This window comes from Cupriavidus oxalaticus (assembly GCF_004768545.1).
Taxonomy (GTDB): Bacteria; Pseudomonadota; Gammaproteobacteria; order Burkholderiales; family Burkholderiaceae; genus Cupriavidus; species Cupriavidus oxalaticus_A.
The window spans coordinates 282,738-339,273 of the sequence record NZ_CP038639.1 but is presented as its reverse complement, the minus strand read 5'-3'; the positions used below and the strand labels follow the sequence as shown (position 1 = coordinate 339,273).

The following is a 56,536-nucleotide window of genomic DNA, read 5'->3' as shown; positions in this document are numbered from 1 at the left end:
CGCGGGCGCAGTCGCGGTTACGCATTCGACAGACTGGTGATCAGGTAGATTGGCGATCATTCAGAGATAATCGGGTGACAGCGGACTGCCACTTTGCAAACGGAGCGCGCCCGATAGGTCATGCACAGTTGCACGAGATCATACGGGGCGCGTTTACCAAGACCGTGGCCGAGACGCATGGCGCGCCTACACCCGCCGGCCGTTCAGGTTCACCGCCGTCGATGCCATCGAACCAAGTCACCTATCCGAGACCGATGTCTGAAGGCCACGTATTCATTTGCGGCGACCCCCATGGCGAGTTCGGCCCGCTGATCGAAAGCGTCCATCGTCACCGCCCCGAGGCGGTGGTGCTCGCTGGCGACATTCAGGCCAGGCGTCCACTGGATGAAGAACTCGCCAGCATCCTTCCCCTGACGAAGGTGTGGTGGATTCCTGGCAATCACGACACCGACAGCGATGCCGACTACGACAACCTGTTCGGCTCGGGCCTGGCCGACCGGAACCTGGATGGGCGGGTGGTCACGATTGCAGGCCTTCGGATTGCCGGGTTGGGAGGGATTTTTCGCGGCCAGGTCTGGATGCCGCCCGAACCATCGCGCGTAGAGAGCGCCACTGACTATCTGGCCAAATGTGGGAAGGGGAATTACTGGCGGGGTGGTCTGCCGCGGCGCCATCGCAGCACGATCTTCCCGCAGACCTACAACGCGCTACTGAGTCAGCATGCGGATGTCCTGGTCAGCCACGAGGCCCCGGCTTGTCACCCACACGGGTTCGAGGCGATTGACACGCTCATCGAAGCGATGGGCGTGCAACGCGCTTTCCACGGCCATCACCATGAATCCTCGGCTTATCCGAACACAGGAGCGTGCCGCATCTTCGGTCTCGGTGCGTGCGTGGTAGCCACGATCGAGGGAGAGTTCTTGCCTGCGTCCTGACTTGTCCGGATCAAGACGAAGGAGGCTAGACCGGGGGTAGCAACTCACTGGCAATTCTATTATGCGCCAGCGGGCAGGGCAAACGACTCGCGATCTTTCGGATTGTGCAACCAGGTCAGACCGCCCGCAGGTCGACATGACACCGCCAGGTCCGGTGCTCGACCGCGCCGCGGCGGCTGCCGTCGGCAAGTTGGACGCGCCGCTTGCCAAATAGTGAGCGCGACCAAAAAAAACAGCCCTCGCTCCGATGGAGGAGAGCCGCAGAACGTCCAAGAAGAAATCGGGTAACACCTTGCGGCGCCGCCCACATCAGTATCCGCCAGGTTGCCGTTGACGGCAATCCAGCCTGCGCCGCGCAGTCCAGCTGTTCTCGAAAAAAGAACCCGCGCTCATCAGGGGACGGGCGCGGGTGGTAGCAGGACCTACCGGAGCAGGATACGGCGATATAAACATTGCGCAACACAGGATTAGGAGCCATTTTTCCCGGCAGTTCTTTTGCCAGCGAAAAAATTGTCATGCAGCGAGCAGACAATTGAACGAGGGATGGAGCCGCCTCGACCTTGCAGGGCCGCCGCGCTTCGAGGCTGTTTGAGTGATCGGCGCTGCGCCTTGAGTCGGATGCACTGGCTCGCCGGAGAATTCGCAAGCGCTGCGGACGTTGAACGCGAGGGTAGGGCGTTGAAAGCGGGACGCAAGAGGTGAACTATTCATGCACACCCGCGGAGTTGAACCGCGAACCGTTATGTGTCGTAATCGCTACATAATTACTTGTGCGTCCGCCCTGATGGATCGGTAGTAGTATCTTTTTGCTATTTCCGCCGTCTGATTGCCGATGCGCAGTCCCGGCCTCAGACCATAGGTGAGGTGAATCTGAATAGCCGAGATGATTAACTATTACAACACTCTCGGCGTTTCGCCTGGTGCGACAGAGGCGGAGATCCGAGTGGCCTACAGGCGGCTCGCAATGAAATTTCATCCCGACCGACAGCATGGCAAGTCTGAACGGGAAAAGAAGCAAGCCGAGGAGAAATTCAAGGAAATTGAGGAGGCTAACCGCATCCTTGGCGACGCCCAGAAGCGCGCGCAGTACGACCCTAACCAGAGCAATGGCTCGACTCGCAGCGGGCACCCCTGGTGGTCCGGGGCGGACGAAGACGACTCTAACTTCGAAGACTTCTTTCGCCAGCAATTTCACCAGAGCCGCCATCGGCGCCGCCAATCCAAGCCGGCGCCTGTAAGAGGCGAGGACATCCGCTGCAAGGCGACAATCGACGCTGACACGGCGCTCCGTGGTGGCAAGACAACTGTCGAGGTCAAAGTTGAAGACACGTGCCCGTCTTGCCGGGGCTCCGGTGAAGCGTACGCTCCCGAAGCGTGTGAGAAATGCGACGGCGACGGGTGGCATCCTTCAGCGGATGGTTGGCGGCGGCGTACTTGTAGCAAATGCAAGGGGTCGGGGGTCGATTGGCGCTGCAGAGCGTGCAAAGGGAAGGGTGCATTCAAACAGACCAAGCGCTTCAATATCCAAGTGCCGGCGAATACCCCGGCCGGTCGCGTGCTTCGTGCAGTCGGTGGCGGCATGCCAGGGGAGTTCGGTGGCGCGGCCGGGGACCTACTCTGCGAAATCCGGGTGGCGAAGTCCGGGTCTACGTACCTGAAGGGTCTCGACGTCCACTGCGAGGTCAAGATCGATTGCATCACGGCGTGGCTCGGAGGGAAGACCACCATCGAGATCGTGGGGCGAACCTTCGAGGTAGAGGTCCCGCCGAATACGGGCAACGGCAAGTCTTTGCGTTTTGCAGGCAAAGGCCTACGTGACGCCAAGACTGGCCAGGTGGGAGACGCCATCGCGAAAGTGCTCTTGACCTTGCCGAAGGGGCCGTTCGCGGAAGAGCAACTCGACCACCTACGCCGGTTTGCCGGACGCGAACCAGCAATCAAGCCGCGGCCGGCCGCGCCTGCAAAGCAGGCGGCAACACAAGAGCGTCCTGCGGAGCCCGATCGCTCACCTGAACGGACCCGCGAAGCGGCTCACGACTTTGCGCGTGCGAAGAAGGCCCCAGAGCCAGCGACCTCCGCATATGGACCTAGCAAGTTCCAATGCGGCGGCTTCGAAGTTCGCCATCTGGAAAGCCTGGAGTTGGAGCAGCAGGGCGTGGCACGTCAGCGCTTTGCAGAATGGGAGGCCGCCTGCCGCGCTGCGGCGTCGCGGGAAACCCGCCCAGGCAGCGTCGCGGCCAAGCGGTTGGCTTCCGTATCCGCGCCGGGGAATGCCCCACAGATGCTGGTTCAGTTGTTGGAGGCGTTTCGCGGCGCGGGCTTCGCGGAGACGATCTCGGTCATCGGGAACTATGCGATCCTTGCCTATGCGTCCGCCGCAGGCTGCAGCATCGAGGATGCCGTCAGACTCGGGCTCTACAACAAGCGCGTGCAGTTCGTCACGGCGAAGCCCATCGCAGAGTCAGTCATCCTGCGCGCCCTCCAGGCCGTGGATCCGACCTTCATACTCGCCCCCAGGATGGGTGCCTGCGTGCGCGGGCGAAACGAAGTCGGATTTGTGGTCGACATCGTCGGCGCAGTGAAAGCGAGCACGTCGGAAGCGACGCTGTCGACCACGATTGCGGATGACAGCGGGGCGGCCATGTCCTATGGGATAGCCAAGCTACTGCGTGGCGGTCGGGTCAGCACAATCGTCTTTACCAATACGGGCGTCATGGAGCGCCTGACCGCGATCTCCCCTGAGTCCTTCTACGCATTCAAGGGTTGGATTGCCAACCAGCCAGGGGTGCCAGAGGAAAAGCGGAAGTTCTGCCAGAACTTGATGATTCTGGCGGCCAAGCTCGGCGACGGACTCGTGCTTAGTCGCTGAGTTCGGCAGTCGTTTGCAGCTCGGCCTTTGAGTATCGTCAAGTAAAATAAGGCACTCCCACGCCAAAGTTCCCACTTACCCTGGTATGAGTTCCTCCTCCTCTCTCGAAACGCTTGCGAGCCTGGTTCGCGAACTCTGTAAGTTGCCAGCCGAAACCGAATGGTTGGAATTCAAACGCAACCGCGTAGATCAAGAGCAGATCGGCGAGTACATCTCAGCGTTGTCTAACTCCGCGGCGCTCTGCGATCGGGCGCACGGATATCTGGTATGGGGCATCGACGACGCAACCCATGAGGTCGTCGGCACGACGTTCGATCCATCCGCAGCGAAGATTGGCAATGAGGAACTGGAAAACTGGCTGCTACGGCTGCTCAGTCCGAAGATCAACTTCTCGTTCAGTACTGTCGAACTGGATGGTCTGCGCGTCGTTGTGCTCGAAGTTGGCCGAGCCTATAGGCATCCGGTCCAGTTCATGCACAACGAGTTCATCAGAATCGGATCTCTGAAGAAGAAGCTCAAAGAGTTCCCCGAAAAAGAGCGGGAGCTCTGGCGCATCTTCGATGAGACGCCCTTCGAAGCGATGGTCGCCCGTAAGGATGTACGGGAAGAAGAGGTGGTAACGCTTCTCGACTATCCGGCGTACTTCGACCTAGCCGGCATTCCGCTACCCGAGAATCGGGCTCAGATCCTAGAGCGCCTGGCCGCCGAAAGCTTGATCCGGCGCAACGGCAGTGGTGCATGGGACATCACCAACTTGGGCGCGATTCTCTTCGCGAAACGGCTCGACGATTTTGGGCCGCTGCGGCGCAAAGCGGTCCGTGTGATTGCCTACGAAGGCGGAAACCGGATCAGCACGTTGAAGGAACAAGTTGGAGCACGTGGCTATGCGGCAGGTTTCGAGGGGTTGATCGGGTACATCAATGCTCTGCTTCCCTCCAACGAAGTCATTGGCAAGGCGATCCGCAAAGATGTGCCGTTGGTTTGCACAATTTTGTTCCTGCTGGTCGCCCGCCAGCTGGCCGTTTCCGAGGCACCGGGAACAATTTTATGCAAAGAAACTTTGCAGAATATTGTTCCTCCAGGCGACGTTTTGCGTAATTTTGTTCCTTTTCCCAACGGATCGGTCAGTCGCTGCCTGGCCCGCTGCGGCTGGCGAAGCCGCGGACGCGCGCCGTCAGGGGCCCCGTGCGTGCCCCGCGCGCTCACGGTGCCAAGCCGGCGGCACGCCGGTGAGGCTGGAAGGGCGGCCGTCACGGGTCAGGCCTCCTTCCCGCGACGCTCTTTGGTCTGGCCCATGGGGCCAGGAACAAAATTCTGCAAAAACCGGGAACAAGTTTGTGCAAACCGACGGATGCAGATAGGGGAAGTCCGGCGTCACCCGCCCGCCCGGGCTGTTGGCCGGCTTCTGCGCGCCGAACAGCCGCTGCTCCAGCGTATCTTCGTTCAGGCTGTCCGCCTGCGGCCAATCCAGCCCCGCTGCCTTCGCCATTGCCGCGTACTGCGAAACGGCGCCAACACTCACACCAGTCGCCCTAGCGATCTGCCGGTGCGAAAGGCCACACGCCCACTTCAGGCGAAGCACTTCCTTGATTTTGCGCATGGTCATCCGGTTGGCCGGCATCAGCTTGCTTCCTTGAAAAAAGGAAGCAGCGTATCGCCGGCGTTCTAGTCCATGCGCAGTTCCACCCCTAACCCTTGCTCGGCCCCATTACGGTGCGTGATCACCCATTTCGGCTGCTTGATCACCCATTTCGGCAACGTGATCACTCGTTTCGAGAACGTGATCACCGATTTCGGCGGCGTCGCCGAAGTGATCACGTTCCGCCGAAACCAGCGATCAGCTTCCGCCCGAAACAGGTGATCACGTTCCCCCGAAATCGCTGATCACGCGCCCCGAAATACGCACGCTTGGCGGCCGAACTGACCAGTGCGGCCCGCTTCGACGCAGAGATCCTCCGAGTGGCGTCAGGTACGGAGATGAGTCCTGGAGGCGGTACTGAGCAAAGCCCAGGCGGCACCGAGATGAGTCCCGGTGCGCTGCGGCTCGCCGAAGGACTCGCCCGCTCAATACGCAATGCCCAGCGTCTGAGTCAGCTCCTGGCGCGCGCCGAGGACGGGACCGAGATGAGCCCGGGCGTCACCGCCACGGAGATGAGCCCTGGCGCCACGGCGACGGAAATGAGCCCCGGCGCTCGGCTGTCCGAGCAGCTGGCTGCGGAGATCAATGTCGCGGCGCGCTTCTCCAATGCCGTTCTGAAGGTAGCGTCAGAGGGTACGGAGATGAGTCCCGGCGGGACTGAACAGAGCCCGGGCGGCGGCACTGAGATGAGCCCAGGCGCCCTGAACTGGGCTGAGTCGCTCGCCGCCTCGTTGCGCCGTGCCCAGCTTTTCCTGGGCGACTTCCGGGTCGCTGAGGGAACGGAAATGAGCCCGGGCGGCGGCACGGAAGTAAGCCCCGGGGGCGGGACTGAGGTCAGTCCGGGTACAAGCTTCGGCGGCACCTGGGGGGTGCAACTGGCCCCCTTCGTGATGACCTCCCTTGGCGCGCTGGTCCAGTACGCCGTCGCCGTGAGGCGACAGGGAGCCCTGGCTGCCAGCGGTCTAGAGGCCGAATGAACTTCGCAGCCGCCGCTCTCGCAGGGCCTGCCGCTGCACTCGACGTCGTTGCCGGCGAATCGCGGCGGCGCCTGGCGCTGGAGTTGGTCCGCCGCGACAGGACGCGGGAGGCCGCAGCGCTTTGTCTGGCAATCCTGAACGAAGAGCCTGACGGCCGACAGTGGCTCGCAGAGGAAGTCGTTGCGGCCATGGAGCAGGCAGCCCTCGGCTTTGCCGGCGACTTGGCGGCGATTCTGACTGGTATCGAGCGGGGTAGCGCGTGGCACCCGGCATGGATAGATGGCCGTACACGCCCGATCGCTGACGCTCGCCTGTCGGTGGGCAAGCTGCGCCACGACCTCGACCAATGCGAGCATTTGCGCCGCCGCGGCGTCGATGTGCCACTGGATGAGATCATCGCGGAATACAAGGCTGCCCTGGCCAGGCTGTCCGGTTCGGGGGGCGCGCGGACTCCACTCACGGACCAAGACGAGCAGAGCGTAGGGCGGGCTTTCGGACGGCTAGTCCATGTCGCCGAAGCGCCGCGCGTTACCCCCCGTGCGCTCTCGCCAACGTGGGATCGATGGCGGGTCCAGCGTCACTACCTGGAGCGCCGCCCAAGCGTGGTAGTTATCGATGATTTCCTGACCCCTGAGGCGCTAAAAAGCCTGCTTCACTTCTGCCAGGACTCCACGATCTGGGCCGGCAACCGCTATGCCCACGGCCGGCTGAGTACGCTCTTCTTCACCGGATTCAATGCGCCCCTGGTGTTGCAGATTGCCGAGGAGATTCGCGACGCCTTCCCGTTGATCATCGGCGAGCGCCATCCTTTGCGGCAGCTCTGGGCATTCAAAAACACGGAGGTCCTGCCAGGTGGATCCACGATCCACGCCGATTTTGCGGCAATCAACGTCAACTTCTGGATCACGCCGGACGAGGCCAACCTCGAAACAGATTCGGGGGGCATGGTTGTGTACGACCTGGAGGCGCCAATCTCCTGGACCTTCCGCGAGTACAACGAGCGGCCGGACCTGATCCGTGAACTGATGACGCGACATCAGCCCCGGGCCATCCGCATCCCGTACCGTCAGAACCGCGCGATCATCTTCAACTCCGACCTTTTCCACGGCACCGAGGCGGTCTGCTTTCGGCCGGACTACCTGAGCCACCGGATCAATGTGACGATGCTATATGGCGATCGTCGGCTGGACGAGCATCACGCCGAGCCGGAGCTTGCGCCGGAAGCACCAGTTAGCGTTTGCGCCGCTTGGCGTTCGGCTGCCCTTGCGCGAAGGAGGCACTGACATGACAGACGTGCGGAATGGGATGCTGAGCTACTCATATCAAGGCCAGGACCTCTTCGTGGTTGACGCGTTGGGCGGTCAAGTTGGTGGCTACTTCCTGGATTCCGGTGCTTCCAATGGGCGCAAGGGCAGCAACACTTGGCTTCTTGAGAGCGAATACGGGTGGAGTGGTGTCTGTGTGGAGCCCAACGCGGAGGCCTTCCAGCAGCTGAGAGCAAATCGCGCCTGCATTTGTCTGGACTGCTGCCTCTACGACCGGGACGGGTCCGTCGATTTCCTAGAAGCGGCGGGTGTCTACGGTGGGATCATTCAAGAGTACGATCCACGGCACCTCTCGTTCACGCGGCGGGTGCTGGGTGAGCGTTGGCCAGCCGGGGCGCTGGCGCCGACCGTAAGCAAGGCGGCCCGCACAATTTGGTCGGTGCTGCAACGCGCGGGCGCGCCTAGGACTATCGACTACTGGAGCTTGGACACGGAAGGCTCTGAGCTTGCCCTTCTAAAGAGCTTCCCATTCGACAAATACCGGCTGCGGGTGCTGACCGTAGAACACAACAATGGCCCGATCCGCGAGCAGATCCGCCAATTCCTGGAGAGCCGCGGCTATGTGAGGGCGAGGGACTTGGGCATCGACGACGGCTATGTCCTCGCGGATGATGTGAGGGGGAAATCCATGGGCCAGGCCTGGCGCAGCGCGGTCTGGCGCGGCCGCAGCGGGCCGAAGCGCTAGGAGGGACGCATGGTTCCGGAACTCGCCCAGCGCAGGCTCGTCATCGTTCCGCAACTCATCGACGAACGGATGGCGCGGACGCTCTACTATGTTTTGTTGCTGCGGCACTGGCGGGGCGAGGCCAAACGCGACCGCCAGGCGCCGGGGGCCGACAGCCATTGGGGCGACTCCACCCTGGATGCCATGCTGCTTGGCTTGAAGCCTGGAATCGAACAGGCCAGTGGCTGTCAGCTTCTGCCCACCTATGCCTACGCCCGGCTCTACTTCCATGGGGACGAGCTAGCGCGTCATCGCGACAGGGCCTCTTGCCAGGTCGCTGCAACGATTCATCTAGGCTGCAGCGGTGGTCAGACGCCGCCGATTTGGTTCGAGCCCGACGTTGCCATCACCCAGCGGCCCGGCGATGCGGTGATCTATCTCGGCGACAGCATCGACCACTGGCGCGAGCCGTTTCGCGGCGGGGACTTCGGTCAGCTGTTCCTGAACTACGTTTTCGCCGACGGGGCGCGGGCCAATCTTATCCACGACGGGCGCCGTAACGCGTTCCCGCCATCTCTCTCCCCCAGCCCGATGCCCGGCATACTGGATCGCGTCTGATGAGCTCTATCGCCCTGCACCAAGATGGACTGCTAGTTTCCGACGGCGTTCTAGGCCCAAAAGCCTTCGGCGCCCTGCGCGACCATGTCGCCCTGAGTCAATACCGCGGGGTGCACGGGCAAAAGTGGGATCGGGTGTGGCGGCTCTGGGACGGCAATCCCCAGCGCGGGGAGTCCGTATACTACGACCCCGACGGCCGCTTCGACTGGAAGGGCGCTACCTATCCAACTGGCACAGCCGTCGACCACTTGATCGACGCGGTCAGGACCCTTTCAGCGCTGCACCCTGAAGTGGCAGGCGCCGAGTGCATCGATTGGGCCGGGATCTACCTCTGCCCCTGGCTCTACCCAGTCGGAAGCGCACTATCGCTGCACCAAGATGCGGCCAAGTACACCGGCTCTTTTACGTTCTTCGTGCATTCACGCTGGCGGCTGCATTGGGGCGGCGAGCTCTTCGTCTATCCTCCTGCCGATCCTGCGCGGCTGGAATCCTCGCCAGCGCGTGGAAGCGACCACGCCTGGATTTCGGACGACGGTCCAGACGAAGCCATGATCTCCGACGTCGCGGTCGCCATTTCGCCCAGCCCCAACCGGCTAGTGCTGCTGGGCGAGGACCGCCCGCACCGCGTGGCCAGGGTCGACCAGAACGCTGGCGCCCACGTGCGCGCCAGCATTGCTGGCTTCTTCCTACGCGCGCCGTGACGGACGAACAGCCGATCCTGCCGCTCGCCGATGGGACACTGCTGCCCCAGCTTGGGCTGGGCCTTTGGCGCACACCTGACGAAGAGGCGACTGGGCTTGTGCGGAGGGCAATCGAGGCCGGCTATCGGCTGTTCGACACCGCTGCGGCTTACGGCAACGAGCGGGGTGTAGGCGAGGGGGTCCGCGCGGCCGGTGCTGAATCAGAGGTCTTCGTCACAACGAAGCTCTGGAATGAGGACCAAGGCTATGATCGCACCCTGCGCGCCTTCGATGAGAGCCTGCGGCGCCTGGGACTGCCCGCGATCGATCTCTACCTGATCCACTGGCCAGCACCTTCCCGAGGCTTATATGTGGAAAGCTGGCGCGCACTGATCCGGCTTAAGGAGGAGGGCCGTGCGCGCTCAATCGGCGTGTCGAACTTCGGTCCCGAACATCTGGCACGGATTACCCGCGAGACTGGCGAAATCCCCGTGGTGAATCAGATCGAGCTGCATCCGCGATTTCAGCAACTTGCGCTTCGTGCCATTAACGCTCGTCTCGGCGTGCGGACCCAATCGTGGAGCCCGTTGGGTCAGGGCCGGCTCTTGCACGACCTCGCCGTCAGCAGGATCGCTGCCCGTTATGGCAAGACGCCGGCCCAGGTCATCATCCGCTGGCATCTGGACAATGGGCTAATTGTCATCCCGAAGTCAGCGAACCCAGAACGGATCCGCGAGAACATCGGCGTCTTCGACTTCCGCTTGACGCCGGAAGACCAGGCCCAGATCGCGTCCCTGGACCGCCCAGATGGCCGAATTGGGCCCGATCCCACGGCGACCACCTTCTGACTTCTCTGGCGCAGTTCAGCACAGCCGCCAACCTGCGCTAGTTATGTCCGCAACATTCCAACCATGCAAGTGAATCTGGAGGACCGTCAGCCTTTAGAGCAGTCACAAGACTGCTAAAGGCTGACCGGCCGCACTTTGTCGGCTACGCCCTTGCGCTTCCGCCATCTCTGGCGGGTCACGATTGGACGCAGCGCGCCGGGCCGGATGCACGTGAGGCGCTGGCATTGCTGGGATGCGGCGATAAGGCACGATAACGTTGTGCTTATCGCGTAGTACGTCGCAGTATCGGCGGCGCGCCGGCACCTCAGTCGGCTCTCGACGCTCAGGTGCTCGCAGCGGGAGCAAAGTCGAAATGGGCTGCGGCATAGATGGCATTGCACGCCCAGACCTCTTGCCCGTTCTTATTGAAGGTGACCCATTTGCCATCGCTGACACAGTGGGCTCCAGGAAAGACCTCATCATGGCCATTCGGACCGTCCAGCGGAAAAAGTGCGTGCGGGATGGCCCAGTAGTAGCCGCGCGGTAGAGGAGCGATTGTCTTTGGCATGCTCTTCAGGCCCAGTGCGATGTTACACAACGCGCGTTCCGGCTCCTTATGGGAAAATGGGGTCGTGTCAACCCTGCAACAGCGTAGCATCGGCTTATGGCAACTTCGTGTAGCCTTCGCCACCAAATTTCTGCTACCCAGTGCGACTTTGATGGGACGATACCTTCCGTTTGCGGCCCGCGCCATCGGCGTCGGCGCCTTCATCGTGATTGTCGCGATCGTCTCCCGGCAAGTATATCTGCGCAGCGCCGCGGAGACTGCCGTCGCCGGCACAGACGAGGCGCCTGCGACAATGATGTTGATACGCTGCGAGACGATGCACGAACGGTTGCAGAATAGGGGCAGGTCGTCTGCGGACGCTGACGAGCGGCCACGAGTCCGATGTAGAGAGTCATGACCTTCCAAAAAGCGGGCAAAAGAAAGGCTCATCGCCGAATTCCGGGGACGGTCGCCCGGAAAGGGCACATCCGACCGAGATCGGGCTGCAGCTTCAACCGGTCAACGCAACAGCTTGATGGAATCGTTCAGCCGGCGTATCGAAGTTTAGTGTCTTGCGCGGGCGGCGTTCTGGGGCGGGGCCTCCGTCACCTACGGCGGCGTTCCGATCTAGTTGCCCCGGATGGTGCAAAGACATGACTCCGTCCAACCATCATCGCGGCGAGGGCCGCCCGGGTTTTGGCGAGATATCGTCATCGTTATCGTCTGGGTCTGGGTCTGGGTCTGGGTCTGGGTCTGGGTCTGGGTCTGGCGATTCAGCCTGCAATAGGTCGGGACAAGCAATCTGCAGAAATTCGTTCACTGATAGCGGCACGACCGAACCATCGGCAACCGCGCAGCAAACCAAGCTACCGCTACCGCCCGCCGCCTCTTCCCGTTTCCTTGCGGCAGTGAGTTGGTCAAGATAGTCGACCATCACAGCAAGATCGACGGAGTGAAGCACCAAATTGCCAGGACGTAAAACCTGCGCGCCCTCTTCGCAATATCTCTGTGCCTTCAAGTGAAATTGTTTGTCAATTTCTGCCCCGAACACAAGCCAGTGGGCAGCCGCTCCGTCGTGTCCGACGAGTGGATCATGGCCTTCTAGAAGTGCACGTTGAAAACGAAGTCCCTTAAATGCAGCACCCCGAAGCTTGGGAAACTTTCTCTTCTCACTTTGGATATCATCCTGGTGCGCTTTGAATTCGATCAATCTAAACCTTGCGAACGGGTCTTTCAGAAGCAGGTCACCGATTGCTGCTTCTACCTCTCCGGCCAAAGGAATCGCCGACGAAGATGAAGGGAGCATCCACCGCACGAATGCATACTCAACAGTCTTTTCCCACCAGTGCAGGCTTGGCTGCTGTCCATCATGCATCACCATTGCAAAACTCCGTATGCTGATCACTAGGTAAGAGAGTCAACTCGGTTTTGACGCCAGCTATCAATCTTCACTAGGCTGACAATTCCGTCACATCGACGATGACATATAACGGACAGTGTCACGAATTCCTTGAACCGAAGTGCAACGTTGGTTTGGGAATTGCCACCGCTCTACCGTGATCCGAATTCAGGGAAGACCAGATCGGGTCTCGGGCGCGCGCGGGCATGGTTTGGCAGGAATCGCGAACGCTTCCGCATCTCTGACTAGGCCTGTGTCCCAACATTTCGGCAACGCAAAGATGAGATAAAGTAAGGCCCAAATCATCCAGATCCCACACAATCTTGCACCCTCTTTTTAGATCCCTCATTGTCAGTCTCCGCGAAGACTTCGGCTACCCTGTCAAGCTCTTAGAGGTCCTGGAAACATATCCGCATATTCGTGTTGAGCTGGATACTCCGCCAACGAACGTCTGCGCACAGAGCGTGCCACACTGGCATGAGCTTGGAAAGCAATCCGGGGATGAGCACGGCTACCTACGAGGTTGGAAGACCGCTGGTCGATATTACTGGGAAGGATTCAGTATCGTAAGACCGGAATACACCCGGCTTGGGCGCTGCGAGGTGGATACCCAGTGGACCTGTGATATTAGTGAGCTACACGGCTTCTCCGCCTCAAAATCGGATCTGCGCGATTTCGCAACTACAGACCAGATGGTCGAGAAAAACTCGCGCGAAATGATCAGCGAGATCAGTCTCAAGAAGCTAGACGAGAACTTGGCGCACCGCGAGATCAGAATTATTCATTCCCCTGGCAGTGACTACTTCACCCGGTACCGTTGGGACGGCCGTCTGTGGCTGATGAACTCCGGAGGATCACACCACACCGCTGCCGCAAAGTACATTGCCGCCCGCCTAGGATGCCAGGTTCCGTTGTCAGGGAAGCTCTACACCTACTCGCTGGACCCACGTGCCATTGCATCCTTATGTAATGACTATCGGATGTTTGTGATCAGCAATGACTCTGAATTTCAGAATGCGTTTTCGCAAGCGATGCGTTCGTTCAACGCCACTTGGCTATGGCACTCGATGCCCCGGCCGTACACTGATGCTCGAGCGATTCTATTGCCTCGCAACGAATCGCGCTCCATGCACGTCGCCAAAGCGTTGGACACTGCCGGTATCGCCGATCTCGGGGCACATTTGACCAATCTCGCGACGCGCCAAGATTCATTCGTGATGCGGCAGCGCATCGCCTAGATGAGCGACGCCGCGCTGCCCAATTCGGCTCGCCCTCTTTCCGCCGATCAGCGACAATGTCGCGATTTCCATCTGGGCCCTACTATCGCCGGTACTGATCCACAAGGAATTCCGCCTCCATACACCCACGCCGCAGTGGGGCTGGCGGCCGGTCACGCCAAGCGGCGCTGGAGTCCGTGTCACCGACGCTAGGCTCCTCTTGGCTATGGCGCGCGCCAGCTACCTAGGCCCAACAACACAGAAGGGCCCCGAATACGCAGCGGCCCATGCGAGCGCCTTAGCGGCGTTGACGGTTTGCGTCCTCCCCAGCACGCAATTGGCTGGGCTTTAGGGCCAGCCTACTGGCGCCTCAAGGACTTCTACAAAAGTACCTTCTCGGGCCGCCTGGGTGCAGGCCTGGCGCTACTGCAGATGGAAGGGTACGACCGGTAGACCCCGAAACCCGCCGGTCGCCGGATGAGCCGTGCTATGGCCGGGAAGTCGTTCTGCGCCCCTCAGTCGCCCGGCACATCGGCGATGAACCAAAAAAAAGGCCAGCCACTCGAGCAAGCACGATTCCCTTAATCGCCGGGGGCGGGCCACATGGCCCACTGTACGGCGACGGCAGATATCGCCCAGGTAGTGGATGCGCGACGGAAATATAGCTCGCACGGATAGAAAGCGCGGCGAAAATCTTGCACAGTTTCATTCCTGTTGCTCCTGCTAACTCACTACCCAAGATAGGCGTCCAATTAGCGCGGAACTATGGCGCCCAGCACACCACGAGCTTCGCTGGGTTACTTTACTGAGGCCCGGCGAGTGCTGCCATCTCGATTCGAGCCGATACTGGAATGGGCTCATAGCATTGCCGGGGCGTCGAGTTAAGGTCAGTCGATGTCCTTCGTCCCTCGCTGTCCAATCGCTAATCCTTGTCCTGCGTTGACCCAGCCCCAATCACGCAGGAGAAAATGTTATACATGCGATCTTTGGGATCGGACTACGCATCCTGTGATAAGGTGAGCGCAGTTGTGATTCCAGTTTTAATGGTTTCACACTGTCGTCTCTCAAACCTCAATCAGAAAGGAAGAACGTATGGCTACATACAAGGAGTTGATGGCCCAGAAGCGGGCGCTCGAAGCCCACCTGGAAGAAGTGCGTGCCAAGGAAGTAGCAGGTGTCGTCGAGCAGATCCAGGCTCTGATGGCAGAGTATGACCTGACGGTCGAGGACATTACCAAGCGCCGGCGCGGACGCCCGGCGGCCAGCGGCGCAAGCAAGCCGAAGGCCGAGCTGCCTCCGAAGTATCGCGACCCTAAGACTGGAAAGACCTGGTCGGGTCGGGGCCGTGCGCCCGCTTGGTTGGGTAAGAACCCGAACCGGTTTCTGATTGCCGAAGAAGCTTAAAGTGCGGTCGACGCACGACTCGGTAGAATGCATTCAACCCTTGGCAGCTGCATGGGTCTCGCTTTTCTAGAATAGCGTCATGTCCTTGGATGTGATTCACACCGAGATAATGCTCGCCCGGCCATATCTGCTTCCCCGCGAGCGCACGGACAACGGGATAAGGAACGGGTATTCGTACTGGCTGAAAGTTCCGCCAAGCAAGGAGTTGCGGGTTATCCGACTTTCGCAAGACGGCGACAGCTATGAACTCGTACGTTCGGCCAGCGAGCGAAAAGCGCTTCAACAGGTACGACAGCGCTTCTCTGGCTCAATGAATGAGCTCCTCGCCATCATCGATGAACAATTAGAGCTCATCCGTAAGTATGGTCGTTAGATGACTCCATTTGTGCTTGGGATGGGCGTCACGCCCGCAATTCCTCTTGCACGCCATCGTCGGTCCCGTCCGCGGCGGGACCTGAGCACGGATTTTAGGTTAGAATGCAAAGCCTGAAACGCTTTCCTAGCGATGGGGCCTAAGCGAAGGCCAATGTCTCTGCGAGAGTGTTGAAGCCTCTGTAATTCCGGGCGCCAGGCAGTATTGTTTCTCCCCAGCCGACGTGGTGAAATTGGTAGACACGCTATCTTGAGGGGGTAGTGGCGAAAGCTGTGCGAGTTCGAGTCTCGCCGTCGGCACCAAACAACTTAGAAGCAGGATGCAGACGGTCGCGGTTCTGGATTTTGAAACGACGGGATTGTCGCCAAGTTTCGGTGACCGAGCCACGGAAATTGCTGTCATCTTGCTGCGCGACGGCGAGATTGTCGACCGTTATCAAAGCTTGATGAACGCGCGAAGGCGTATCCCCTCGCAGGTTGTGAGCCTGACCGGAATCAGCAATGACATGATCGCAAATGCGCCTGCCGCATCGAAGGTCATGCGTGAAGCGGCCAGGTTTGTCGGCAGACATCCGGTGGTAGCCCACAATGCTGGTTTTGACCGTAGGTTTTGGCAAGCCGAGCTTGGGCTTCTGGACATCGCAGCCAATCAGCACTTCGCGTGTACGATGCTCACTTCCAGACGTATCTACCCACACGCTAATAATCACAGGTTATCTACACTCGTCGAAATGCTGCAATTGCCCAAGGCAGGGCGTGCGCACAGAGCGATGGCCGACGCTGAAATGACCTGCCATCTTTGGCATCGATTGCAACGCGATATCGCTCAGACGTACGGGGTGAGCCAAGTCGATTACGCGCTCATCGCCCGTGTTCAGGCCACCAGCCGCGCAAAGGTACCGACGTTGCTTCGTTCGCTGGGCGAGTGAGGCGGAAATCATTCGCTTCTTTCGCCCCGGCTCGGCCAGTTCGGCTGGTGCCGAGTGGACAATGTCCACCATCGATGTGTTGCTGTCCAACGACGAGTGCCGGACAATCACTGCCGTCGTGCTTTCGCCATCCTTCGACCCAATACAAGCGAGGGCGTACGTAGGGACGGCGTTGCCTGGAACGCGGCGATAGACCAAGCTCGAAAAGACTTACCGAATGCTTCGGACGGCCTCGAGCATCGAATGTCCTTGGCTCGTCAGGCGGGGATAAGCATTGTCGCCATCATGCCCGTGTTCCATCGTGACCAGTTTGTGAGCCAGCAAGCCGTCCAGTTGGTCAGGTTCTAGATCATCGATATCCGGCGCATCGCCGAGTAGAAGTAGTGCAGCGATTTCGTGCGGACTAAGCATGGTGGCCTCCTTTGCCGGGGTCGGAAAATGGAACCTACGACAGCTGGTCCGTGGATCGAATTCCACGAAGAGTGATGAGAACGGCGACGAACGCCTCGGTGCGAGGAACGCGCGGGAGATGCGCACACCGATCCGTTACCGTAAACTTCATTGCCACCGAGGGCAAGCCAAGTCTATGCTGCTTTGCAGCAGCAATGTCAGGCAAGGGCCGCGCGCTGCGAAGCATTGGAAGGCCTTCTAAGTCGCCCGACTCGTATCTGCCAACTTGCTAATGCGGCGTCTGAGGCAATACCCGTGTGCGACCGCATTCCCCGAGGGAAAAAGCCGAGTAGCGCTCTTTGTCAGGCTTAGTCGCTGGTCTTCGGCTTACTGAGAAGAACCCTGCAACGGCGAGCTTAACTGCTTGAGCCAGCCTCGAAGCTCGGCTGCATGAAAGGATTGGAATTTCCCGGAGACCGCTAGCAGAAGGTCCGTCTGGGATGTACCAAGAAGGGAAGCAGCCTGCGAGACAGTCAGCCCGGCACCTCGGATCCGGTCAGTGATGTCTTTCACAATGCCCGCCTTAAGCGGGATTTCATCGGCGTCCGCGAAGCCAAGCTTTGCGTAAACATTGCTTGTTCCATACTCGAAGCAAAACATGTGGACACTCCTCTGTTCGTGGACGGCAACGTCTCCCTGCACCGGCGTGATGTTGGCTGAGGGCGCGATTATTCAGGGAAGGCAATGTGAAAACAACTTCGGGGAAATACCGAGGATCCCAGGCGCCCTAGCGACTGTCGTGCCATGAATTTGACACAGAAAGTGCGTCTGTGACTTGATCCACCGCAAGTTCAAACAGTCGGTCCAGCCGCAAAGGTAGGACACTCATAAAATCGGGTCCGGAGCAAGACCGTTGTGCGTTCCAGCCATCAAATCGCCATGTGTTAAACAAGGGAGGTGAAGCCTGAGACAAAAAAGCCTTTAGCTCTTCATGGTTCTGCGCTTGATGCCCATCGGCTTAGCGCGAATCCTGCATCGCAGCGACCGACGTCTGGTACCGAGCGTACCCGTTTCTGCGAGTCTGAGCACAAAGCAAATCGGTACCAGTCGCGACCGACTTTACTTCTCGCAGCCCCTTTCTTTGCCTTGACGCACGCAAAGAAACTCACGTTCGAGTACAGCTTGCCAATTGCATTGGGGGCCGACTTAGAAAGCGAATCCTTGCAGGTCTTCTTTGAAATGCGTATAAGTTAATAGTGATCGATAAATTGGAGGCGAAAATGGCAACGTATCAGCAACTGCTGCAGCAAAAGGAAGCCTTGGAAGCGCAGATCGCGGAGGCGCGTTCGACTGAGGTCACGGGCGTTATCGAACAGATTCGCGAATTGATGATTCGATATAACCTCTCGCCCGAAGATGTGGCGCCTCGGCGTCGTCGTGGCCGGCCTGCCAGTGCAGCATCCGTTGGCGCGGCGAAAACCCCGCTTCCGCCGAAGTACATGGATCCCAAGACCGGAAAAACCTGGTCGGGTCGAGGCCGGACGCCGGCGTGGCTGGGCAAGCGGCCCGAGCGTTTTCTTATCCAGCAGGCTTGAGCGAGGACACGTGTCCGAGCCGTTGACGACTACGGCGGGTCCGTGGGTGTGCCCACGTCTCCTGTCCAGCGATCGGCGCGGATAAAAAGGCGGCTCTCGAGCCAGTAGCAGAGAGCCGCGGAACGTCCATGAAGAAATCGGGTAAAGATTGCATTACCCGCTCTCAGTATGGCCCCGTCGCGCCGTGCTAGGCAAATTGACCTGCCCAACAACTTGCCTCCGTTCTGCCGAAAAAAGAGCCCGCAGGCCGAGGGACGGTCAATGCGGGCGGTAGCAGGACTGCCGAGACATCATAGGGTCCGATAAGAAAGTTCTAAATCTGAATTAAACGCCATTTTTGCCCCTGATTTACATCCCCAATCCACATCGACACAACGAATTGATCACTTTCAAGCTTGAAAGTCACCAGGTCGTTTTGCTGGTCACGAAGCACGAACTCTTAAGCGTCGATTGAGTCACAAAGGACGGGCTAGCCTAACCGCTTGATTGCGGCGGTCAACACCTGCCTCGTCTCCCAGTACGACGCCCAAGGATCGACCACCTGGAAACTCAGGTACTCGCGGGCATCGCGAATCGTCCACTGATCGCCGCTTTTCAATTTTGCAAGCTGGTCCCAGGAAACAGGCATGGAGACGCCGAGTCCGGGCCTTGCGCGCGCCGAGAAAGCAGCCGCAGTCGTTTGCGAGAAGCCATTACGCAAGTAGTCGACGAAGATCCGCCCTTTGCGATTGGCCGCTCCCGATCGGGCAGTAAAGCGTTGCGGCAGCGTGGCAGCGAGATGTTGGACCGCTGCGCGAGAAAACGCCTTTACTTCATCGTAAGACCGCCTCGGTGCTAATGGCACCACGACGTGCAGGCCTTTGCCGCCACTGGTCTTCAACCAGGACTGCAGGCCCAGCTCATCCAGCAGCGTGCGCACCAGGACGGCTGCTTCGCGCATGGTGTCCCAAGGTACGCCTTCGCCGGGGTCCAGGTCAAAGATGACCCGGTCTGGACGGTCTATCTTGCCGGCAGTGGAATTCCAGGTGTGGAACTCGACCACATTCATTTGCGCAGCCGCGACAATCGCCGCGGGTGAATCCGCCGTGAGCAGCGCCGCATGGCCAGGCCAGAGGGAGGAGGGGTGTTCGGTCAGGCCAGGCATTGCCGTTTCCGCATGCTTCTGAAAGAAGGTCTGGGCATCTATCCCTTCGGGCGCGCGCACCAGCGACAACGGCCGATCCAGGAGGTGGGGAAGCATGAACTCGGCCACGCTTTCGTAGTAGCGAACCAGCTCGACCTTCGTGATGCCTTTGGACTTGTCGATGACACGGTCAGGGTTGCTAACCTTGATGGCGCTGGTGCCGTGGGGCGTCACAACGGTCTGGACAGCCTCTTGACGGATCGAATTGGCGGGATGATCGGCGCGCAGACCTTTGAACGACGCATGGCGGACATGCCCCTCGGGGGTCCACTCGGAGAACTCCACCTCAGCAACGAGCGTTGGCTTCACCCAGCGCATCGCGGCCGCACGGCCGCCGCCCCAGCGGCGGCTGGAGCGCGCCTCCGTGGAAAACGGGCTTTGCTCGATTTCAATCGCCGTCAAGCGCTTCTTCAGGTCCACGGCCGTCCCACTGTCCCAGCCGGTGCCAACCCCGCCGGCGTACCGGAGCTCTCCCTCCGCGTACACGCCAAGATAGAGCTTGCCAACTTCTTTGGCCGCCCCGCTGCGGTCGGAGAACCCGCCGATCACGAACTCCTGACGCAGCTTGCATTTGGCCTTGAGCCAGGTCTGGGACCGCGCGGAAACATAGGTGGCGTCCGCACGCTTGAACATCAAGCCCTCGAGGCCGAGCTTGCACGCCGCCTGGAAGATCTGTGCCGGTGGCGCATCGAAGGCCTCGCTGAAGCGCACGCGCTCCGACTGATCACTGACCAGCTCCGAGAGCTTCGCCCGCCGCTGCACCAACGGCAAATTGCGTAAATCGCGACCTTCCCAGAAGGGGAGATCGAAGGCGAAGAAGACAATCGCGTCGTTGCGATGACAGTCGATGGCATTCTGCAGCGCATTGAAATCGGGCACGCCATCGCGAAGCACCACGATCTCGCCATCGAGCCATCCTTCCGAGATGTCGAGCTTTTCGATCTCGGCCGCGAGGGATTTCAGCTTGAGCGTCCAGTCATGACCATTGCGCGTGAAGAGAGTCACGTGGGCGTCTTCGATCCTGGCTAGCATCCGATATCCATCGAACTTCGTTTCGATGATCCAGCCGGTATCGGCAGGCAGTGTGGGCGACAAAGTGGCAAGCTGGGGGGCCAGCTTCGCCGGCAAGGGCGCGAGCGGCGCGTCGTGCATCGTCACGTTGGAATCGATTTTGGTCGGGCTCAGCGACGCCTGGGTCAGCGGCCCGAGCGGCTTGGCGATGACGCTGTCCGGGAATGCGGCCAACACGTCGAACTCCGCCAAGGTTCGTGCCCAGGCGTCTCGCTTCTTGAAGAGAATCCACTGCTCGGACTTGTCGCCAGGCTTGGCGATGCGGACCAGTTCCCAACGGCCCGCCAGCTTCTCGCCGTACAGGTCGAACAGCAGCTTGCCCGCCGCCATCCCCTCGCGCGGGTCACCGACCGGCTCCCATGTGCCACGATCCCAGACGATGACCGAGCCGGCGCCATACTGTTTGGCCGGAATCTCACCCTCAAAGCTGGCATAGTCAAGCGGATGGTCCTCGGTATGGACCGCCATACGCTTTTCGCTGGGATCGTAGCAGGGGCCCTTGGGCACGGCCCAGCTGAGCAGCACGCCATCGAGTTCCAGCCGGAAATCATAGTGGAGTCGACGGGCCCAATGCTTCTGGATCACGAAGCGTAACGACTCGGCTTTCTTGCGACGTCGAGGCGCTCCCGCCGGCTCGGGCGTGATGCTGAAGTTGCGCTTCTTTTGATACCGCTCCAGTTTCGCAGATGGCGGCTTCTCCGTACGGCGCTTAGCCTTTGACGTCCCGCGGGTCGTTGCCATAGGAGTTTCGCATGCGGATCGCTCCATCCTTCCCATGGACGATTAGCTCTACCTGCAGACGTTTGGCCAACGTCGTCCCCGACGTAATCGCGGCGTCTTGGTTGTCAAACGTAGAAGGGGCCTGTGCGCCACCCTCGACTTCCACTTTCCACTGATCGCCACTTGGCACCACATGAACATTGGGCATGTTGACTCCTTGGTTGCCATATGCTTGAAGTCTAGGCCGCGGTCTGGAAGCGCTGTATAAGGCGGTGTCTGACAAGCTTGACCAACCCGCTGAGCGAAGAGGAAGCGCTATTTGCGCGGGGTGGGGCAGCCACCACTAAAATGGGGTCTTCAGACGACAACGCCACGGTGACTGCGATGTGCTATTCCGCGCAAATTCAGGCCGACTACAGGAAGTTCGTTCGGGAGTTCGGTGCCGGTGTCAGCTTTGAGCATTTTGTCGAACTGTTCTGGCAGACGCGCCGGGACGGGGGCTGGTCCAAGCTTCCGAAAGCCATGCGTGCCGCGTTCCTGGCTCCGATTGACGAAAAGGAGCGCGCTGTTGCCGACCTGGTTGCGGCGGGTGATAAGGAGCAGGCGACCGCGTTGGAGACCGAACTGTTCCAGCAGAAGACGCGGCTGACGACGGCGGAGCGAGCCTTGGTAGCCAAGCCGACCAAGAAGGCGGAGAACGATCAACGCATCGCGACGGACAAGATCGCGCGGGCGCAACGCAGTCTTGCCGACCTGCAGCGCACGGATCTGCTGGATCGTGATTCCCGTATCTTCCCTGGTCACTACGCCCCGGTCATGGTGATGCAGGATGGCCAGCGTGTCGTAATCCCGATGCGCTACCAATGCAGGCTGCCGGGGTGGACGCCGGCGATCGAGCGACAAAAAAACGGATCGTACAATGCGCGCAGGGACAACCTCAAGAAGGCTTGGCGCCAGCTATATGGCTATCGCCACGGCATCATGATCGTCAATGCGTTCTACGAGAATGTCGCACGCCATCGCTTGGAACAGCGAGAGCTGGCGCCTGGCGAACAGGAAGAGAACGTGGTGCTGGAATTCAGGCCCAAGCCGCAGCAGCACATGTTGGTGGCGTGTCTCTGGTCGTTCAGCAAAGGAGAAGAGGGCGAGGCGGATCTCTATTCCTTCGCTGCCATCACGGACGAGCCGCCCGCTGAGGTATCGGCTGCAGGGCATGATCGTTGTATCGTACCGGTCAAACCGGAGCATGTGGACGCCTGGTTGAATCCCGACCCGGAAGACCTGGCCGCGCTCGATGCCATCCTGGACGACCGGGACCAGCCATACTACGAGCACCGCTTGGCGGCATAGGGAACCAGGGATCCCGACCCCCTGCCATAGAATCGCTCACTTCCTGCATTGCGCGACTCGGTGTATTCATGCGTGTTGGCCGACCCATCCCTGCGCCTCCTCAGCCCCTCTGTGATTACTGCGGCGGGAAGGCGGTTCTTGCCCGCATGGGAGAAGAGACCTATCCCTATCAGGAAGACCACGGGCCGGTGTGGATCTGTTCTCCGTGCCATGCCTGGATCGGCGTGCGTGCGCGAAGCAAGCACCATACGCCGCTTGGACGGTTGGCCGACGCCGCATTGCGTGAAAAGAAGAGCCAACTGCACGATGCTCTCGAGCCGCTGGTCGCAGCGAAGATGCGGCGAGACGGTGTCAATGCCTTTGAGGCTCGGGGCAAGGCAATGAAGTGGCTGATTGCATCGCTCCACATTCCAGTCGACAGCCCCAGCATCCATGCCCTTTCGCTTGATCAGTGCGAACAGGCAATCCAATTCATTGCCGAATTTCAGGCCTCACGTGGGCGACAGTCTTCGGGTTCCTGATGAGGGCAACGAGGAAACCGCTAACAGAAATTCCTGCTCGCGGTGTCCAGGGATCCAAGCATGGGCGACAAGTCGACAAAGCGTTGTGCGATCAGGTGTCGCACCTCGCCTTCGCATTGCCACTGACCATAGACACCGAGCAGCGAGGCCGTCAATACCTCGCGTCGGTGCCTCTCCAGGATGGACGGCCAGACGATGACGCTGACGGTGCCAGTTTCGTCCTCCAATGACAAGAACACCACACCGTTCGCCGTGCTCGGCCGCTGCCGTACGGTCACGATTCCGCAGCCACGGGCAATCTGTCGCGTGGCATAGGTGGCAAGCACCTCGGCGGGCACAAAGCGCAACGTGGCAAGCTTGTGGCGGAGCAAGGCAAGCGGGTGGCGGTTCAGCGTAAGGCCAAGTGAGCGATAGTCGCTGACGATCTCCTCGCCTTCCGTCGGCTGTGAGAGTTCGGGCATTGGCTCGTCCAGATCCGCGGGCCGCAGCAGGTCCTTGTCAGGGACTGCTGCTGCCGCCTGCCACATTGCCTGGCGTCGACTACCGGTCAGGCCAATCAACGCATTCCCTGCGGCCAGTACATTGACATCGTGCCGGTCTAGCGAAGCTCTGCGGGTGAGATCCTTGACGGAGGCAAAGGGCCGGATGGCGCGTGCCGTTTCGATGCGTTCAGCCGCGTCGCGGCGCATGCTCCTCAGCTGTGAAAGGCCCAGGCGTACGGCCGGCACGGAGCCATCGTGACGCTCCAGGCTGGCGTCCCAGCCACTCACTGTCACATCAACTGGAAGAACCGTGACGCCATGGCGCTTTGCGTCCTGTACCAGCTGAGATGGCGTGTAGAAGCCCATCGGCTGGCTATTGAGCATGGCGCAGAGGAAGGCGGCAGGCTCGTGGCACTTGAGCCAGGCACTCGCGTAGACGAGAAGGGCAAAACTTGCGGCATGGCTTTCCGGAAAGCCGTACTCGCCAAAGCCCTGGATCTGCCAGAAGATGCTCTCCGCGAACTCCAGATCGTAGCCGCGCTCGAGCATGCCCGTCACAATGCGTTCGTGGTATCGCTCCAACCCACCTTTTCGCTTCCAGGCCGCCATGGCGCGACGCAGTTGATCCGCTTCCCCAGCTGAGAAGCCAGCTGCCAGCATGGCTACCTGCATCACCTGTTCCTGAAAGATCGGCACACCAAGTGTCCGGGACAGGGCTTGCTCCATCTCCGGGCTCGGATAGCTGACCGGCTCCAGGCCCTGCCGGCGGCGCAAGTAGGGATGCACCATGCCACCCTGAACCGGCCCGGGCCTAACGATCGCCACTTCGATGACGAGGTCATAGAAGGTGCGCGGCTTCAAGCGGGGCAGCATCGACATCTGGGCGCGGGATTCGATCTGGAAGACGCCGACCGTATCGGCTCGCGAGATCATCTCATAGGTCTTCGGATCTTCCGCCGGGATGTCCTGGAGCTCAAAGGCTTCACCGCGTTGTTGGGTCACCAAGTCCAGGGCACGCCGGATCGCAGACAGCATGCCAAGCGCGAGGACGTCAACCTTTAGCAGCCCCAAGGCGTCCAGGTCGTCCTTGTCCCACTGAATCACGCTGCGATCGGCCATCGCTGCGTTCTCGATTGGCACCAGCCTGGAAAGCTTGCCCCGCGCGAGCACAAATCCGCCTGTGTGCTGGGAAAGGTGGCGCGGGAAGCCAAGCAGCGACACGGCCATGTGTGCCCAGCGTTGGGACAGTTCCGCTTCCGGATCCACGCCGCTTTCGCCAAAACGCCTGAGCAGGTCCGCTTTGCTGTCGAACCAATGGTGGGACTTCGCTACCAGGTCGACGATGGCAGGGTCCACGCCAAGCGCCTTGCCGGTGTCGCGCAGTGCGCTGCGAGGCCGGTAGGTCGTCACCGCAGCGGCCAGTGCGGCACGATCGCGCCCGTACTTGCGATACAGGTACTGGATAACTTCCTCGCGGCGCTGGTGCTCGAAGTCGACGTCGATATCGGGCGGCTCGGCACGCTCCTTTGAGATGAACCGCTCGAACAGCAGGTTGCCGCGCGCTGGGTCAACTTCGGTGATGCCGAGACAGTAGCAGACGGCCGAATTGGCTGCGGAACCACGCCCCTGGCATAGGATGCCGTGGGAGCGGGCAAACCGAACGATGTCGTAGACCGTCAGGAAATAGGGTTCGTACGACATGTCGCGGATCAGTGCGAGTTCATGCTCGAGCTGCTGCTGGACGGCAAGGGGGATGCCTGCCGGATAGCGACGGTGCGCGCCGACATAGGCTTCTTCCCGCAGATAGTCAGACGGCGTGACGCCATCCGGGATCACTTCCTCGGGATACTCATAACGGAGCTCGTCCAGCGTGAACTGGCACAGGTTTGCGATGTGGACCGACTCCGTCAGGTAGCGGTGCGGGTAAAGGTTTGCGAGCCGCAAGCGGGAGCGCAGGTGCTGCTCGGCGTTAGGCAGCAGGTCATACCCACACTCGGGAACGGGGCGATGCACACGGATGGCGGTCAGCACGTCATGCAGCGGCTTGCGCGAGCGGACGTGCATGGTGACGTTACCGGTGGCGACGATGCGCAGGTGATGGCGCGCCGCGGCAGCCTCGACCGTGCCGCGGTGAATATCGTCCATCGGCTTGTAGAGCAGACTCAATCCCATCCATGCCCTGCCGGCAAAGGTCGCGCTCACCCATGCCGATTGCGCCTCCAGCTTCTCGGCCGCCACGCCATAGTCCGGCGTGAACACGATCAAGCAATCCGGCAGCCCCTTCAGATGCTCGGACGGCGCTTCGGGCGCGGCCAAGTCGCGTGGTGTCAGCACATAGGAACCCTTGGCGGCGCGCATGCGCGCGAGCGTGATCAGTTCGCACAGATTTCCATAGCCTTCACGGTTCCGGGCGAGCGCAAGGAATGAGAGCGCGGAAGAGCCATCGGCGTTCTGCAGACGGAACCATGCGCCGACGACAAGGCGAAGGCCGGCGTTCTTGGCCTCAGTGTGGGCGCGAACAATGCCCGCCAGCGAGCACTCGTCGGTGATGGCTAGTGCGTGGTAGCCCAACTGGGCGGCGCGCTCAGCGAGTTCCTCCGGTCGTGAGGCGCCGGCGAGAAAGGAGAAGTTGGAGCGGCAGTGCAGTTCCGCGTAGTCGGGCAGACCTGCCGTGGCGTTGATGTCCATGGCTATCAGCCGAAGAGGCCATGCAGATACCACCGAGCTTCGTCGCCTTCGCGGCTGCCCATCCGTTCCTGAAAGATCCAGTAGCAGGTGTGGTCCTTCGCCTCCGCAACGAAATAGTCGCGTGTCACCAGCTGGCCTCCCCACCAGCCCGACTCGATGCGCTCGGGCGGCGAGACGATACGCAGTGGCGAGCCATAGAAGGGGCGGTGGTCGCGTTCAATCAGCGGCACCGGCTTACCGAGCAGCCAAACGGGACGTGGCAGGCCAGCGGGCAACGTTGCGCTGGCCGGCTTGTCAGTGGCCGGCTGCCAGCCGTTGGCGACTTCTGGGCGGTAGTCGGCACGCAAGCACGGTTGGCGGACATTGTCAGCGCCAAGGCGTGCCACCAGCAACTCCAGCAGGCGTGCATGGTCCGCCGGTGTGCCGCCCGGTTCGGGAAACAACGAATCGCTGGGTGGTGCCACCGGCTCAGTCTCGATGGCAGACACCGCGACGGCGATCATCGGCGCCTCGACAGTGAGCCGCGTCAGACGCTCCTTGAGCAGGCGAACCAAATGCTCTTCATGCCAGTTGGGCTCGGCCAGCGCAATCTCAATCGTCGTTGGTGCGATGGCAGCGCGGCCGCGCTCGTGGCGAAGTTCGACCCCAAACCGCTTGATGGCCAGGTGTCGGGCGGTTAGCCAGCCGACCATCTGTACCAGCAAGCCGCGAAGGTAGGCAAGGGCGGACTCAGCGTTCTCGATCCTATCCGGAAGATCCACCGCGGCGTCAAACGATGGTGGAGCTTCGACCCATTCGAAGACTTCCGGTGCTTCCCCATGAGCGCGATCCAACGCCTCAAGGATGGCGGCGCCGCATCGGCGCTGCAAGCCTGCGCGCGGCAGCCGGCGCAGGTCGCCCAGCGTGCGGCAGCCAAGTCCGTCCAGCCACTCATCAAACGGCCGCGCCGCCGGCAGGATCGCAACGGGCATGCCGACCAGCGTTCGCACCAAGGTGGGCATACTTAGTGCCGTTCCGCCGCCAGAACGCGCAAGCAGCCAAGCGCCTTCTGCGGTTGGTGCGCATCCCGCGACAGGACTAAACCCCATTGCCCTGACGGCCGCCAGCATCTGTTGCCGCAGCTTGCGGACGCCGCCGAATAGTCGCAGCGTGGTGCTGATGTCGATAAGCACCGCCGCCTCCTCGGACGTAGCGACATTGGGCGAGAACTGCAGCATCGCCATCGTGACTCGCTCGAGCGCCGCCTGTTCGGCGCAACCATCGCGGTCAAAGAGAATGGTCTGCGGTGCGATCGTCTGCACGCCTCCGCGGCGCATTGCCGGCTTCACGCCGGCCGCCATGGCCAGCGGCGACGCCATATGCACGCGCTCCTTGTCCAGGACAGCAACCGCCAACTCAGTGGACCAGTTCGGCCGGAATACTTCGAGGGGCAGGGACGACAGGCGCAGGCAGATCCACAGGCGCAGCATGGCGATACAACAGAATGGGGGAGGGATGCAGGGCTACGTGTAGCGGCGATTCCTGCTGCGGGCCTCGACGCTTAACGAACTGCACACGAATGCCGTCCGATGCAGGCTCCAATGTCAGGCGCAGCGGCGCCGGCGAGGCATCGCGTACACAGGCCGTCGGACGAACAACGAAGAAAAGGACATCCGAGGCTTGGGCGGCAAGATGCAGACGCCGAAGCGCATCGTTACGCAGATGCGACTGCCAAAAGACGAGCGCCCCGCAGGTTCCGGCGCGCAAGATCTGCCCCGCAGCCCACAGCGCGTCAGCGGTGTGCCGGGTTTCGACCCAGAGAATCTGCGCGGACGGGACGCCCCAGTTGGCGAGCGCCAACGCTTGAGGCGCGTGCGGCGGTGCCAGAAGCGCGACCGGGCGGTTCGAGCGCGCAACGAGCGCAGGACGTAGCAAGCGCAACTCGCCGATGCCGGGTTGGCGCTCCAATAATTCCGTCAGGCAACCAATAGGCCAGCCGCCACCGGGAAGCTCCTTGTCGAGCAACTGATATCCAGTCGGAACGGTGCGTGCGCTTCCTCGAGCAAGCTGGGAGGCAAGCCAAAGTGACGGATGAATGGTTTCTGGGGCGACGGATAGCATGGCGAACTCCTGCTAACAGTGTACTGTATATTTATACAGTATGCGCCTGCACCATCTATTCCATGATTGACTCTCCTGCGGGAGCCCATTACAGCACTGTCGGGAGAACCGCACCACCTGCATCACCTTTATTATCCGAGCGTTGCAGGCAAGCGCGGAACTGTAGAGGTCGTCGAAAGGCGGCAGCCCGTTGCGGATGGGATCCTCCAATCCGGGGCCTGCAACCGTTTTTCGGTCGCGACAGCGGCAGAGCCGCACTTGGCCAGCGCGGGTGTAACGGGTCAAACGTTCAGCGGCCCTGGAGACCTGTCGACAACAGAACTCGGCGAGCAAGCCATTGCAAAAAACGCAGCAGCGGGTTAGCATTTGCTTAACAACTAATCCGTGATGTCGGTGTGGCTTGACCACCTGGTGCGCGGGGGAAAAAGCCGGCGAAAGCCGGTTTTTTCGTTTCTGGAGTCGGAAATGGCAGGGACAGGGGGCCGGACGTCGGACCCTGTATCGCCGGTACAAGACGCTCTATGACCACCTTCGGTTACGGTCAGCCGTACGTTGGTGAAGGATTTTTTCAATGACTCGTGACCGTTCACCAAAGCGGCGACCCTCCGTGGCGACTCTAGCCGCTGGCTCGGAAACAGACGAAATTATCGACGACATCCGACGCCTCATCAGTGAAGCCCGCGCAGGGCTTGCCGTCACTGTCAATGCGGCGCTATCCACGCTGTATTGGCGGGTCGGTCAGCGCCTACGTTCAGAGGTGCTGCGCGGTGAGCGCGCCGAGTATGGCGAGGAGGTCGTCAATTCACTGGCACGGCGTCTTGAAGACGAGCATGGCCGAGGCTTCGGTGCCAAAAATCTGCGTCACATGTTGCGTTTCGCTGAGGTTTTTTCCGATGAAGACATTGTCTACGCACTGAGTAGACAATTGAGCTGGACCCACCTTCGCACCCTGATCTACATTGACGATCCGTTGAAACGAGAGTTCTACCTCGAAATGTGTCGCAATGAGGGCTGGAGCACCCGAACCTTGCAGAACCGCCTCGATTCAATGCTTTTTGAACGCACGGCGTTGTCCCGTAAGTCAGATGCACTACTCGCCGAAGAACTCGGCGCCCTGCGTGAGCGAGGCGAATACAGCCCCGGCATGGTGCTAAAGGATCCGTATGTGCTCGACTTCCTTGGACTGCGGGATCGCTACCTCGAGCGCGACCTTGAAGAAGCCATTCTCCGCGAGCTGGAGCAGTTTCTGCTGGAATTGGGAGCGGGCTTTACCTTCATTGCCCGCCAGAAGCGACTGCAGATCGATAACGATGACTTCTATATCGACCTGCTGTTCTACAATCGCAAGCTTAAACGTCTTGTGGCGGTGGAACTCAAACTTGGCGAGTTCAAGGCGGCAGATAAAGGCCAGATGGAACTTTATCTTCGCTGGCTTGCCCGCCATGAGCAGGAGCCAGGCGAAGCGCCACCGCTCGGCATCATCTTATGCACTGGCAAGAAGCGCGAACAAATTGAACTGTTGGAGCTTGACCAGACGGGAATTCACGTTGCGGAATATTTAACCGAGTTGCCACCCAGACAGTTGTTAGAGCAGAAACTTCATGAGGCCGTGACGCTGTCAAGAGCGCGTCTGGACAATCGCTCAGACAACGACATTAACGAGGATGGAAAAAAACTCCTTTGAAAGGCAAATGGCTCGGCTGCCGTAACGACCAGCACAGCCACTACGACATGAAGGGAAAGGCGCGCGGTGGGTTCGCTCAATTGTCTACGCACTGCGTAGACAATTGCAAAAAAAGCGTCTTTTGAATCACTCTCGGTACTGGTCAGCAAAACTCGCTTGCCACCGACGTCCACTCTCCAGCGTGCCTAGGCAGGCTTGCCCATTGGGGGTCGGGAACAAAATTATGCAAACCAACGGCGCGCGCCATTTTGGCATCTGTGAAGAGCGGAGGAGCGGCGTGGACAAGGTGATGTCCCTTACCGGAGGCCTACCACCCGCGCCCGAATTTGCGATCGTCTCCGACCCCACCCGCGCCACGCTCTTCGCGCATAAGGAACTGGCCAAGATGGACAAGATTGAGCGGGTTAGAGCCTGCTACCTTCACGCATGCCTGCGTTACGTGCAGCGCGAATATATGACAAATGCTACGCTCCGCGAGCGGTTCGGGATCACCATTGCCACGGCTTCCCGTCTCATCAAGGAGGCGGTCGACGCAGGCATGCTGAGGCCGTACGATGCGGCGCCGCGAAAGTTCATGAAATATGTGCCTTACTGGGCGTAGGTTTTATTTGACGACTTACTTCCGATGGCTCGCTCGCACCTGCTCCCGTCAATAGAAATGCTAATAAATTCAATGAGTTAGTAGAGATGCTTCTATTTGATGGGCAACTTTCACTCTTGACTAGTGTTGTTTAGATAACATATAGCCTTTGCCAGGGCGAACCTTCGCGGGCTTCGTGCCCTGTTGGTCATGAGCCAAGGAACTGACCCGCGGCCCGCCGCTTGGAGGCCGCAATCTATGCTGAGCCGATGGACGGCCAAGCCGCTCGCGCCGGCTTAGTTCTGAGCCGCATTAGCAGCAGCCATGTCGTCGCGTCTACATGTGTCATCCAGGCGCGGCTTGCTGCGTTCACTCCTGATTGAACATAAGAATTCTTATGCGAACCAGCGGTGTAGCGGCAAAGTTGTAATGTCCGGTTCTAGCAAAGTTGAAATGTCCGCCTGAGGCGCCTGTCCATGGTATTCAGCCTGCCCGGTTGAATGCAATGGAGGATGTCCGGGGATGGCGGGAACCGAGGTCATTACAGTAAGCATGCGTGAGTTAGACAGGCTCAAGATCGTCCAGGCGGTCGTGGATGGTCAGTTGCGGCCCGGGGTGGCTGCCGAACGGTTGGAGATCACGGACCGGCAATTCCGGCGGCTGCTGGAGCGCTATAGGCAAGAAGGCGCATCCGGGCTGGTTTCTCGCCGGCGCGGTCGACCCAGCAACAATCGCATGCCAGCGGACCGCGAATCCGTGGCCCTCGGCCTGATTCGGGAACACTACGCCGACTTCGGCCCGACCCTGGCGGCCGAGAAACTGCGAGAGCGTCATGGGCTAACGTTGTCCAAAGAAACGATCCGCCGACTGATGACGGTGGCCGGCCTGTGGGTGCCGCGCAAGCAGCGGCCGCCGAAGGTCTACCAGCCTCGTAACCGGCGCGCCTGCTATGGCGAACTGATCCAGATCGACGGCAGCGATCACCGCTGGTTTGAGGAGCGCGCCCCAGCCTGCACCCTGCTGGTTTACGTCGACGACGCCACCAGCCAGATCATGGAACTACGCTTCACTCATTCGGAATCCACGTTCACATACTTTGCGGCGACGCGGGCCTATCTGGAGCGCCACGGCAAGCCGGTGGCGTTCTACAGCGACAAGGCCAGCGTTTTTCGGGTCAACAAGAAAGGAGCAACCAGTGGCGACGGCCACACCCAGTTTGCGCGGGCCTTGTTCGAACTGAACATCGAAGGTATCTGCGCCAACAGCAGCCAGGCCAAAGGCCGTGTCGAGCGGACTCACCTGACCTTGCAGGACCGACTGGTCAAGGAGTTGCGCCTGCGTGGGATCAACACGATGGAGGCAGCCAATGCCTTCATGGCGGAATTCATCGCCGACTATAACGCGCGCTTTGCCAAGGCGCCGCGCAATGACCACAACGCCCATCGGCCGCTGCGACCAGACGAGAACCTGGATCTCATCTTCGCGTGGCGCGAGCCGCGCTGTGTGTCCAAGAGCCTGACGATTCAGTACGACAAGATGCTCTACCTGCTGGCGGATACGCCAGAGCATCGGAAACTGGCCGGTCGCTATATCGATGTCTATCACTATCCGGACGGCAGAATCGAACCACGCGCAAATGGCTCCGCCCTGCCCTACACGATTTACGATCGGCTCTCGGAAGTGGATCAAGGCGCGATCGTTGATAACAAGCGCCTGGGGCACGTATTGCAATTAGCGCAATACATTCAGGAGAAGCGCGACAACACGCGGTCACTCTCTGTGCCTGGCACGGAGAGGGCTCCCCGCAAGCGTGGACGACCGCCCGGCAAGAAGCCGCAGCGCTCGCTGGGCCAGAACGATATGTTGGAAGCGCTGCAACGGTTGCAGCAGCAGCCGTGGCCGCTTAACGGAACTGAGGATTGATTTCAGCTTGACACCTGGAAATTCAAATCCGCCCTGCTGGCATGACGGCCTCACCCTGATCACAACTCTGCCGCTTCAGGCCAGCACCACCGCCCCACGGGAACCCCAAAAAGACAGAACAAACAAGCTGGACAGACACCGGACAACCGGACATTTCAACTTTGCTGGCGCCCGGACATTTCAACTTTGCCTGGACAAGCGGTGTTGGGGATTATTAGTAATGTCACCTTTGGGATGATTAGAGATGTCACCTCATGCTGCGGCCCCGTATTCTCACCGTTCGGCGGTGGATGCTACGGGAGGCAGCCATGCACGACCAAGGATTGGTGACCATGAGCATGCGCGAAGTTGACCGCATGAAGGTGATCCAGGCAGTGGCCGATGGCCATTTGGCGCGTTGGCGCGCCGCGGAGCGGCTTGGCATCAGTGCTCGGCACGTTAGGCGGCTGGTCTTGCGGCTTCAGGAGGACGGGCCAAGCGGCCTGGTCTCGCGCAAACGCGATCGCCCGAGCAACCGCCAGTTGCCGCCCGGTCTGGAGTCGCGGATTCGCGGCCTGATCCGCGACAGCTACGCCGACTTCGGCCCGACCCTGGCCTGCGAGAAGCTGCGCGAGCGCCACGGCATCGAGATTTCCAAGGCCTGCGTGCGCCGGATCATGATCGACGCCGGCTTCTGGATCCCGCGCAAGCTGCGCCCGCCCAAGGTGCACCAGCCGCGCAACCGCCGCGCCTGCCTGGGCGAGCTGGTGCAGATCGACGGCAGCGACCACGCCTGGTTCGAGGACCGGGCGCCGGCGTGCACGCTGCTGGTCTACGTCGATGACGCCACCGGCCAGCTGATGCAACTGCGGTTCGTGCCAACCGAATCGACGCCAGCGTATTTCACCGCCACGCGCGCCTACATTGAGCGCCACGGCAAGCCGATGGCGTTCTATTCGGACAAGGCCGGCATCTTCCGCGTCAACGCCAGGGACAATGCCGAAGGGCGCGGCTACACCCAGTTCGGGCGCGCGCTGTTCGAGCTCAATATCGATAGCCTGTGCGCCAATTCGAGCCCGGCCAAGGGCCGGGTCGAGCGGATGAACGGCACGCTGCAGGACCGGCTGGTGAAGGAGCTGCGCCTGCGCGGAATCTCCAGCATGGACGCCGCCAACGCCTTTGCGCCGCGGTTCATGGCCGACTTCAACACGCGCTTTGCCAAGGTGCCGCGCAGCGACTTCGACGCGCACCGGCCGCTGCGTGGCGACGAGGACCTGGCACGGATCTTCAGCTGGCGCGAATGGCGCAAGGTGTCCCGGAGCCTCACCTTGCAGTACGACAAGGTGATGTACCTGCTCGAGGACCGGCCCGAGCACCGGCGGCTGATCCACCGCTATGTCGAGGTCGCCGAGTACCCGGACGGCAGGATCGAGCTGTGGGCCGATGGCACTGCCCTGCCCTACACCACCTATGACCGGCTCGGCGAGATCGACCAGGGCGCGATCGTCGAGCACAAGCGGCTGGGGCACGTGCTGGCCATCACGGCGCAGGTGCAGGCGCAGCGCGACAGTCGCCAGCAGGCGGGGCCGTCGCGCACGCTGCAGGGCGAACCAGCTCGGCTCCATCGCGCGCCGCTGAACGTCAAGCGGCAGCGGCTGATCAACCGGCTCGATCTGGAGCGCGCGATGACGGCCGCGCCGCTTACACAGAACGCGGACCTTTTAACTGTGCCCACGGTGAATCCACCGCTCCACCCTGAGCTGAACTCAGTCACGTCAGGCCAGCACCACCGCCCCACTACCACCCCACAAAAGCATTCAACCCCGCACAAAAAGCACGCTCGCACCGACATTTGAATTTAGCGGGCGCTGCGACCTTTCAAAACCGGCTGGACAAGCGGTAGGTTTACGGCTGTTGCGTTCTGAGACCCTGAAATCCCGCTTCTGGCGCAACAGGCAGGATGGTCTATGGTATAGATTCCTGGGTCTTGGACCTCGGCGGCCATGGTCATTCAGCTCAATCAGCCGGAGGTGCCGCAGCGTCTGCACGGCGTGACGCTGGTGGACCGGCATGGCTTGCCACGCTTCTGGGCGAACGTGTGGGCGCTGATGGCGCTGGCCGATCACGCCGAACTGACGCGGCTGCGCAAGTTGCATCATGTCGAGCGGCTGTATGCGTATGCCGACGACATGTTGGGCGCTGGTGCGCTGGACGATGCGCTGGCGGACCTGGATGACGCCCGGCTTGGCACCATCCTGGAAGGCTGGTTCGTCTCGCTGCGCAATCAGGCCCGGCCGACAGCCTCGGATCAGGAGCGCTGGCGCGCCGGGCTGGAATTCGTCGTCATGGTGTCGACCTGGGTGGGTCAAGGGATGGCACGCGACGACCGGCTGGTGCAGCTCAATGCGCGCTGCCTACTATGCGCGGGCCGTGTTCGAAGACCGCCTGTCGGCCGTCTGGAACAACGTCTTTGACGATCGGGTCGCGGTGCTGCGTGCCCTGCCGCCGGGAGACCGAGATGCCAGCGCACGTTGACGTCAATCAATGGACTGCGAGCGAAGCGCAGGCCTGGCTGGACCAGATCGTGCGGCAACTGCCGGCGCTGCCGCCCCTGCTGCGCTACTACGACGACTTCGACGACGCCACGCGCGTGATCCATGACCCGGCCAGCGCAAGCGTCTTCGCCGTCCATATCAATGGCGGTACCGAATACCTTGACTTCGCCGCGTACGACGGCAGCTACGCAACGCTGTTGAAGCACCTGTTCCTGTACCTGCTCGGGGAAAACCTGCACGTGTCGACGGCGACGAGGTACCTGCAAGCCGCGAAGCACCTGAGCTACGCCGAAGTCATCGCCCTGCTGATGGCCGGTCCCGAAAATTGCGTGGCCAGTTGGGCAGCATTGCGGGCTTTAGGAAAAGCCGTAAAAACTTACGGGTTCGCCAAGGCGCTCCTGCGCCTGCTCTGTCACTATCGGCTGTGTGGCTGGTCGCCCCAGTACCGCGAGTTCCTCGGCGCTGCTCTACCCCTCCCTGCACAGGACAAATATGCTGGCGTACGCGCCGGGGACGTCTTCCTGTCGATCGAGGAAGAAGCGGCGATCGTGCGCTATCTGGATGACACGGCCCAAGGCGTTCGCGATGGCGCGTACCTGGACGATGCGGCACTGTGTGACGCGGTGATGTTGCTGTGTGCCTATCAGTTCGGCATGCGCCCGATCCAGATTGCGCTACTGACCATGCGCGACGTGCGCGTGTGGTCGGACGGCACTGACGCGCGGCCAGCGGTGCATCTGACCTTCCGCATGGTGAAGCAGCGGCGTGGCGCCACCATCAAGCCCCTGCCCCGCCGGGTCAAACGGGAGTGGGCGGTGCTACCTGGCCAATTGGAGCAGCGTCAACGCGCGCGCGGACATGCCGGTGGTGATCGCTTCTGCAGCGTGGTCTCCGCCTCGGAAGTCTGCGTGCGCATAGCCGCGCTAACCGAGCGGCTGCTGGGCGTGCGCGTCACGGCCACCGATCTGCGACACACCGCTGCCCAGCGCCTGGTCGATGCCGGCGCCAACCAGGAAGAGCTGGCCGCCTTCCTGGGTCACGCCGACGTGACCACCGGCCTCGTGTACTTCGACAGCTCGCCCAACCAGGCGGAGCGCGTCAATCGCGCCATGGGACTGTCTCCGATCTACCAGCAGGTGGCCCGCATCGCGCACGCGCGCTTCATCAGTGCGGAAGAATTGGGTTCACTCAAGGGCGAGCAGCAGATCGCCGGCGTGCCGCACGGCATCCCGATCGCCGGCATCGGTGGCTGCACCAGCGGCCAGCCGGCCTGCCCGTTCAATCCGGTGACCTCTTGCTATGGCTGCCACCGGTTCATGCCGGTCCGCGATGTAGCGCTGCATCGCGAAGTGCTGGCAGGCCTGCGCAGCGTGGTGCGCTTCTTCCATGATGCGTCGCGCGACGAGGCGGCATCTCCGGCATACTTGCAGTTGCAGAGGGCCATTGCCGGCGTGCAAGCGGTGCTGGACGAGCTGGAGGAAAAAGCGGAATGAACGCTGGCTACCGCGCTTACATCGCCTTGGGGCAAACCTTGGCAGAACAACGGGGCCTGGCCTGGGCACTGCCATTGGAGCCGGACGGACGCGTGCACAAGGGGCATGGTTGGAACCTCTCCGCGCTCGCAGGCGATGTGCCGCCTCCTGTGCACTACCTGAACCATCTCGGCCGAGATGGCAAGATGTTGAAGGCCTTGGCCGAGCAGTCGAAAACCCTTGCCCCAGCAGCGCTGTCGGCGGCATGGCAGGATCTGATCAAGGCCGCCGTGCTGGAGCAGTTGCTGGTCAAGCGCAATACCACCGGGCACATCGTGTCTAACATCGTGCGTCCCTTGCGGGTACTGGCGACGTGCCTACCCGACCAGGAGCCTTGGCAACTGACGACACAGGATGGGCACCATGCTGTCCAACTGGCGAGCCGCATCCAGGCCTGCGGCAAGCTAGGGCAGCTCGTGGAGGGCGTCCTCAGGAATCTGTTCGACGTGCAGCGGCTGGCAAACGCCGGCCCGCTCTACCAGGCCGCGATCCAGCGCCGAACGACGAGTCGCCGGGTCCGTCGGGCCGCCTTCCTGCAATCCGAGGACGAACTACGGGACACCCTCGAGCAACGCAAGCGCGCTGAACGTCTGCCGGAGCGGCGCGCCTTCTGGGAGTTGGTGCGCATCGTCATGACCGAGCCGCCTCGTAGCTTCGTCGATACGCTGCGCTTCCTGTGCCTGCGCGCGATGATCGTGACCGGGTTGCGCATTGGCGAGGTCGTGCTACTGCCGGCGGACTGGCAGCGCACCCGCGCCTACTACGACCGGCAGGGCCAGTCCGCGGGCACGCAGGGCGGCTACGCGGAGGCGCTGCTGCTGCGCCACTTCGCGGAAAAGCAGCAGACCCCGACGTCGGACAGTCGTGTGCTGTTCGAAAAGGTGCAGTACGTACCGGAGATGTTCCGCGACTTGTTGACGGAGACGCTAGCGCGCAGTGTGGCGCTGACCGAGCCGCTACGCCGGACCGTGCGGCAGCAAACCGAAAGCGGTCGTCTGCTGCCGTGGTACGCCGAGCATGAGGTCATACCCGCCGCCCATCTGTACCCTCACCTGACCGGCAATCCGTTCTGGGCTGCTATGGATGGCGCGCAGCGGGCCGACCTGTTGGATCGCTATCGCGCGCAGTTCGACGTCACCTTGCTGCAGGAGATGCATGACCTGCAACGCACCAGCCATGCACGGCAGCCTCGCCTGGACTCGGCTGCCTACGTGTATCTGAACCGTCTTGAAAAGGCCATGCGGGCTGGCGAGCACCCCCTATCCTTCCGCCGGGCCGATGGCAGTGTGATCCCGCCTGACGTCCGGTTGCAATGGTCGCAGACATGCCTGCATGTGGGCGAACTCGAAGCCTACCTGCGGGCCGCGGTGCCGACCAAGCTGTCGGACACGGCACCGTTGCCACTGATGTCTGGCCAACTCCAGAGTTGGGAGTTGCTGTTCCTGGCACCCAAGTGCTCGCTGGCGGAGGAACGTGATGACGGCATCTGCGATGTGACACGTGTGATGGCGGTGAACCGGCCAGATACCGGCTTCGTGGCGAATGCGATCGGAGAGCGGCCTTCGGGAGAGTCGCTGTTCCAGCGCTATGGGCAAAGCCCGGAGGACCAGAGACTGCACCTTGAGTCGCACATGCTGCGCCATTTACAGAACACCGAGCTGTTCCGGCTCGGTGTCGCGGACACGATCATCTCCAAGCGCTTTAACCGGCGTAGCGTGACGCAAAGCTACGTGTACGACCATCGCAGTCTGGCCGAGCAACTCGACCAGATCGAGTTGCCGGCTGAAGTGGAATCCTCCCTGGGCGAGAAAGCGGCCACGGTGGCCAAAATGATCCAGGCTGGCAAAGCCAGCGGTCCCGTCGTTGCCGCGTTCCTGCGCATCCAGGCTGACGAAGGCGACGAGGCGGCCTTCGCCTATCTGAAGGCGGAAGCCGATGGCTTCCATGTGACCCCGTACGGGCACTGCCTGAACAGCTTCACGGTCGATCCCTGCCCCAAGCACCTGGAATGCTTTACCGGCTGCCGGCACCTGTCGGCGACCAACCTGCCCGAGAACCGGGCGCATCTCGTCAAGCTGGAAGGCAAGCTGGAGGCCGCTCTTGCACATGCCGAGGCACGACCGGCTACAACGCTGGGGCGCGATAACCAGATTGCACATGCGCGGGTTCGGCTCGAAGGGGTGCGCAAGCTGCTGGCCAGCGCTAACGGCGAGCTGCCCTTCCCTGATGGCCCGGATCTGTCGGTGATACCGCCACGCGGAGTGCTCGATGACTGAGACCAAGACGACAGCGGCAGCGCCAGACGATCCGGACCTCGTTCGCATTCTGGAAGATCTGCTGGCCCACGACGAGACCATCACGGCGCGCGCCGTCGCGCGTCGCCATCCCAGCCTCAAGGCGGCTTCGTCCATCACGCGCAGCCCCGTGCGCAGCCAGTTGCTGGCGCAGTACCAGCAGCGCCAAGCGGAGTTCCGCCGCTGGCAGCGTCGCCTGCCGCGACAGGCGAGCGCGGTGACGGCGGCAACGCTGGCCGAAAAGGAACTCCGCATTGCCGAGCTCGAGCGGCAAGTGAGGCTGCTGACGAGTTCCCATCTGGCCATGATCCGGGTCGTGGGCGAACTCGGGGGCTTCAGCAAATGGGCGGCCTTCTATGAGCATTACGCCGAAGCGCGCGCTCAACTCGAAGCATTGGGGGCCCCCTGCCGGTCGCGACGATCACCGCACTTCCCTCAGCCCCCCGGCCCGACGAGGGCGAGCCTCCCAAAGCCTAGGCGCGTCGACTTCGTGCCAGATGCGCTGTTGCGTTGCTGGCAGTCATCTCGCGCAACAAAGTGACCTCCGATCGTTGCGCAACAGTGCGGACTACCCGGCTGTGGATAACTTCGCTGAAAACCCGCTATATATCAATATGGGGCAGTGAAAACGCCCCTCGCAACAAAAACCCCGACATACCAACTGTACGCGAGTGCTGTAACAAGCACAATCAGATGCGCGCATGTCTCAGAACACCTTACCCGGCAAAACACAGTCGAGCGGTGCGCGCCGGCCGTGCGGGACGGTTGAAATGGGTGTTGAACACCGAACCGAGAACCGCTTGCCTCACGTGCAGAGGGCTCACGCAACACCCCGGATCTTCGGCATCGGCTTCAGGCACAGCGCGTCGCACTTCTGCAGCTTGTCGCTGAGACCCAGGTAATGTAGATCGCTTGCCGTTTCGTGCAGCAGGAAGAGTGGTGCCCGGCCGGGCTCAGCGCGGTGGCCAAAATGGACCCCACGCAGTATCCGGGGAGCTCTCGCAGGAAACGGCCCAGGCTGTCATACGACCACCCTTGGACCCGTGCTGGAGAGGCCGATCGCCGTTAGCGCCGCCTACGGGGTCGCGCCGGCGGTTTGCTTTCGTCGACCCCCATTGCGTTTGCGCTTGCTTCGTCCAGTTGCTGACTCTCAACGGCGGCCGTCTCAGCGCCCTTGGCCTCCAAGTGAGCACGCAACGCTCTCAGCTCGGCCTGTGCCTCAGCGGCCAGGCTGACCGCTTCGATTAGCTTATCCCGCGTGGACTGATGCGCGGCGTGCACCTCCGTCAGTTCCTGGCGTGCTTGCCCTTCCCGCGTCTCGGCGCTACTCAAGCGCGCTTCAGCCCGTTGGCGAGCCGCTTCTTCTGCCGCGCGCTGGGCTTCGGCAACGGCCGCGGTCTTGTCGGCCGCTGCGCGCAAAGCCTGCTCGCTCCCCAATTGACCCCGTACCGCGCCCAGTTCGTCCTCCAGGCGAGACACTGCTTCCAGGCGCAGTTCCGCTTGTGCAAGCGCACGCCGTACGCGTGCCAACTCCTCCTGTTGGCGTGCTGCCCCTTGCTGCAGGCGCTCAATTTCGTCGGCCTGCTCGTTCGCCCTGCCCGCGACGGTATCGCGATCGGTCGTAACTTCCAAGAGCTGCTGAGCCATGTCGTCTCGCTCTTTTTCAAGCGCTTCGCCGTTCGCTGCCATCGCGGCGAGCTCATTCATCGCCTGCGCCAGGGCGGCCTCCGCTTCGGCAGCCGCTTCCTCGGCGACTTTGGACAACTCGGCACCCAGCGCGGCAAGGAGGCGTGAATTCGGTTCGCTGAGCTTGCGTGGTGGCCGCTTCTGCTGCTGTTCCTGCCAGGTCGACCAGTACCGATGAATCGTGTTCATGCTGCCGCTGCCCAACCGCTCGCGCACCGCGGTCAGCGTTGGCTTTAGTTGTTGGGCGACCAGCGCCTCGGCAACCGCGGCCACTTGCTCATAGGTGATGCCCGGACGTGCCATTTCGTATTGCTCATGCTCCGTTGATATCGTATTGAAAATAATACGATACGATACGAAAAACAAGTGCGGTGAAGAAAGCAATGGGGCGGGGCCCCCGGCACACGCCCGCTGGGTAGAAGATCGCAAGCGGCCAATGGTCTACCTAGAGTTGGCTGGGCGACCTCGTCGCCTGGCGGCGACCCGAGGTGCTCGATTTCCGGCTGGCATGGATGGCGGAATAGAAAGCGCGAAATCTAGTGTTTACGGGTGTCGCTCCTTGACTTCGCATCCGCGCCGATAGAGTCAATGCAATCCTTTCGACGACGATGCAAATGCTCACCCGCCAAACGCAGCTCTCCCTGTTCCCGACCTCTTCGGGCCGCGTCCACCTCGCCAACGCTCCGGCGCTGCTGCTGCTTGCCTGTTCCGGCACGAAGCTCGACCGGCAGGCGCGTGTCATTGACCTCTACCAAGGCGTGATGTACGAATCCTATCGGGAGCACCTGCGACGGGAGGCCAGACCGAATGTCCTGATCCTCTCCGCACGTCACGGCTTCCTGGATCCGCTCGCGGTGATCGATCCCTACGACCAGCGCATGACCGCGCAGCGTGCCGACGCGATGTTGGCCGATCTGCCGGCATTCGTGCGATCGGCGAACTGGCCAGCCCAGGTCGGCAAGGTGTTGCTGGCCGGCGGCAAAGAGTACCGCCGTGTCATGCGCGCCGCGCTCGCTCGCCAGTACAACACCACGCTGCCGGCCATTCAGGAAACGACCGGCGGCATCGGCATGCAACGCTCACAACTCGGCGCGTTTCTCGACGGTCTTGCGCCGAGGTTCAACGAGCCGATGGGCCATCACCCCAATGGCACGCCGCTCTACCGGCACTACGGCTGGATCGAAGCCGGTGCTGTGACTGGCCTGATCTACCGGGCGGCCCCTTACCTGCCTGCCGTCAAGGTCCGTGTGCTTGCCTTGTTCCAAGGCCCCTCCGGACCGACCGCCGATGTGGAGGTCGAGGAAATCATCCGCGGTCGCACCAGCATTGGCCCTCGCTGGGTCGGCGTGGCGGATCTTCACCCGCTGCAGGAGGCCGCGTGAGCGAATTCGAAAAAGCGCTGCACCAGGAGGCGAAGGCGCTCAGCGAGAATCTCGATGGCACAGCTGGCCAGCTATTGGCCCTCACGCACGCCGGCTACAAGGCGTGGGCCAAGGAAGGCAATCTGCATTTCCCGGAGCCAAAGCGCTACGCCCTGCTCCACGAGATCCTGCGCTACTGCGCCTACGGGAGTTTGCTCGAGTGCAATCCGACGCAATGGGATAGCCTGCGGGAGATTGCCGAGATGCTGGATGGGCGGTACCCACGTTATGCGTGCACGCGAGCGCGTCTGCGTGCGCGCCGCAACCGCTATGGCAGACCGTGCGTCTAACGTGCCAACGGTGCGTGCCCTGCCACAGCTGCCAGCGATATCCGCCTCGTCCCGAGGCGGGCGATAGCCGCCATGTCGGACTGCCCTATCCAACCACGTCCGCCGGTTTGACGCTCTCCGCGCGCAGTCGTACGCTGCCAGCTAGCGGCTGGATGTGAAGCTCGATATTCTCTCGACGAGCTCTGGCCCAGCCGGCACAAATCGCGGCTTCCAGCGTGGGGAACAACTGACGCGGCTCCGGTGTGCCGTCTATTTGTAGCGCCCACTGATGTTCGGCCGGCACGACGCTAATACTGTTTGCAGGCATCAGAAGCTCCAAAGATCGCCGCAGGCCATGCCGCGACGCCAGATGCCACCCCGTGGGGGAAGCGTATCACCCCTTGATCGAGCGTGGATCGTTGCCGAAAGAGTTGCGCTCGCGGATCTGACCATCCGGACCATGGATCAGCAGTTCGACCTTGTCTTGGTTGGCCTTTTCTGTCCCGGCAGCAATGGCCTCTTCCTCGCTAGGGTAGAGTGACCGCCGTCCGTGACCTCGAATGCGACCGCCCTACGAACGCTTCTTCGCCGATTTTCCCCGCACGCATGGGCTGCCGCCCACGCCGCAGCCGGGGAAAAGCCGCCCACAGGATCGGCACTGAATCGGATGGCCCAGCAAGGCATAAGGCGCGTCAGCACGCCAAGCGAATGGCATTTCCGTACCGGTCGAAAACCGCACCCGGGCATGACGCCCGTCCTGATCGGCGTCTCTAACCTTCCAGCCAGGCATGCTGATCCCTAGCCGCATCGCCGATCTTGGCCGCATGAGCCGCTGCCTGTTCGAGCCAAGGCGCATGCGCCTTGGGTACGACCAGCATCGTCAAACCCAGGCCGTCCAGCACACGCAGGGCATGCTCGAGATTGACGCCCTTGCCGTTCTCCAGCTTGGACAACATGCCGATCGAGACAGCGCAATGCCTTGCCGCCTGGTCAATCGGCATCCCCTCCCCTGCTCGCGTGGCTCGAATGCGCTCGCCCAGTTGGTGAATGGTGCGAATTGTCGCGCGCGAAGGCGGCGTCGGATCAGGTAGTGGTCGCGGCATGGAAGCCCGTCCCGTGAAGAAGGGAGGTCAGCGTGGAAGCTGCTTCCGATTCTTTCATGAAAGTGAAATTATACCTCACAACGCTGATGGCGGCGATCTATGCCGAGAAGGAAACTGGCCAGCCCCGCCCGACAAACTCGTGGCGTTGGCCCATGCAGGCCTGAAGGCGTGGGCGAAGGTCGGCAATCTTCAGTTCCCGCCCGAAAAGCGGTATGCGCTGCTTGCCTCGCGCCGCAACCGCTAAGGCAGGCCGCTGTTAGACCTCTCTCTTGGAAGCGATACACGCCGCGAAGCGGCGGCACGTGTACGAGATGAGGTATTTTCAGTATATAACAGCGGGTATGGCACAAATGGATTCCCTCTGGCTCAGCAACCCGACCCAGGCTTACCGCGACTGGCAGACGCGTGAGGCGGCCGGCGCAGATCGCCGCCCCTTCTCGGCACGCTCGATCGTCCAACATCAGGCAATGTTCGAGCACTTCCGCCGACACCTGATGAACAGGGGCGCGACCATCGCCTCATTTGGCACCGCCGATGTTGACGCGTTCTGGCGGACGACCGACGGCCGGTCGTACTCCCAGGCTACCCGCATGCGGTATGTGAAGCTGCTGGACCGCCTGTGCCGACATCTGGTCTTCGCCGGCGTGCGGCAGGACAATCCAGCGGCCGCACTCCTCTTTGCTGAACGCTGGCCAGATCAAGAACCCACACCCCTATTCCTTGATGAGGCGGAGGATGCGCGGCTACAGGCCTATCTTCTATCGCCTGCCGAGGACCTGGCCGGCTTGCGCGGCCGCGCGATCGTCGCAACATTCCTCGCAACGGGTGTTACAGCAGGGGAAGCGCGAGCAGCGCGTATGAGGGATCTGATCGCGGATGCAAACCCGCCCTATCTTTTTGTGTCGGCACACGGCGCACGGGACGCGCGCACGGTTCACCTCGCCGACTTCGCGATACCTGTCCTACGGACTTGGTGTGCCCGCCGCTCGATTCTCCCCGTCGAGGGCGACCTACTTTTCACGCTCACCCCCGATGGCCGACCGATCACCGACATGAGCTTCGGTCGCATCGTGGCGACCGCACTTGCCGCAATGGGGTTCTCCGGTGCAGAGCCAAGCCCCCGCACGTTGCGCAATACCTTCTGCCGGCGCCATCTCCTGGCAGGCAACTCACGTGATGAGGTCAGCCGCATGTTGGGGCTGGCCAGCCATCGCACTTGTGACCGAATTGCTGCGACGCTGCCGACAGCGGACGAGCCAATGCACCAAAATAGCTCGCCTGACGCGCCAGCAAAGGCCGAATAAGGAAGATCATGGATATTCCACTGGACACTGTGAAGGTCATTTACCGCCGTGCGATCGACCCAAGGGCAAGCGACGGTGAGGGTGCGGCCTGGTGGGCCGCCGTCGCGGAGGAAGTCATTGCCGTCATCCGTGCCGAGGACACCGTGGCCACTGCCAGCGTTATCGCATGGTGGCACCACGACTGGCATGCAGTGGGCGACTCCGCGAGAGCGGCAGCTGCACGCATCCGGCGCGCTTGTCACGCGCTCAGGATCGGCTGATCGAGCAATCCTTGGCGCGCACACGATATCGGGCCATCCCTATTGCATACGCGCCTGCTTTTGCTATTCTTCGCCGGTGCGCCACCCTAAATCGCTTACAGGCGCGCATTTTTTTCTAACCAGACACGACTATGGCCACGAAAGCGAAACCCGTAGCAAAGACTGCAACGAAGACCGCAGCAAAGAAAGCTGCTCCGGCAAAGAAGGCCGCTCCGGCCAAGAAGGCTGCCGCAGCCGTCCCGGTCGCCAAGCCTCTGAAGGACACGTTCAACAAGTCGAGCCTACTCGCCCACCTGGTCACCCAGACCGAACTGGACAAGAAGACCGTTCAGACTGTGCTGTCCCACCTCGAAAACACCATGGTGAGCGCGATCCATAAGAAGGGCGCCGGCGAATTCACCCTGCCGGGTCTGTTCAAAGTGGCGGCCATCCAGGTTCCGGCTACGAAGAAGCGCTTCGGCAAGAATCCGTTCACGGGCCAAGAACAGTGGTTCGCTGCCAAGCCGGCATCCGTAAAGGTGAAGGTTCGTCCGCTGAAGAAGCTGAAGGACGCCGCGATGTAATCGTCCCGGTTCCCACGAGCCAAAGAAAAAGCCCCGAGATCTTGCGGATCTCGGGGTTTTTTTTCGTAGTCAGATAGAAAAAGCCCGCTCACCTTTCGGAGATGCGGGCATGTTGGACGATGGGGCAGCCTTACTGCGCCGCCAGGGCAACTACATCGATGACACCGTCAGCTTCGTCGACCAGATCCGGCGTTTGCGAGATGAAGAACTCTCGTTCGTAGCCGCCCAGCCGCAGCACTTCGCGCTTCATTCTCATGAAGGCGCGCTTGCGCTCCGGATCCAAGGGGCCATCGGCCTCGTCAGTAAAGAGGGTCTGAAACGGCTGCTGCGCGTCCTGCGACCGGTAAAGGGCGATTCCACGCGTCAGACACTCATTGATCCACACCTTTTGTCCACCTGACATCACGGAGAAATCCTTCGTGCTGTCGTTGTCGGCGTCGATCACATCAATGGCAAATCCCTCCCGCTTCTCGCCGTTGGCCAATTCGGTCTGCGTCTGAATCGCGATGGTGAATCGCGGTCCATAGCAGGCCAGCAATAGGTCATTGACGATTTGCGTGATGGCCGGGCCCGCGTCATCGATGGACAACGCGATCACGCCATCGTTGCCCAAGCCTTTCGCCAACAGCTTCCACTGCGCGATCTTGTCGGACAGCGCCTGTACTTTGGCCTCTGCTGCCGGTAAGCCGGCGAGCTCGGCATCCAGGCGCTCGCGTTCCGCCGTCAGCGTGCTCTCCTGCCGGATCAGCGCTTCGATCCGGCCGGCGATGGCAGCGCCAGCCTCCCGGCTGACAGCGATCTGGCGGTCCAGCTGGGCCAGCATGCCGGTCACATCCTCTGTGGCCAGCGATGCCAGTTCCCTTCGCACCGCGTCAAGCTGGGCTTGCACGTCCGCAACATCCCGCTTGTGGCGGTCTGCGCGCAACGCGCCTTCCTCAGTCAAGGTGGTCAGATCGCGGTCGGCCTGCGCCAGTCCTTCGCGCGCGGCGTCGAGCATGGGTCTCCTGGCCGCCAGCGCCGTGAGACGCTGCAGCGATTGCTGATCGCGCTCCAGGTCGGATCGCAGCGCCGCGGAAGCATTCCGCGCCTTTGCGCGGTCGGCAAGCGTTTCCTCCATCGACTGCGCGTGCGCCAGCTTCTTGCGATAGCTGTCGCGAAGCGCCTCAACTGTCACGGCTTGCTCACTGAGGCTCGCTTTGGCATTCCGGGCTTGTGCCAGCAACGGGCAGGTGGCATGCATCGGGTCGTTCCGGCAAGGAACAGTCTCGATGACGTCGGCCTGCAGCTTGAGCGATTTGACCAACTGCGCCGCCGAGGCACCGCGTTGTTCCAGGCCCTTGAGCTCGGAACTGAGCGCTGCGTGCTCGACCTGCACCGCATCGAGCTTCTCAACAGTCGCCTGCTGGCTAACCAGTTCCGCCTGCTTCCGGCCGATGGCAAGTTGCAAGGCATCCCGCTCGCCGGCAGCCGATTCAATGGCAGAGGCCTCCGCCAGCACTGCGCGGTGGCTTGCCGCATTTCGGTCCAGATCGCGTCGGCGCACCGCAGCACGGCCGGCAGCCGCCCGTTCGTCGCTGGCCAGCAATACCGCACGCTGCTCCAACTCGCCCTTGCGCTGATTCAATTCCCGCAACCGCGCTTCGGTACCGGCATTGGCCTCCTGCTTCGCAGCCAGCGTCGCGCGCTCCTGCATCAGCTTGACACCCTTGGCTGTTTCCAGCTCCCTGGCCTCGCGCTGGGCATCCAGGCTTTCCCCAACCTGCCAGATCTCCTTGGCAACTACCGCGGCACGATCGCGCTTTCCCGTGAGGGTCAACACGTCGCGCTGCAGAGTGTCCAGCGAGCGGGTGAGCAGCTTGCCTACCTCCCCCGCTTTCGCGGACAAGTCGCGCAGGTGCTCGATCCCGAGCAGCTCGGCAAGCAGTTTCTTGATCTCGCCGGCCTGGTAACTGGCGAGCGGTCGACGGTTCTGGGCAGAAAACACGCTGGTGAAGAACGCCTCGGGCGACCCCAGCACGGCCTCCAGACACCGGTTGTAGGTCTCCGCCTTGCCGTCCGACAGCGTACCGTCAGGCAACTGCAGGGGCTTCCAGTCACTTTCAGCGTCCTTCTCGAACAGGTAGTACTCGGCCTTGCGGCTCCTGCCAGGATTGCGGAACGCGAACGCGGAGCGATACGTCTTGCCACCGTGCTCCCACTCCAGATCCTTCTCCGCGCGCGGGGCGCAGAGATGGTCCCAGTACGAGAACGCGTCGACCGACATCTTGCTTGCGTGGCTCGGCATGATGGGAAACGGGTGCAGGTTGTCCATGATCGTGGTCTTGCCAGCCCCGTTGGGGCCGACAAGGGCGATCAGCCCCCCCGGCAGCGTCGTCAGGTCCAATGTGACGCTATCGCGCTTCATGCCGTCGCGGATCCCATAGAATCCGGTGAGCATCAGTTTCAGTGGACGCATTCGGACACCTCCGTACCGTTGAAGGAGTGAAGGTAGTCAGACGGCACTTCCATGGCGTTGTCGTCAAACACTGGCATCTCGGCGAGGACCGGTACATCGCGTTCCGGCTTGCCAGCGATGGCGCGCTCCAGAGAGCGACGGGCTGCGGCAAACTCGCCGGCGGCCATCTTGATCACAGCTGGCCAATCCTCAAGGCCAGTGATGGCCCTGAGCTCGAGTTGGCTCCACTGGGAAGCCAAGCCGTTGGATGCTGACCAGATCAGGTCCTGCAGCTCCTTGGAAGGTGCCACGGCAAAGAAGGTGTTTCGGCCGACCTCACCAAGCGCCAGGACCAGCATGTGACCGCGCTTGGCGATCACCGTACCGCGGCCCTGGCCGAACGGTTCATACAGCATGCATTGTGTAAAGTCATGGGCGTCGGCCAGGCGCTTGGCCATCACCGAGCGGTCGATGCACGTTTCCTCAACGAACAGCCAGTCAGGACCGGCGTGGTACAGAATCATTTTGCACTCCTGGAAGAGGACGGAGTACGCCCCGGACGGGAAGCACCCGTCTGGGTAGATAGAAAGAAGATGGATACTGCGGGGTCGATGCGTCAAGGACGCGAAGAAAACCGGGTTTCGGCAGCCTCTAGGGCTGCCGGAACATGGCTCGCATGCTCAAAGTTGTATGCGGATCGCTACGCAAAAAGATCGTCCGTCAGCCAGTCCATCGCAGGGGCGGCAGGCGATGACGATGGCAAGGCCGGTCTGGGGTCCGTTTCGTTCTTCGAGACTAGCGGCGCCGGAAACGCACCAACGTCGTCTTCCAACTCCATGCCAACCAGCGCCGCTAGGACTGGTGGCACCACAGGCTCGGGTGGGGCAGCATCAGGTGCGGGTGGTACCGGATCGGCAGCAAGATCCGTCAGCACGCGATCAACAATCGCCTGCGCATCGAGCGTTTCAAGCATCGAGAGGCTGTCCAAGAGTGGATTGGCCTCAACGCCCGTCAACTCACACCAGCGCCCCAGCTTCTCGGGCAACGTTGCGGCCCGGCTGATGCCTTCGGCACGGCTACGCACAGCCGGGAGCACCCGGGCTTCGAGCTTCACCTCCGCACTGGCGCCAAAGAGAGCCGTGATGGCCTGCCGGTCCACAAGCTGACGGTGCTCCTCGTTGACGGACCAACGGATGCGCACGAACTTGTCGGCAGCGTCGGCGGCCATCTCGGTCAGCTGCGCCATATCCGGCGGGCCGTCGAAGTCAATGCAAACGGTCTGCCGCGCCGGGGTCGCCACCAGCGAGGCCTCGGCCCGGCCGGGAGCAATCTGCCACCGGAGGTAGCCCTTGTCCCCGATCTCACCATAATGGAAGCGCCCGATGGAGCCCGGATAGGCCACCACCCTGCCCTCCTGCGCCCATTGCTGGGCGCGGTGAATGTGGCCGAGCATGAAGGCATCGCAGTCGGCATCGAACAGTGCACCAATGGTGAATTCGTGGTCGAATCCGGCCATCGGCACTCCGTGCTCAGTCTGGCATCCGTTGACGGTACCGTGGGAAACGCCGATCGTCCTCGCGCCCAGAGATCGCCATTGGCGATTGACGGTGCCCGCAGCCTTCAGATAGTCGGCCAGGTGATCGCCAACTGCCGTGGCAGCACTCGCAACGCCAGCCGCGGCCGCCAGAACGGCCTTGTTGACCGTCGGCACACAGGTGAACACCACCTCCGGTATGCCGTGCTGCGCTAGCAGCGCGTCGATCTCCGCGGCGTCAAAGACGGGCCTCGCCGACGGCACGAACTGCCCGTCGCATAGCGCAACCTGATGGATACGATCCGCGACATAGACCGGGTACTGTGCGCCGATGAGGCGAAACAGGTCCAGCGTGCCCGGGGGCTCGTGGCTGTACGTGCCTTGCAGCATCAAGACGGGCATGCGCGCCGTCAACTGGTGGACGCGGCGTGCCAGCGTAGACAGCGCCGGCGTGTGCGCATCCAGGCGATGGTCTGTGGAATCCCCCGACACCACGCCAACCTGACAGCCGCCGGCAATTGCATCATCGACCGCAAAGCCGAAACAGCGATCGGCCTCTGCCAGATGGCCGGGGGAATAGTGCAGATCCGAGAAATGCGCGACAAGCAGGCTATCGCCTTCGTTGTGCATGGTATGACCTCCAAGGGAATGTGCCGGCGCGCGGCAGGAAAGGAAAAAGGGGAAGCCGTATGGCTTCCCCTGACATGCCGGCACGACGTTACGGTGCGACTTCGGCAGCGATCGCGGCGACCTGTTCGCGGAACGCGAGCGGATTGGTCAGCGCTGTGCGCATTTCGCCAAGCAACTGGCGAACGTCCTGGTCGCGCTTGGTCCAGCCGCGCCCGAATGTGGCAGACGCGTAGATGCGGAACTGCGCCCGGCCCTCCTGATTGGCCAGGCCCAGGCGCGCCATCAGATCCTCGAACTGACTTTCCAGGTCTTCGCCGTCGACGGGCACTTGATGAGCGGCAGGGGTATCAACAACCTCCGGTTGATTCGGCGGTTCATTGCCCGGCAGCGGCGTCTGCTCCGCTGGATGTAACTCGTCTTCCAGCGCAGCAACTGCCTGCGTCGCCATCTCGAGTGCCGGCGCACGACGGTCCGACCCGTCCAGCAGGGCAGCGATATCGATCTCGGCGTCCAGCGTGATGAGCCACTGCATCTGGCGCACGGCCCTTCCGCTATCATCGATACGGCTGATCTCCACCTCCTGCTTCGCCATCCAGAACTTGACGCCCACCAGCCTGCCGCGCGCCAACGCTACGGTCTGCATGGCGGCGTGAGCCTTTTGCAGGACGTAAATTGAGGTTGTCGGCATTTCGATGAGGCCAAGGCCACAAATGCTGGGCAGCGCAAAATAGAAACTGGCCGACAGGTTGCAATTCCCCTCCTGGTACTGCGGGCACATATGCGGATCGCAGATGCCGTCAGGGATATCGTCGTCCTGTCGCAGGATGATGGTGCGGCCGCCCCAGGTTCGCTTCGCGCGATTGGCGCGAGCGTCTCGCACGGGGGGCGCGTACATCTTGCAGTAGCGCCTGCCGTCCGGCCCGTACTCCGAGAAGAACTGGCGACCGCTCTGCGTCCATGCCACGAGCTGATTGGGCATATTGCTCAACCAGTCGTCGAACGCGAAGATGACCGGGAAGCGCCAAAGGCGGAAGCCGTTGCCGTCGCCACGGTCCTCACCGTAGCGCTTCACGATGTCTTCAGCCACTGCCGGGTTGGCGAAGTCCGAGCCGCGGCAAGTGAACCACGGCACGTTCTTCGGTACAAGGGGCGTTTTGATCCCGGTGGCTCGGGAAATCTCTGCCCCGATTCGCTCGAAGCTTTGACCCTGCGCCAACATCCGGTCATGGATCTTGACGGCTTCGGACTTCTCGCGGGCGGCCTTGGTCAGAACCTTAATACCGGGCCGGATCTTGCCGATGATCGGTGGCCGTGTGGGCCGCTCCTCCAGGAGGCTGCGGCGTCCGCCAGGTTCGCTGTAGGTGATGGGTGCGTGCATGGTAGTCCTTTCTCCTTTCAGGAAAGAGAACGACATCGGCCCGGATGGACGCAGCATGCTCCCGAAGGCGCTGGGCTGTGTCGGCCCCGCGCTGGGTCGTTGCGGCAATGAGGAAGCCTGACTCGCAGGCTTCCGAAAGTCTGGCGGCGCGAGAGGCGCGCCAGAAACGAAGAAAGCCCGCTCCGGATTGCGCCGGCAGCGAGCTTTTCTATTCAGAACCTGCAATGCCACGCCCCTTCCGGGGGCGTGGCACTGAGGGAGCGGCACGCTAATGCGCGCTGCTCGATGCTGAGGACGTAAAGTCGTCCTCGTGCAGCATGGTCACGCTGCACTGCAACCCATTTCGCGAACCCACAGGTTCGGCCGCAGGTTCACGGATCGGCTCGACGGCTGCCGTTCTGCCCGGGAGGGGCCTTTGAGAGAGAGCTCCACATGATCCCGGGCTCGAACGGTGTCCATTGCGCGCACTCACAGGGAGGCACCGCGAGAACGCGTATTACGAGCTGATGAGGGAAGTGTTCGGCGAAAACACTTAGCACAAGGAATATCCACACTGGTAGCCAACCAGTCGGCGCGTGCGCAAATGCACGACTTGAAGCAGAAGATGGACTCGCCAGGAGTCAGGGTCGATGCGTCAGTGACGCGAGGTGTGAAAGCATTGTGGCACAGAAAATTCCTGTAAGGAATGCGAATGCTCGCCAATTTGCCATAGCTTTCAAAGTCATCGGATGCCCTGTTATGTCAGACAATTTCACTCTGAGAGAGCATCCGAAAAACATGAAAAAATGGCCGAACAAGATCCACCCAAGATATCAGGCAGTGGGCTCAAGCCCATTGAGCGACATAACAGCGAAGAACGTCTCAGCCGCCTCACGCCGACGACGGCTTCAGCCACCCTCCACGCCTACTGCTCGAAGTTCGCGCGCGACTTCCTGGATGCGCATTTTTACTACGCTTCGTCCAAGTTCGTCGTGGCGCGTGGCGGCAAGGTCAAGGCGCTGGACGAAGCATTCCGCGACGCGGAGGAGTGGTATGGCAGTGCGCTGAGCTGGCTTTCGACGACTGACCAGGTCGAGATTCCGCTGTTCTACGAGGAAAAGGAGGTCAAGGTCTCCCATTCCTTCGCCGGTCGTTTGCTCAGATTGCTGATGCAATTCGACCGAATCTTCGTGGAGACTCTCTACAGCCAGGAATGCGGGTCCATCTCCCCGGACCAACGCACCACGACCATCCAGATCGCAGCAAAGCGCATCACCGCGATCCACCAACTGTGCATCCCGGATACCGACAAGTTCGACCCCGACGGCGCACTGATCTTTTCTCACCGGAGTTCCCCCGATGGACATGCGTGACATCGAGCAACTGCATGCTCAATACGCCCAGCCACCCCTCACAATCGATATCACAGCCGGAGTTGCAGCGGCTGCGCCGCATCTTGGTTATAGCGGCACTTCCTCCGCGCCAGCAAAGGCGTCAACTCCCCCGTTCCCGTTCGCGTTGAACGGCAATCCCCGGCTGCTATGGGGGCTAGGCTTCGTCGCGGTCGCGGCGCTCATGTTCGCCATTGGCACATCAATTGGGAAGCGGGAATCGCGTGCCGGCAGCGAGCAGGTGCAGCCACTTCATTCAGCTTCCGATGCTTCCGCGCGCAATGCCGCCGGCGACGGCCATGAATGGCCACGCAAGAGCGACAGCGTAGCCGCGGCCGAAGCTGCTCAGTCTGCTGCGGTTCCAGTAACCGCCGAGGCTGCAGTGGCGCCGGCCTCCGCAGCATCCGCTGTCGCGGTGCCGGAGGAACAAGCGCGGGATCGATCACCGGCGGAGTCGAAGGCGGAGATAGTGAAGCGACCTGCAGCCCCGCCAGCACCTGCACCAGCACGTTCGAGGGCTGCGACCGTACCGGCTCCGGCCAAGACTGCACAGCAACTGCCGACTAGTGCCGCGCCGGCGCGAAACACTGCGGCGCAGCAGGCCAACTCCCCCACCGACATCAAGATGTTCTGAGCGACATGGAAAATCCTCCCATCTTCAGCGTGCTGCGTGCCGGCATGAGCATCCACGGCGACATTGTGTCGGACCACGGCTTTACCTGCCTGGCGCTGGTCACCGGGAATGTTGGCGCTTCCCGAGACCTACTGCATATCGCGGCAGGCGGCGTGGTGCACGGCAACGTCGACGGCGAGCACGTCATCGTGGACGGCGTGGTCGAAGGCGATGTCGTGGGTCGGGCCTCGTTGCTGATCAACGGCCGAGTGAAAGGCCGGATCATCTATGCGGGCACTATCCGCCTTGGCCCGAATGCCGCCCTGGATGGCACCATCACCCGCATCCAGTCCGTTGGTTACGCTCCGCCCCCACAAAAGGAGGGGGTGACCGTCGCTGAATCTGCCGCCGAAGCGTTGGAGCCAGCGATCAGTTAAGGAACATGTTCCTTCCAAGAAATCGAAAAGCGCGGTTCCACACCTCTCTTTCAAAAGCAAAAAGCCCGGCAGTTCATTCTGCCGGGCTTTTTTTAGTACATGCGTCGCAGCGTCATCAACTCAGCCTGCGTAAAAACGTCAGGTAACCCGACCCACGGATAGTCAACGCCGCTGGCGGGATCTCGAAACGACACATACGGAAAGTCATTGGCCAACTGCACTCTGAAGATGCGCCCGCTTCCGTCCTTGCCGCGCACTTCGTACACGGCCCTATGCACTAGATCAAATACAACCCTTCCCCGCTTTAGCGTCACTGAGGATGCGGGTCCTTGCACATATCGCTGGTCCATCCACGCGTCATACTGCACCTGGACTGCCTGCTGCCTGACCAAACTCTGCCACTCGTCAAAGAGTTCATGAAAGCACTCCTTGTGGAAATGCGCCACATCAATTGGCTGCCGTTGCATCAGTCGCTCCGCGACTCGCTGCCCGTCAGTCCTGATCGTGTTACGACAGGCATTGCGGCCAAGAAACGCAGGTCGCTTCGCGTCTGTGGTCCGGAACAGCCATCGAGGGTATCGGGAATAAAAATCAATTAGCATCATGGCAACGAGCGAAAAAAAACCCCGGACAGTGCCGGGGCTTTGTGAAACCTAAAACGACTACTTCCATGCCAAACATCGGCATGAATCGCTAATCGCTTTAGAGCTAATCAATTACGATCTCGTCATGCAATGAGTTCGATCGCAGCGTCCCAAGCCCGCTGCTTGAGTGCAGCGCCGGCACCGAACCACGCTGAATCCAACCGATTGCCTGCATTGCGCGCTCGCTGCTGGTGATCGACGTACTCGGTCACGCTGTTCACCAGACCCCAGGCAGTCCCGGCCGCCGATTCCAGCGTGGCGCCACGACCGTTGCCCTCGAAGAGATTGAGCACTGCCTTCAGGCCGCGCTCGTTCACCTTGTCGGGACCGTTCGAATCCGGCTTCGTCCACGGGTACGTGAACAGGCGCTGGAAGAAGCGTTCCGATTCGACCTGACTCACCTTGCGGTCGGCCAGTTCATGCATGCGGACCATGAAGCCATCCCACGAGGAGATGGCGATGCCCAACTCTTCCTTGACAGCGCGCGGGTCGAACTGGCTGCGGTGCGGCACCTTGACGGCGCCGCGATTGCGGCCAAGCGCAATCTGCAGCGTGTTGTTGCAAACCACCCGCACCGACGTGAACTGGGCGGTGGTGGCCAAGGTGCCATCGCAGGCCGTGGCCAGCAGCAGGTAGCCGCGCACCTCGTCGACGCCGGCGATCTTGGTCGACTGTCCCGTACGCGCGAGCGCCCAGAGCTTGCGACCTTCCTTGAGCACACCTGCCGTTTCGAGCTGGTAGCCCCCGACCTCGGTCAAGTCGCGGTAGAAGTCAAGGATCTCCGAAGGTTGGACGACCTGGTACCGCTTCGACACCGTTGCCAGCGGCTTCTTGGTATCCGAGCGGAACAGCACCTTCTGTTGGGGGAAGGAATGAAGCGGATCGAGATCGTGGGAGCCGGCGCGATACATCACGTCGGTTTCTTCGATTCGCCAGTTCATGCCAGCGGCGTCCGCCCACACTTCGAGCGGCTGATTGCTTTCGAGCTGGTTGCCCAGGCCGTGCCACGGGGTAGCACCGACATAAGCCATGGTTTGAACGAGATGGGACATGGATTGCTCCTGAAAAATGGGATAGCGCGAGCGCGGCCCCAAGGCCGGTCGCAGGAAAGGAAATGGGAATGATCAGAACTCGCAGCGAGCTGGATTGCGCGCGTGCGGGGCAAGACATGGCGCTTCCCGTCTGGCGCGCCAGAGCGGCTACAGCAAAGGTTGGAGGTGCATGTGGGCAGGAAAAGAGGCCCACAATTGACGTCCCCACAGGGATCGTCCCTGTGGGAAGTTGCAAAGGATGGCCGGCATGCCGGCGTGGTCGATGCGTCGCAGACGCGGGTAAAACTCGGTTCGGACTGAACGTCCTTCAGTGCGAACAGAGCTTTGTGTGTAGTCCAAAGGCTAACGCAAGCGTCGCGTCCGCATGAACTCGAATACTCAGGATATCCAAGCGTGATTTGAAGAAGATGCCCCCGGCCAGTGGCCGGGGGGCAAAACAATCATGCGACGAGCGCCACAGGCACGGCGACCTGAGCCAGACAAGCGCGCGCATAGTCGAGCGTGCCGTCCTTGGCGCGCAGCGGTCGGGAAGCCCGCTTCACAGGATCATGGATCAGGTAGCGTCGGGCACTACCGCGTGGCTCGTCGATGAGCTGGGAGAAGCCCGCGTCAATGCAGAAGTCGACATACTCACGCCCGCTCATCACCTGGCCGGTTTCCAAACGGTATTTGACCGCATCGGCCTGGCGCATTGCATCGGCCAGTTCACGCTCGGCGCGCTTCTGCGCTTTTTCGATGACCTCGTGGGCCTCCCATTCGGCCTGTTCGGCTTCCGAGAATCCACACAGT

52 protein-coding genes, 1 tRNA gene and 2 pseudogenes (1 of these 55 running past the window's edge) are annotated in these 56,536 nt (G+C 61.5%); 34 read left to right on the top strand and 21 right to left on the bottom strand.

The window, feature by feature from the left end; genetic code table 11:
• Positions 1 to 254: 254 nt before the first annotated feature.
• From E0W60_RS36205 to E0W60_RS36195, 3 genes and pseudogenes are all read left to right on the top strand, one after another.
• Positions 255 to 935: a metallophosphoesterase family protein gene (locus E0W60_RS36205; RefSeq protein ID WP_135707659.1), complete on the top strand. Its 681-nt coding sequence runs from the start codon at positions 255 to 257 to the stop codon at positions 933 to 935.
• 883 nt (positions 936 to 1,818) lie between these two features.
• Positions 1,819 to 3,804, top strand: coding sequence for a GSU2403 family nucleotidyltransferase fold protein (locus E0W60_RS36200; protein ID WP_135707657.1), 1,986 nt, complete (start codon positions 1,819 to 1,821; stop codon positions 3,802 to 3,804).
• A gap of 85 nt (positions 3,805 to 3,889) precedes the next feature.
• Positions 3,890 to 4,783: pseudogene (locus E0W60_RS36195) on the top strand (ATP-binding protein); the annotation flags it as partial.
• A gap of 372 nt (positions 4,784 to 5,155) precedes the next feature.
• Here E0W60_RS36195 and E0W60_RS36190 read toward each other — a convergent pair.
• Positions 5,156 to 5,425: pseudogene (locus tag E0W60_RS36190) on the bottom strand (sigma factor-like helix-turn-helix DNA-binding protein); the annotation flags it as partial.
• A 96-nt stretch (positions 5,426 to 5,521) separates the two neighbouring features.
• On the opposite strand from E0W60_RS36190, the gene E0W60_RS36185 reads away from it, so the two are divergent.
• From E0W60_RS36185 to E0W60_RS36155, 7 genes are read left to right on the top strand one after another with little or no spacing between them, the layout of a single operon-like run.
• Positions 5,522 to 5,665 (top strand): hypothetical protein, encoded by a 144-nt coding sequence (locus E0W60_RS36185; protein WP_167884691.1) that lies wholly within the window; start codon positions 5,522 to 5,524, stop codon positions 5,663 to 5,665.
• A 47-nt stretch (positions 5,666 to 5,712) separates the two neighbouring features.
• Positions 5,713 to 6,420 (top strand): hypothetical protein, encoded by a 708-nt coding sequence (locus tag E0W60_RS36180; protein WP_240746146.1) that lies wholly within the window; start codon positions 5,713 to 5,715, stop codon positions 6,418 to 6,420.
• Positions 6,417 to 7,703: a hypothetical protein gene (locus tag E0W60_RS36175; RefSeq protein ID WP_135707653.1), complete on the top strand. Its 1,287-nt coding sequence runs from the start codon at positions 6,417 to 6,419 to the stop codon at positions 7,701 to 7,703. Before E0W60_RS36180 ends, E0W60_RS36175 begins: the two co-directional genes overlap by 4 nt.
• A gap of 1 nt (position 7,704) precedes the next feature.
• Positions 7,705 to 8,430, top strand: a complete 726-nt coding sequence (locus tag E0W60_RS36170; protein WP_135707651.1) for an FkbM family methyltransferase — start codon at positions 7,705 to 7,707, stop codon at positions 8,428 to 8,430.
• A 9-nt stretch (positions 8,431 to 8,439) separates the two neighbouring features.
• Complete coding sequence (locus E0W60_RS36165) at positions 8,440 to 9,027, top strand: hypothetical protein (protein ID WP_135707649.1); 588 nt, start codon at positions 8,440 to 8,442, stop codon at positions 9,025 to 9,027.
• Positions 9,027 to 9,728, top strand: coding sequence for a 2OG-Fe(II) oxygenase (locus tag E0W60_RS36160; protein ID WP_135707647.1), 702 nt, complete (start codon positions 9,027 to 9,029; stop codon positions 9,726 to 9,728). Before E0W60_RS36165 ends, E0W60_RS36160 begins: the two co-directional genes overlap by 1 nt.
• Complete coding sequence (locus E0W60_RS36155; RefSeq protein WP_135707645.1) at positions 9,725 to 10,555, top strand: aldo/keto reductase; 831 nt, start codon at positions 9,725 to 9,727, stop codon at positions 10,553 to 10,555. Before E0W60_RS36160 ends, E0W60_RS36155 begins: the two co-directional genes overlap by 4 nt.
• Before the next feature lie 322 nt (positions 10,556 to 10,877).
• Here the strand turns inward: E0W60_RS36155 and E0W60_RS37955 are convergent, their stop codons facing one another.
• A complete protein-coding gene (locus tag E0W60_RS37955; protein ID WP_240746145.1) occupies positions 10,878 to 11,531 on the bottom strand; it encodes a hypothetical protein in 654 nt (217 codons plus the stop codon).
• A gap of 220 nt (positions 11,532 to 11,751) precedes the next feature.
• Positions 11,752 to 12,462, bottom strand: coding sequence for a hypothetical protein (locus tag E0W60_RS36140; RefSeq protein WP_135707641.1), 711 nt, complete (start codon positions 12,460 to 12,462; stop codon positions 11,752 to 11,754).
• A 620-nt stretch (positions 12,463 to 13,082) separates the two neighbouring features.
• Here E0W60_RS36140 and E0W60_RS36135 point away from each other — a divergent pair.
• The 5 genes from E0W60_RS36135 (at position 13,083) to E0W60_RS36115 (ending at position 16,402) form a co-directional block, all read left to right on the top strand.
• Positions 13,083 to 13,718, top strand: a complete 636-nt coding sequence (locus tag E0W60_RS36135) for a DUF6685 family protein (RefSeq protein WP_205751694.1) — start codon at positions 13,083 to 13,085, stop codon at positions 13,716 to 13,718.
• Positions 13,719 to 14,789: 1,071 nt separating this feature from the next.
• A complete protein-coding gene (locus tag E0W60_RS36130) occupies positions 14,790 to 15,101 on the top strand; it encodes an H-NS family nucleoid-associated regulatory protein (RefSeq protein WP_135707639.1) in 312 nt (103 codons plus the stop codon).
• 79 nt (positions 15,102 to 15,180) lie between these two features.
• On the top strand, positions 15,181 to 15,474 hold the full coding sequence (locus E0W60_RS36125; RefSeq protein ID WP_135707637.1) for a hypothetical protein: 294 nt from the start codon (positions 15,181 to 15,183) through the stop codon (positions 15,472 to 15,474).
• A gap of 217 nt (positions 15,475 to 15,691) precedes the next feature.
• A tRNA-Leu gene (locus E0W60_RS36120) sits at positions 15,692 to 15,776 on the top strand.
• A 17-nt stretch (positions 15,777 to 15,793) separates the two neighbouring features.
• Positions 15,794 to 16,402, top strand: a complete 609-nt coding sequence (locus E0W60_RS36115) for a 3'-5' exonuclease (RefSeq protein ID WP_135707635.1) — start codon at positions 15,794 to 15,796, stop codon at positions 16,400 to 16,402.
• 210 nt (positions 16,403 to 16,612) lie between these two features.
• Here E0W60_RS36115 and E0W60_RS36110 read toward each other — a convergent pair whose 3' ends face one another.
• The gene (locus E0W60_RS36110) at positions 16,613 to 16,813 is read right to left on the bottom strand and encodes a hypothetical protein (RefSeq protein ID WP_135707633.1); all 201 of its coding nucleotides are present in this window, start codon (positions 16,811 to 16,813) and stop codon (positions 16,613 to 16,615) included.
• A gap of 366 nt (positions 16,814 to 17,179) precedes the next feature.
• Complete coding sequence (locus E0W60_RS36105; RefSeq protein ID WP_135707631.1) at positions 17,180 to 17,452, bottom strand: XRE family transcriptional regulator; 273 nt, start codon at positions 17,450 to 17,452, stop codon at positions 17,180 to 17,182.
• Positions 17,453 to 18,072: 620 nt separating this feature from the next.
• On the opposite strand from E0W60_RS36105, the gene E0W60_RS36100 reads away from it, so the two are divergent.
• Positions 18,073 to 18,387 (top strand): H-NS family nucleoid-associated regulatory protein, encoded by a 315-nt coding sequence (locus tag E0W60_RS36100; RefSeq protein ID WP_135707629.1) that lies wholly within the window; start codon positions 18,073 to 18,075, stop codon positions 18,385 to 18,387.
• Positions 18,388 to 18,856: 469 nt separating this feature from the next.
• On the opposite strand, the gene ligD is transcribed toward E0W60_RS36100, so the two are convergent.
• Positions 18,857 to 21,382 carry a DNA ligase D gene (gene ligD / locus E0W60_RS36095; protein ID WP_135707628.1) on the bottom strand — a complete coding sequence of 842 codons (2,526 nt, stop codon included), beginning with the start codon at positions 21,380 to 21,382 and terminating at the stop codon, positions 18,857 to 18,859.
• On the bottom strand, positions 21,351 to 21,569 hold the full coding sequence (locus E0W60_RS36090) for a DUF2188 domain-containing protein (protein ID WP_135707626.1): 219 nt from the start codon (positions 21,567 to 21,569) through the stop codon (positions 21,351 to 21,353). Before E0W60_RS36090 ends, ligD begins: the two co-directional genes overlap by 32 nt.
• 176 nt (positions 21,570 to 21,745) lie before the next feature.
• Here E0W60_RS36090 and E0W60_RS36085 point away from each other — a divergent pair, with 176 nt between their 5' ends.
• Positions 21,746 to 22,711, top strand: a complete 966-nt coding sequence (locus E0W60_RS36085) for an SOS response-associated peptidase family protein (protein ID WP_135707766.1) — start codon at positions 21,746 to 21,748, stop codon at positions 22,709 to 22,711.
• Positions 22,712 to 22,779: 68 nt separating this feature from the next.
• A complete protein-coding gene (locus E0W60_RS36080) occupies positions 22,780 to 23,232 on the top strand; it encodes a zinc-finger-containing protein (RefSeq protein ID WP_135707625.1) in 453 nt (150 codons plus the stop codon).
• Positions 23,233 to 23,252: 20 nt separating this feature from the next.
• On the opposite strand, the gene E0W60_RS36075 is transcribed toward E0W60_RS36080, so the two are convergent.
• Genes E0W60_RS36075 through imuA form a run of 3 tightly spaced genes read right to left on the bottom strand, consistent with a single transcriptional unit; the run spans position 23,253 to position 28,502 of the window.
• A complete protein-coding gene (locus E0W60_RS36075; protein WP_135707624.1) occupies positions 23,253 to 26,402 on the bottom strand; it encodes an error-prone DNA polymerase in 3,150 nt (1,049 codons plus the stop codon).
• 5 nt (positions 26,403 to 26,407) lie between these two features.
• The gene (locus E0W60_RS36070; protein WP_135707623.1) at positions 26,408 to 27,871 is read right to left on the bottom strand and encodes a Y-family DNA polymerase; all 1,464 of its coding nucleotides are present in this window, start codon (positions 27,869 to 27,871) and stop codon (positions 26,408 to 26,410) included.
• On the bottom strand, positions 27,798 to 28,502 hold the full coding sequence (imuA, locus tag E0W60_RS36065; protein WP_135707621.1) for a translesion DNA synthesis-associated protein ImuA: 705 nt from the start codon (positions 28,500 to 28,502) through the stop codon (positions 27,798 to 27,800). Before imuA ends, E0W60_RS36070 begins: the two co-directional genes overlap by 74 nt.
• 571 nt (positions 28,503 to 29,073) lie before the next feature.
• Here imuA and E0W60_RS36060 point away from each other — a divergent pair.
• The 8 genes from E0W60_RS36060 to E0W60_RS36025 all read left to right on the top strand — a co-directional run bounded on the left by E0W60_RS36060 (position 29,074) and on the right by E0W60_RS36025 (position 39,590).
• Entirely contained in the window at positions 29,074 to 30,186 is a 1,113-nt protein-coding gene (locus E0W60_RS36060) for a PDDEXK nuclease domain-containing protein (protein WP_135707619.1), read from the top strand.
• A 223-nt stretch (positions 30,187 to 30,409) separates the two neighbouring features.
• A complete protein-coding gene (locus E0W60_RS36055; RefSeq protein WP_240746144.1) occupies positions 30,410 to 30,787 on the top strand; it encodes a hypothetical protein in 378 nt (125 codons plus the stop codon).
• A 501-nt stretch (positions 30,788 to 31,288) separates the two neighbouring features.
• Positions 31,289 to 32,689: an ISNCY family transposase gene (locus tag E0W60_RS36050; protein WP_135707617.1), complete on the top strand. Its 1,401-nt coding sequence runs from the start codon at positions 31,289 to 31,291 to the stop codon at positions 32,687 to 32,689.
• A 332-nt stretch (positions 32,690 to 33,021) separates the two neighbouring features.
• A complete protein-coding gene (locus E0W60_RS36045; protein ID WP_431189861.1) occupies positions 33,022 to 34,524 on the top strand; it encodes an ISNCY family transposase in 1,503 nt (500 codons plus the stop codon).
• Positions 34,525 to 34,671: 147 nt separating this feature from the next.
• The gene (locus E0W60_RS36040) at positions 34,672 to 35,142 is read left to right on the top strand and encodes a hypothetical protein (RefSeq protein ID WP_135707615.1); all 471 of its coding nucleotides are present in this window, start codon (positions 34,672 to 34,674) and stop codon (positions 35,140 to 35,142) included.
• On the top strand, positions 35,139 to 36,716 hold the full coding sequence (locus E0W60_RS36035) for a tyrosine-type recombinase/integrase (protein WP_240746143.1): 1,578 nt from the start codon (positions 35,139 to 35,141) through the stop codon (positions 36,714 to 36,716). Before E0W60_RS36040 ends, E0W60_RS36035 begins: the two co-directional genes overlap by 4 nt.
• Positions 36,713 to 39,031: a hypothetical protein gene (locus tag E0W60_RS36030; RefSeq protein ID WP_135707611.1), complete on the top strand. Its 2,319-nt coding sequence runs from the start codon at positions 36,713 to 36,715 to the stop codon at positions 39,029 to 39,031. Before E0W60_RS36035 ends, E0W60_RS36030 begins: the two co-directional genes overlap by 4 nt.
• Positions 39,024 to 39,590 (top strand): hypothetical protein, encoded by a 567-nt coding sequence (locus E0W60_RS36025; protein ID WP_205751693.1) that lies wholly within the window; start codon positions 39,024 to 39,026, stop codon positions 39,588 to 39,590. Before E0W60_RS36030 ends, E0W60_RS36025 begins: the two co-directional genes overlap by 8 nt.
• Positions 39,591 to 40,114: 524 nt before the next feature.
• On the opposite strand, the gene E0W60_RS36020 is transcribed toward E0W60_RS36025, so the two are convergent.
• On the bottom strand, positions 40,115 to 41,101 hold the full coding sequence (locus tag E0W60_RS36020; protein WP_240746142.1) for a DNA-binding protein: 987 nt from the start codon (positions 41,099 to 41,101) through the stop codon (positions 40,115 to 40,117).
• 248 nt (positions 41,102 to 41,349) lie between these two features.
• On the opposite strand from E0W60_RS36020, the gene E0W60_RS36015 reads away from it, so the two are divergent.
• Together E0W60_RS36015 and E0W60_RS36010 are read left to right on the top strand one after the other, a co-directional pair.
• Positions 41,350 to 42,117 (top strand): DUF6884 domain-containing protein, encoded by a 768-nt coding sequence (locus tag E0W60_RS36015; protein WP_240746141.1) that lies wholly within the window; start codon positions 41,350 to 41,352, stop codon positions 42,115 to 42,117.
• Positions 42,114 to 42,446, top strand: coding sequence for a hypothetical protein (locus E0W60_RS36010; RefSeq protein ID WP_233528058.1), 333 nt, complete (start codon positions 42,114 to 42,116; stop codon positions 42,444 to 42,446). Before E0W60_RS36015 ends, E0W60_RS36010 begins: the two co-directional genes overlap by 4 nt.
• Before the next feature lie 85 nt (positions 42,447 to 42,531).
• On the opposite strand, the gene E0W60_RS36005 is transcribed toward E0W60_RS36010, so the two are convergent.
• From E0W60_RS36005 to E0W60_RS35995, 3 genes are all read right to left on the bottom strand, one after another.
• Positions 42,532 to 42,753 (bottom strand): DUF2188 domain-containing protein, encoded by a 222-nt coding sequence (locus E0W60_RS36005; RefSeq protein ID WP_135707608.1) that lies wholly within the window; start codon positions 42,751 to 42,753, stop codon positions 42,532 to 42,534.
• 66 nt (positions 42,754 to 42,819) lie between these two features.
• Positions 42,820 to 42,987, bottom strand: coding sequence for a DUF2188 domain-containing protein (locus E0W60_RS36000; protein ID WP_135707762.1), 168 nt, complete (start codon positions 42,985 to 42,987; stop codon positions 42,820 to 42,822).
• Positions 42,988 to 43,195: 208 nt separating this feature from the next.
• Positions 43,196 to 43,426 carry an XRE family transcriptional regulator gene (locus E0W60_RS35995; protein WP_233528059.1) on the bottom strand — a complete coding sequence of 77 codons (231 nt, stop codon included), beginning with the start codon at positions 43,424 to 43,426 and terminating at the stop codon, positions 43,196 to 43,198.
• A gap of 413 nt (positions 43,427 to 43,839) precedes the next feature.
• On the opposite strand from E0W60_RS35995, the gene E0W60_RS35985 reads away from it, so the two are divergent.
• From E0W60_RS35985 to E0W60_RS35975, 3 genes are all read left to right on the top strand, one after another.
• A complete protein-coding gene (locus tag E0W60_RS35985; RefSeq protein ID WP_135707761.1) occupies positions 43,840 to 44,832 on the top strand; it encodes a tyrosine-type recombinase/integrase in 993 nt (330 codons plus the stop codon).
• Positions 44,833 to 44,840: 8 nt separating this feature from the next.
• The gene (locus E0W60_RS35980) at positions 44,841 to 45,092 is read left to right on the top strand and encodes a hypothetical protein (protein WP_135707602.1); all 252 of its coding nucleotides are present in this window, start codon (positions 44,841 to 44,843) and stop codon (positions 45,090 to 45,092) included.
• Between the two features lie 131 nt (positions 45,093 to 45,223).
• A complete protein-coding gene (locus E0W60_RS35975; protein ID WP_135707601.1) occupies positions 45,224 to 45,655 on the top strand; it encodes an HU family DNA-binding protein in 432 nt (143 codons plus the stop codon).
• Between the two features lie 130 nt (positions 45,656 to 45,785).
• Here the strand turns inward: E0W60_RS35975 and E0W60_RS35970 are convergent, their stop codons facing one another.
• From E0W60_RS35970 to E0W60_RS35955, 4 genes are all read right to left on the bottom strand, one after another.
• Entirely contained in the window at positions 45,786 to 48,110 is a 2,325-nt protein-coding gene (locus tag E0W60_RS35970; protein WP_135707599.1) for an SMC family ATPase, read from the bottom strand.
• A complete protein-coding gene (locus E0W60_RS35965; RefSeq protein WP_135707597.1) occupies positions 48,098 to 48,613 on the bottom strand; it encodes a hypothetical protein in 516 nt (171 codons plus the stop codon). Before E0W60_RS35965 ends, E0W60_RS35970 begins: the two co-directional genes overlap by 13 nt.
• Positions 48,614 to 48,789: 176 nt before the next feature.
• Positions 48,790 to 50,253, bottom strand: a complete 1,464-nt coding sequence (locus tag E0W60_RS35960; RefSeq protein ID WP_135707596.1) for a metallophosphoesterase family protein — start codon at positions 50,251 to 50,253, stop codon at positions 48,790 to 48,792.
• A gap of 88 nt (positions 50,254 to 50,341) precedes the next feature.
• Positions 50,342 to 51,631, bottom strand: coding sequence for a hypothetical protein (locus E0W60_RS35955; RefSeq protein WP_135707594.1), 1,290 nt, complete (start codon positions 51,629 to 51,631; stop codon positions 50,342 to 50,344).
• Between the two features lie 785 nt (positions 51,632 to 52,416).
• Between E0W60_RS35955 and E0W60_RS35950 the strand changes: the two genes are divergently transcribed.
• From E0W60_RS35950 to E0W60_RS35940, 3 genes are read left to right on the top strand one after another with little or no spacing between them, the layout of a single operon-like run.
• Entirely contained in the window at positions 52,417 to 52,983 is a 567-nt protein-coding gene (locus tag E0W60_RS35950) for a hypothetical protein (RefSeq protein WP_135707592.1), read from the top strand.
• The gene (locus E0W60_RS35945; RefSeq protein WP_135707591.1) at positions 52,970 to 53,635 is read left to right on the top strand and encodes a hypothetical protein; all 666 of its coding nucleotides are present in this window, start codon (positions 52,970 to 52,972) and stop codon (positions 53,633 to 53,635) included. The genes E0W60_RS35950 and E0W60_RS35945 overlap by 14 nt, the downstream gene beginning before the upstream one ends.
• Before the next feature lie 5 nt (positions 53,636 to 53,640).
• On the top strand, positions 53,641 to 54,051 hold the full coding sequence (locus E0W60_RS35940; protein ID WP_135707589.1) for a polymer-forming cytoskeletal protein: 411 nt from the start codon (positions 53,641 to 53,643) through the stop codon (positions 54,049 to 54,051).
• Positions 54,052 to 54,143: 92 nt separating this feature from the next.
• Here the strand turns inward: E0W60_RS35940 and E0W60_RS35935 are convergent, their stop codons facing one another.
• The 3 genes from E0W60_RS35935 to E0W60_RS35925 form a co-directional block, all read right to left on the bottom strand.
• A complete protein-coding gene (locus E0W60_RS35935) occupies positions 54,144 to 54,518 on the bottom strand; it encodes a hypothetical protein (protein ID WP_240746140.1) in 375 nt (124 codons plus the stop codon).
• Positions 54,519 to 54,778: 260 nt separating this feature from the next.
• Positions 54,779 to 55,747, bottom strand: coding sequence for a DUF932 domain-containing protein (locus E0W60_RS35930; RefSeq protein ID WP_135707585.1), 969 nt, complete (start codon positions 55,745 to 55,747; stop codon positions 54,779 to 54,781).
• 440 nt (positions 55,748 to 56,187) lie between these two features.
• Positions 56,188 to 56,536 carry the 3' portion of a hypothetical protein gene (locus E0W60_RS35925; RefSeq protein WP_240746139.1) on the bottom strand. It continues 1,178 nt past the right edge of the window, so the window shows 349 of its 1,527 coding nt (coding positions 1,179-1,527); the start codon falls outside the window, past its right edge; the stop codon is at positions 56,188 to 56,190.

Bases quoted from the DNA above. Each gene is read 5' to 3' on its own strand.
- E0W60_RS36205 (WP_135707659.1), top strand. From the start codon at position 255: ATGTCTGAAGGCCACGTATTCATTTGCGGCGACCCCCATGGCGAGTTC.
- E0W60_RS36200 (WP_135707657.1), top strand. From the start codon at position 1,819: ATGATTAACTATTACAACACTCTCGGCGTTTCGCCTGGTGCGACAGAG.
- E0W60_RS36175 (WP_135707653.1), top strand. From the start codon at position 6,417: ATGAACTTCGCAGCCGCCGCTCTCGCAGGGCCTGCCGCTGCACTCGAC.
- E0W60_RS36170 (WP_135707651.1), top strand. From the start codon at position 7,705: ATGACAGACGTGCGGAATGGGATGCTGAGCTACTCATATCAAGGCCAG.
- E0W60_RS36165 (WP_135707649.1), top strand. From the start codon at position 8,440: ATGGTTCCGGAACTCGCCCAGCGCAGGCTCGTCATCGTTCCGCAACTC.
- E0W60_RS36160 (WP_135707647.1), top strand. From the start codon at position 9,027: ATGAGCTCTATCGCCCTGCACCAAGATGGACTGCTAGTTTCCGACGGC.
- E0W60_RS37955 (WP_240746145.1), bottom strand. From the start codon at position 11,531: ATGAGCCTTTCTTTTGCCCGCTTTTTGGAAGGTCATGACTCTCTACAT.
- E0W60_RS36140 (WP_135707641.1), bottom strand. From the start codon at position 12,462: ATGGTGATGCATGATGGACAGCAGCCAAGCCTGCACTGGTGGGAAAAG.
- E0W60_RS36130 (WP_135707639.1), top strand. From the start codon at position 14,790: ATGGCTACATACAAGGAGTTGATGGCCCAGAAGCGGGCGCTCGAAGCC.
- E0W60_RS36125 (WP_135707637.1), top strand. From the start codon at position 15,181: ATGTCCTTGGATGTGATTCACACCGAGATAATGCTCGCCCGGCCATAT.
- E0W60_RS36115 (WP_135707635.1), top strand. From the start codon at position 15,794: ATGCAGACGGTCGCGGTTCTGGATTTTGAAACGACGGGATTGTCGCCA.
- E0W60_RS36110 (WP_135707633.1), bottom strand. From the start codon at position 16,813: ATGCTTAGTCCGCACGAAATCGCTGCACTACTTCTACTCGGCGATGCG.
- E0W60_RS36105 (WP_135707631.1), bottom strand. From the start codon at position 17,452: ATGTTTTGCTTCGAGTATGGAACAAGCAATGTTTACGCAAAGCTTGGC.
- E0W60_RS36100 (WP_135707629.1), top strand. From the start codon at position 18,073: ATGGCAACGTATCAGCAACTGCTGCAGCAAAAGGAAGCCTTGGAAGCG.
- ligD (WP_135707628.1), bottom strand. From the start codon at position 21,382: ATGGCAACGACCCGCGGGACGTCAAAGGCTAAGCGCCGTACGGAGAAG.
- E0W60_RS36090 (WP_135707626.1), bottom strand. From the start codon at position 21,569: ATGCCCAATGTTCATGTGGTGCCAAGTGGCGATCAGTGGAAAGTGGAA.
- E0W60_RS36085 (WP_135707766.1), top strand. From the start codon at position 21,746: ATGTGCTATTCCGCGCAAATTCAGGCCGACTACAGGAAGTTCGTTCGG.
- E0W60_RS36080 (WP_135707625.1), top strand. From the start codon at position 22,780: ATGCGTGTTGGCCGACCCATCCCTGCGCCTCCTCAGCCCCTCTGTGAT.
- E0W60_RS36075 (WP_135707624.1), bottom strand. From the start codon at position 26,402: ATGGACATCAACGCCACGGCAGGTCTGCCCGACTACGCGGAACTGCAC.
- E0W60_RS36070 (WP_135707623.1), bottom strand. From the start codon at position 27,871: ATGCTGCGCCTGTGGATCTGCCTGCGCCTGTCGTCCCTGCCCCTCGAA.
- imuA (WP_135707621.1), bottom strand. From the start codon at position 28,502: ATGCTATCCGTCGCCCCAGAAACCATTCATCCGTCACTTTGGCTTGCC.
- E0W60_RS36060 (WP_135707619.1), top strand. From the start codon at position 29,074: ATGACTCGTGACCGTTCACCAAAGCGGCGACCCTCCGTGGCGACTCTA.
- E0W60_RS36055 (WP_240746144.1), top strand. From the start codon at position 30,410: ATGCAAACCAACGGCGCGCGCCATTTTGGCATCTGTGAAGAGCGGAGG.
- E0W60_RS36050 (WP_135707617.1), top strand. From the start codon at position 31,289: ATGGCGGGAACCGAGGTCATTACAGTAAGCATGCGTGAGTTAGACAGG.
- E0W60_RS36045 (WP_431189861.1), top strand. From the start codon at position 33,022: ATGAGCATGCGCGAAGTTGACCGCATGAAGGTGATCCAGGCAGTGGCC.
- E0W60_RS36040 (WP_135707615.1), top strand. From the start codon at position 34,672: ATGGTCATTCAGCTCAATCAGCCGGAGGTGCCGCAGCGTCTGCACGGC.
- E0W60_RS36030 (WP_135707611.1), top strand. From the start codon at position 36,713: ATGAACGCTGGCTACCGCGCTTACATCGCCTTGGGGCAAACCTTGGCA.
- E0W60_RS36025 (WP_205751693.1), top strand. From the start codon at position 39,024: ATGACTGAGACCAAGACGACAGCGGCAGCGCCAGACGATCCGGACCTC.
- E0W60_RS36015 (WP_240746141.1), top strand. From the start codon at position 41,350: ATGCTCACCCGCCAAACGCAGCTCTCCCTGTTCCCGACCTCTTCGGGC.
- E0W60_RS36005 (WP_135707608.1), bottom strand. From the start codon at position 42,753: ATGCCTGCAAACAGTATTAGCGTCGTGCCGGCCGAACATCAGTGGGCG.
- E0W60_RS35995 (WP_233528059.1), bottom strand. From the start codon at position 43,426: ATGCCGATTGACCAGGCGGCAAGGCATTGCGCTGTCTCGATCGGCATG.
- E0W60_RS35985 (WP_135707761.1), top strand. From the start codon at position 43,840: ATGAGGTATTTTCAGTATATAACAGCGGGTATGGCACAAATGGATTCC.
- E0W60_RS35980 (WP_135707602.1), top strand. From the start codon at position 44,841: ATGGATATTCCACTGGACACTGTGAAGGTCATTTACCGCCGTGCGATC.
- E0W60_RS35975 (WP_135707601.1), top strand. From the start codon at position 45,224: ATGGCCACGAAAGCGAAACCCGTAGCAAAGACTGCAACGAAGACCGCA.
- E0W60_RS35970 (WP_135707599.1), bottom strand. From the start codon at position 48,110: ATGCGTCCACTGAAACTGATGCTCACCGGATTCTATGGGATCCGCGAC.
- E0W60_RS35965 (WP_135707597.1), bottom strand. From the start codon at position 48,613: ATGATTCTGTACCACGCCGGTCCTGACTGGCTGTTCGTTGAGGAAACG.
- E0W60_RS35960 (WP_135707596.1), bottom strand. From the start codon at position 50,253: ATGCACAACGAAGGCGATAGCCTGCTTGTCGCGCATTTCTCGGATCTG.
- E0W60_RS35955 (WP_135707594.1), bottom strand. From the start codon at position 51,631: ATGCACGCACCCATCACCTACAGCGAACCTGGCGGACGCCGCAGCCTC.
- E0W60_RS35950 (WP_135707592.1), top strand. From the start codon at position 52,417: ATGGCCGAACAAGATCCACCCAAGATATCAGGCAGTGGGCTCAAGCCC.
- E0W60_RS35945 (WP_135707591.1), top strand. From the start codon at position 52,970: ATGGACATGCGTGACATCGAGCAACTGCATGCTCAATACGCCCAGCCA.
- E0W60_RS35940 (WP_135707589.1), top strand. From the start codon at position 53,641: ATGGAAAATCCTCCCATCTTCAGCGTGCTGCGTGCCGGCATGAGCATC.
- E0W60_RS35935 (WP_240746140.1), bottom strand. From the start codon at position 54,518: ATGCAACGGCAGCCAATTGATGTGGCGCATTTCCACAAGGAGTGCTTT.
- E0W60_RS35930 (WP_135707585.1), bottom strand. From the start codon at position 55,747: ATGTCCCATCTCGTTCAAACCATGGCTTATGTCGGTGCTACCCCGTGG.